This window comes from Pelomonas sp. Root1217, assembly GCF_001425705.1.
Taxonomy (GTDB): Bacteria; Pseudomonadota; Gammaproteobacteria; order Burkholderiales; family Burkholderiaceae_C; genus Pelomonas.
The window spans coordinates 1-57,671 of the sequence record NZ_LMDC01000003.1 but is presented as its reverse complement, the minus strand read 5'-3'; the positions used below and the strand labels follow the sequence as shown (position 1 = coordinate 57,671).

General features: G+C 67.5%; 44 protein-coding genes, 1 tRNA gene and 2 pseudogenes (1 of these 47 running past the window's edge). 18 read left to right on the top strand and 29 right to left on the bottom strand.

Annotated features, from left to right (window positions below; translation table 11 throughout):
- The 12 genes from tssH to tssA form a co-directional block, all read right to left on the bottom strand.
- Window positions 1-1,561, bottom strand: the 5' portion of a protein-coding gene (tssH, locus tag ASC95_RS07735; protein ID WP_057297198.1) for a type VI secretion system ATPase TssH. It extends 1,115 nt beyond the left edge of the window; the window shows 1,561 of its 2,676 coding nt (coding positions 1-1,561); its start codon is at window positions 1,559-1,561; its stop codon lies beyond the left edge, outside the window.
- Between the two features lie 58 nt (window positions 1,562-1,619).
- Window positions 1,620-2,678 carry a type VI secretion system baseplate subunit TssG gene (tssG, locus tag ASC95_RS07730; RefSeq protein WP_082567599.1) on the bottom strand — a complete coding sequence of 353 codons (1,059 nt, stop codon included), beginning with the start codon at window positions 2,676-2,678 and terminating at the stop codon, window positions 1,620-1,622.
- Window positions 2,675-4,546 carry a type VI secretion system baseplate subunit TssF gene (tssF, locus tag ASC95_RS07725; RefSeq protein ID WP_057297197.1) on the bottom strand — a complete coding sequence of 624 codons (1,872 nt, stop codon included), beginning with the start codon at window positions 4,544-4,546 and terminating at the stop codon, window positions 2,675-2,677. The genes tssG and tssF overlap by 4 nt, the downstream gene beginning before the upstream one ends.
- A gap of 13 nt (window positions 4,547-4,559) precedes the next feature.
- Window positions 4,560-5,096: a type VI secretion system baseplate subunit TssE gene (gene tssE / locus ASC95_RS07720; protein ID WP_057297196.1), complete on the bottom strand. Its 537-nt coding sequence runs from the start codon at window positions 5,094-5,096 to the stop codon at window positions 4,560-4,562.
- Entirely contained in the window at window positions 5,096-5,926 is an 831-nt protein-coding gene (locus tag ASC95_RS07715; RefSeq protein WP_057297195.1) for a type VI secretion system accessory protein TagJ, read from the bottom strand. Before ASC95_RS07715 ends, tssE begins: the two co-directional genes overlap by 1 nt.
- A gap of 191 nt (window positions 5,927-6,117) precedes the next feature.
- On the bottom strand, window positions 6,118-6,687 hold the full coding sequence (locus tag ASC95_RS07710) for a zinc ribbon domain-containing protein (RefSeq protein ID WP_057297194.1): 570 nt from the start codon (window positions 6,685-6,687) through the stop codon (window positions 6,118-6,120).
- Between the two features lie 6 nt (window positions 6,688-6,693).
- Window positions 6,694-7,563, bottom strand: coding sequence for a hypothetical protein (locus ASC95_RS07705; RefSeq protein ID WP_057297193.1), 870 nt, complete (start codon window positions 7,561-7,563; stop codon window positions 6,694-6,696).
- The gene (locus ASC95_RS07700; RefSeq protein WP_057297192.1) at window positions 7,563-8,090 is read right to left on the bottom strand and encodes a type VI secretion system tube protein Hcp; all 528 of its coding nucleotides are present in this window, start codon (window positions 8,088-8,090) and stop codon (window positions 7,563-7,565) included. The genes ASC95_RS07705 and ASC95_RS07700 overlap by 1 nt, the downstream gene beginning before the upstream one ends.
- 173 nt (window positions 8,091-8,263) lie before the next feature.
- Window positions 8,264-8,764, bottom strand: coding sequence for a type VI secretion system tube protein Hcp (locus ASC95_RS07695; protein ID WP_056194090.1), 501 nt, complete (start codon window positions 8,762-8,764; stop codon window positions 8,264-8,266).
- A 92-nt stretch (window positions 8,765-8,856) separates the two neighbouring features.
- Window positions 8,857-10,350, bottom strand: a complete 1,494-nt coding sequence (gene tssC / locus ASC95_RS07690) for a type VI secretion system contractile sheath large subunit (RefSeq protein WP_056194087.1) — start codon at window positions 10,348-10,350, stop codon at window positions 8,857-8,859.
- Between the two features lie 33 nt (window positions 10,351-10,383).
- On the bottom strand, window positions 10,384-10,878 hold the full coding sequence (gene tssB / locus ASC95_RS07685) for a type VI secretion system contractile sheath small subunit (protein ID WP_057297191.1): 495 nt from the start codon (window positions 10,876-10,878) through the stop codon (window positions 10,384-10,386).
- A gap of 104 nt (window positions 10,879-10,982) precedes the next feature.
- Window positions 10,983-12,086 (bottom strand): type VI secretion system protein TssA, encoded by a 1,104-nt coding sequence (tssA, locus tag ASC95_RS07680; protein WP_057297190.1) that lies wholly within the window; start codon window positions 12,084-12,086, stop codon window positions 10,983-10,985.
- A 156-nt stretch (window positions 12,087-12,242) separates the two neighbouring features.
- On the opposite strand from tssA, the gene ASC95_RS07675 reads away from it, so the two are divergent.
- The 5 genes and pseudogenes from ASC95_RS07675 to ASC95_RS07655 all read left to right on the top strand — a co-directional run bounded on the left by ASC95_RS07675 (window position 12,243) and on the right by ASC95_RS07655 (window position 16,643).
- Complete coding sequence (locus ASC95_RS07675; protein WP_057297189.1) at window positions 12,243-14,045, top strand: serine/threonine-protein kinase; 1,803 nt, start codon at window positions 12,243-12,245, stop codon at window positions 14,043-14,045.
- Window positions 14,046-14,208: 163 nt separating this feature from the next.
- Window positions 14,209-14,697 carry a hypothetical protein gene (locus tag ASC95_RS07670; RefSeq protein WP_157256010.1) on the top strand — a complete coding sequence of 163 codons (489 nt, stop codon included), beginning with the start codon at window positions 14,209-14,211 and terminating at the stop codon, window positions 14,695-14,697.
- Window positions 14,698-14,844: 147 nt separating this feature from the next.
- Window positions 14,845-15,408, top strand: a complete 564-nt coding sequence (locus ASC95_RS07665; protein ID WP_057297250.1) for an RNA polymerase sigma factor — start codon at window positions 14,845-14,847, stop codon at window positions 15,406-15,408.
- 108 nt (window positions 15,409-15,516) lie between these two features.
- A tRNA-Met gene (locus ASC95_RS07660) sits at window positions 15,517-15,593 on the top strand.
- A 241-nt stretch (window positions 15,594-15,834) separates the two neighbouring features.
- A pseudogene (locus tag ASC95_RS07655) lies at window positions 15,835-16,643 on the top strand (mechanosensitive ion channel family protein).
- A 13-nt stretch (window positions 16,644-16,656) separates the two neighbouring features.
- Here the strand turns inward: ASC95_RS07655 and ASC95_RS07650 are convergent.
- Window positions 16,657-18,156, bottom strand: a complete 1,500-nt coding sequence (locus ASC95_RS07650; RefSeq protein WP_057297187.1) for a YdiU family protein — start codon at window positions 18,154-18,156, stop codon at window positions 16,657-16,659.
- Window positions 18,157-18,401: 245 nt separating this feature from the next.
- Window positions 18,402-19,196 carry a PEP-CTERM sorting domain-containing protein gene (locus ASC95_RS07645; RefSeq protein ID WP_162250735.1) on the bottom strand — a complete coding sequence of 265 codons (795 nt, stop codon included), beginning with the start codon at window positions 19,194-19,196 and terminating at the stop codon, window positions 18,402-18,404.
- Window positions 19,197-19,457: 261 nt separating this feature from the next.
- Here ASC95_RS07645 and ASC95_RS07640 point away from each other — a divergent pair, with 261 nt between their 5' ends.
- The 10 genes from ASC95_RS07640 (at window position 19,458) to ASC95_RS07595 (ending at window position 33,732) form a co-directional block, all read left to right on the top strand.
- A complete protein-coding gene (locus ASC95_RS07640) occupies window positions 19,458-19,862 on the top strand; it encodes a LysR substrate-binding domain-containing protein (protein WP_162250734.1) in 405 nt (134 codons plus the stop codon).
- 52 nt (window positions 19,863-19,914) lie between these two features.
- Window positions 19,915-20,811 carry a CoA ester lyase gene (locus ASC95_RS07635; protein ID WP_057297184.1) on the top strand — a complete coding sequence of 299 codons (897 nt, stop codon included), beginning with the start codon at window positions 19,915-19,917 and terminating at the stop codon, window positions 20,809-20,811.
- Window positions 20,808-23,177: a sodium:solute symporter gene (locus ASC95_RS07630; RefSeq protein ID WP_057297183.1), complete on the top strand. Its 2,370-nt coding sequence runs from the start codon at window positions 20,808-20,810 to the stop codon at window positions 23,175-23,177. The genes ASC95_RS07635 and ASC95_RS07630 overlap by 4 nt, the downstream gene beginning before the upstream one ends.
- Window positions 23,178-23,224: 47 nt before the next feature.
- Window positions 23,225-24,100, top strand: coding sequence for a LysR family transcriptional regulator (locus ASC95_RS07625; protein WP_057297182.1), 876 nt, complete (start codon window positions 23,225-23,227; stop codon window positions 24,098-24,100).
- A 163-nt stretch (window positions 24,101-24,263) separates the two neighbouring features.
- Window positions 24,264-26,441, top strand: coding sequence for a TonB-dependent receptor (locus ASC95_RS07620; protein WP_082567597.1), 2,178 nt, complete (start codon window positions 24,264-24,266; stop codon window positions 26,439-26,441).
- Window positions 26,442-26,593: 152 nt separating this feature from the next.
- Entirely contained in the window at window positions 26,594-27,688 is a 1,095-nt protein-coding gene (locus ASC95_RS07615; protein WP_235537796.1) for a serine hydrolase, read from the top strand.
- The gene (locus tag ASC95_RS07610; RefSeq protein ID WP_057297179.1) at window positions 27,685-28,575 is read left to right on the top strand and encodes a ribokinase; all 891 of its coding nucleotides are present in this window, start codon (window positions 27,685-27,687) and stop codon (window positions 28,573-28,575) included. Before ASC95_RS07615 ends, ASC95_RS07610 begins: the two co-directional genes overlap by 4 nt.
- 4 nt (window positions 28,576-28,579) lie before the next feature.
- The gene (locus ASC95_RS07605; RefSeq protein ID WP_235537794.1) at window positions 28,580-30,697 is read left to right on the top strand and encodes an SUMF1/EgtB/PvdO family nonheme iron enzyme; all 2,118 of its coding nucleotides are present in this window, start codon (window positions 28,580-28,582) and stop codon (window positions 30,695-30,697) included.
- Window positions 30,687-32,498: a glycoside hydrolase family 127 protein gene (locus ASC95_RS07600; protein ID WP_057297177.1), complete on the top strand. Its 1,812-nt coding sequence runs from the start codon at window positions 30,687-30,689 to the stop codon at window positions 32,496-32,498. Before ASC95_RS07605 ends, ASC95_RS07600 begins: the two co-directional genes overlap by 11 nt.
- 79 nt (window positions 32,499-32,577) lie before the next feature.
- Entirely contained in the window at window positions 32,578-33,732 is a 1,155-nt protein-coding gene (locus ASC95_RS07595; protein WP_057297176.1) for a CaiB/BaiF CoA-transferase family protein, read from the top strand.
- Here ASC95_RS07595 and ASC95_RS07590 read toward each other — a convergent pair.
- Entirely contained in the window at window positions 33,729-34,103 is a 375-nt protein-coding gene (locus ASC95_RS07590) for a VOC family protein (protein WP_057297175.1), read from the bottom strand. The genes ASC95_RS07595 and ASC95_RS07590 overlap by 4 nt on opposite strands.
- A 103-nt stretch (window positions 34,104-34,206) precedes the next feature.
- On the opposite strand from ASC95_RS07590, the gene ASC95_RS07585 reads away from it, so the two are divergent.
- The 3 genes from ASC95_RS07585 to ASC95_RS07575 all read left to right on the top strand — a co-directional run bounded on the left by ASC95_RS07585 (window position 34,207) and on the right by ASC95_RS07575 (window position 35,990).
- Window positions 34,207-34,686: an Lrp/AsnC family transcriptional regulator gene (locus ASC95_RS07585; RefSeq protein ID WP_057297249.1), complete on the top strand. Its 480-nt coding sequence runs from the start codon at window positions 34,207-34,209 to the stop codon at window positions 34,684-34,686.
- 87 nt (window positions 34,687-34,773) lie between these two features.
- On the top strand, window positions 34,774-35,502 hold the full coding sequence (locus ASC95_RS07580; RefSeq protein WP_057297174.1) for an NIPSNAP family protein: 729 nt from the start codon (window positions 34,774-34,776) through the stop codon (window positions 35,500-35,502).
- 5 nt (window positions 35,503-35,507) lie between these two features.
- A complete protein-coding gene (locus ASC95_RS07575) occupies window positions 35,508-35,990 on the top strand; it encodes a hypothetical protein (RefSeq protein WP_057297173.1) in 483 nt (160 codons plus the stop codon).
- Here ASC95_RS07575 and ASC95_RS07570 read toward each other — a convergent pair.
- The 14 genes and pseudogenes from ASC95_RS07570 to ASC95_RS07515 form a co-directional block, all read right to left on the bottom strand.
- Window positions 35,979-38,498 carry a response regulator gene (locus tag ASC95_RS07570; protein WP_057297172.1) on the bottom strand — a complete coding sequence of 840 codons (2,520 nt, stop codon included), beginning with the start codon at window positions 38,496-38,498 and terminating at the stop codon, window positions 35,979-35,981. The genes ASC95_RS07575 and ASC95_RS07570 overlap by 12 nt on opposite strands.
- A gap of 164 nt (window positions 38,499-38,662) precedes the next feature.
- A complete protein-coding gene (locus tag ASC95_RS07565) occupies window positions 38,663-39,889 on the bottom strand; it encodes a glycoside hydrolase family 5 protein (RefSeq protein ID WP_200960098.1) in 1,227 nt (408 codons plus the stop codon).
- Window positions 39,886-41,469, bottom strand: coding sequence for a cellulase family glycosylhydrolase (locus tag ASC95_RS07560; protein ID WP_057297171.1), 1,584 nt, complete (start codon window positions 41,467-41,469; stop codon window positions 39,886-39,888). The genes ASC95_RS07565 and ASC95_RS07560 overlap by 4 nt, the downstream gene beginning before the upstream one ends.
- Complete coding sequence (locus ASC95_RS07555; RefSeq protein WP_082567595.1) at window positions 41,466-43,079, bottom strand: family 43 glycosylhydrolase; 1,614 nt, start codon at window positions 43,077-43,079, stop codon at window positions 41,466-41,468. The genes ASC95_RS07560 and ASC95_RS07555 overlap by 4 nt, the downstream gene beginning before the upstream one ends.
- 52 nt (window positions 43,080-43,131) lie before the next feature.
- A complete protein-coding gene (locus tag ASC95_RS07550) occupies window positions 43,132-44,217 on the bottom strand; it encodes a non-reducing end alpha-L-arabinofuranosidase family hydrolase (RefSeq protein ID WP_200960097.1) in 1,086 nt (361 codons plus the stop codon).
- A 48-nt stretch (window positions 44,218-44,265) separates the two neighbouring features.
- Window positions 44,266-44,535: pseudogene (locus tag ASC95_RS32460) on the bottom strand (MFS transporter); the annotation flags it as partial.
- A gap of 1 nt (window position 44,536) precedes the next feature.
- Window positions 44,537-45,771: MFS transporter (locus tag ASC95_RS32455; RefSeq protein ID WP_369820594.1), on the bottom strand; the 1,235-nt coding region annotated here is incomplete at its 3' end.
- A gap of 17 nt (window positions 45,772-45,788) precedes the next feature.
- On the bottom strand, window positions 45,789-45,989 hold a 201-nt coding region (locus ASC95_RS31745), incomplete at its 3' end, for a hypothetical protein (protein WP_235537791.1).
- On the bottom strand, window positions 45,986-47,449 hold the full coding sequence (locus ASC95_RS07540) for a GH1 family beta-glucosidase (protein ID WP_082567594.1): 1,464 nt from the start codon (window positions 47,447-47,449) through the stop codon (window positions 45,986-45,988). The genes ASC95_RS07540 and ASC95_RS31745, both read right to left, overlap by 4 nt.
- Window positions 47,450-47,524: 75 nt before the next feature.
- Window positions 47,525-48,892, bottom strand: coding sequence for a GH1 family beta-glucosidase (locus tag ASC95_RS07535; RefSeq protein ID WP_235537790.1), 1,368 nt, complete (start codon window positions 48,890-48,892; stop codon window positions 47,525-47,527).
- A 103-nt stretch (window positions 48,893-48,995) separates the two neighbouring features.
- Complete coding sequence (locus ASC95_RS07530; protein WP_057297168.1) at window positions 48,996-50,273, bottom strand: GDSL-type esterase/lipase family protein; 1,278 nt, start codon at window positions 50,271-50,273, stop codon at window positions 48,996-48,998.
- The gene (locus ASC95_RS07525) at window positions 50,273-52,591 is read right to left on the bottom strand and encodes a glycoside hydrolase N-terminal domain-containing protein (RefSeq protein ID WP_082567592.1); all 2,319 of its coding nucleotides are present in this window, start codon (window positions 52,589-52,591) and stop codon (window positions 50,273-50,275) included. The genes ASC95_RS07530 and ASC95_RS07525 overlap by 1 nt, the downstream gene beginning before the upstream one ends.
- A 4-nt stretch (window positions 52,592-52,595) precedes the next feature.
- Window positions 52,596-54,236, bottom strand: a complete 1,641-nt coding sequence (locus tag ASC95_RS07520; protein ID WP_057297167.1) for a DUF5597 domain-containing protein — start codon at window positions 54,234-54,236, stop codon at window positions 52,596-52,598.
- A gap of 51 nt (window positions 54,237-54,287) precedes the next feature.
- Window positions 54,288-57,254 carry a TonB-dependent receptor gene (locus ASC95_RS07515; protein WP_235537787.1) on the bottom strand — a complete coding sequence of 989 codons (2,967 nt, stop codon included), beginning with the start codon at window positions 57,252-57,254 and terminating at the stop codon, window positions 54,288-54,290.
- Window positions 57,255-57,671: the final 417 nt, after the last annotated feature.

Genomic DNA, 57,671 nt, shown 5'->3' with positions numbered 1-57,671 from the left:
CGACCGGCTGGCCGTCACCGCGCAACTTGGCGCGCAGCTCCAGGATCCTCGCGACGACGTCCTTCTCCTGCTGCCAGCGCACTTCCAGCGTCGCCAGCCGCGCGCGTTCGTTGGCCAGCTTCTCCTCAACGCCGACGCCGCGGTCGCCGATATGCACGCCCACCTGGGCCTCACGGCCGATGATGCCCTGCTCGATCTCCAGCGACTCGATGCGGCGCTTGCAGTCCTCCACCTCGGCCGGCATCGCGTGCTGGCTGACGGCGACGCGGGCGCAGGCGGTGTCGAGCAGGCTGACGGCCTTGTCGGGCAGTTGGCGGGCCGGGATGTAGCGGTGCGACAGCTTGACGGCGGCCTCGATGGCCTCGTCGAGCAGCTGGACCTTGTGGTGCTTCTCCAGCACCGTGGCGACGCCGCGCAGCATCAGGATGGCCTTCTTCTCGTCGGGCTCCTCGACCTGCACGGTCTGGAAGCGGCGGGTCAGGGCCGGGTCCTTCTCGATGTACTTCTTGTACTCGGCCCAGGTCGTCGCGCCCACGGTGCGCAGGTTGCCGCGCGCCAGGGCGGGCTTGAGCAGGTTGGCTGCGTCGCCCGTGCCGGCGGCGCCACCCGCGCCGACGAGGGTGTGGATCTCGTCGATGAACAGGATGATGGGCGTGGGGCTGCCCTGCACCTCGTCGATGACCTGGCGCAGGCGCTGCTCGAACTCTCCCTTCATGGACGCGCCGGCCTGCAGCAGGCCGATGTCCAGCGTCAGCAGCGTGACGCCCTGCATGGGCGGCGGCACGTCGCCGCGTGCCAGGCGCAGCGCAAAGCCTTCCACCACGGCCGTCTTGCCGACACCGGCCTCGCCGGTCAGCAGCGGGTTGTTCTGGCGGCGGCGCATCAGGATGTCGACGATCTGACGGATCTCGTCGTCGCGACCCGTCACCGGATCGATCTCGCCCTTGCGCGCCTTCTCGGTCAGGTCGACGGTGAACTTCTTCAGCGCCTCCTGGCGGCCCATGGCGGCGGGAGCCATCGCGCCCTCGGCTTGGCCGGGTTGCGCGCTGTTCAACGCGCTGCCGTCGGTGGCGCCCAGGCCGGCTTCGCCGGTCTTGCCGACCAGGCTTTGCAGCTTGTCGGCCAGGTCATCGGCCTTGATCTTCTCGAACTGGCGCGAGATGCCGAACAGCGCTTCACGCAGCGTGCGCGTGGACAGCAGTGCCAGCAGCAGGTGGCCCGAACGCACCTGAGCGTCGCCGTACATCAGCGTCGAATAGACCCAGCCCTGCTGGATGGCGTGGGTGATGTGCTCGGAGAAGTCGCTGATGGCCGTCGACCCGCGCGGCAGGCGGTCCAGCGCGGTCGTCACGTCACGCGCCAGCGCCGCCGCGTCCAGCCCGTAGTGGCGCACGATGGCGCTGACGTCGGACTCGTTGTTCTCCAGCAGCTGGGTGATCCAGTGCACCAGCTCGACATAAGGGTTGCCCCTGAGCTTGCAGAAGACGGTGGCGCCTTCGATGGATTTGTAGGCCAGCGGGTTGAGCTTGCCGAACAGGGCTTGGCGGCTGATGTCAGTCATTTCCAGTTCTCCTCGGTGCTGAGTGACCAAGGCCGCCGTTCGGTTCCGCTGCGCTGATCTACATCTGGTGCTTGGGTGCGAGCGAGGCTTTCAACGGCCCGCGGCAGATGCTTTCGACGTTCATCAGCAGCTGATCCGCGCGCTTGCGTGGCCGCTGGCTGTTGAGCCAGGCGCTGCGCCCCAGCATGCCCACGCCGCGTTGCTTGCCCAGCGGCCAGGCCGGCACCTCCGCCGGCTTGAGGCGCACGCGCACGTCCCAGGCAAACTCCTGGCCGACGTACTGCCTCACCATGGCCTGCAGGGCCGGCAGATGCGGGCCCGACGGCAAAAAGGCCTGGAATGCCTCCCAGCCCAGGGGGCCGATCTCGATGCGGAACTTGTGCTGCACATCCCAGACCTGGCGGCCCAGCACGGCGCCGCGACCCAGGGCCACGCCATCGTGCTTGACGAGTCGGGTGCGTTCTTCGGGTCCCAGCGGCATCCAGTGGCCGCTGAACTGCTGTACCAGGGCGGGCACACGAAAGCGCAGCGCGATCCAGCTCTGCAGACCATCGGCATCGCGCGCCGAGCGAGCCAGACGGCCGGCGAAATAGAGCTTGGGAAAATCCCCCAGGGCGTCGCGCTCGCGCAGTGACGGCTCGGCCAGGCCGATGAGAGCGCCCACATGACGCACGATGGGCGCGTCGCGGCTGCGATCCATGCCCACCACCGGATTGGCGCGCGCCCAGGCCCGGTAGAAGAGCAGGCCGAAGCGATGCAGCAGCATGTCGGCGAAAGCCGCGAAGGTGCGGTCGCCGTGGTGCATGGCCCGCTCACGGGCGTATTCGGTCAGGTGGGTGGGCAGGGCTCCGTTGGGACCGAACAGGCTAAGCACCCGCTGCACCAGGCGTGGCGGACCGTGATCGTTGAGGGCCAGTTTGGTGATGGCTGTTGGCGCGAAGTTCAGCGCCGGTTCGCTGGCGAAGCGCACCGGCTCGTCGCCCGGGCGCAGCGCGTCGCCCAGGCGCGGCTTGTCGGTGTGGGCGGCCTCGATGCGGCGCAGGGCCTGGAAAAGGTCGAAGCGGCCCGGGCGCGCGGCCAGCGCGTCGAAGATTGCTGGCTCAGGCTTTGCGCTCACAACACCGCCCTGGCGCCGGGCAACGGCTGCCAGCGCTTGAGTTCGCCGCGGGTGCGCGAGACCAGCAGCGTCTGGACAAAACTGTTCATCGACACATGGCGGCTGAAGTAGTGGTGCAGCACCGCGCCCAGCAGCGTTGCGCTGCCACCTTCGAAGGAGAGCTCGTCCACCGTCAGCTGCACCTCCAGCCCGCGGCCGAAGGCGATGGGGCCCGGGGCCGGATGGCGGCGCACGATCGGCAGCGTGGTGACGGAGCGCACGCCCTCGATCTGCCGCAACAGGCCGGCGCCTGAGCTTTGGCCGAACAGGCCGAGCAGTTCGCGCAGGGCCAGCGCGCCACGCTCGGGGTCCTCGTCGACAAGGGACAGGTAGTTCAGCGACAGCAGCGACAGCAGCCGCCAGGCCAGCGCGCCTTCGCGCGCCGCGCTGCCGGGCCGCGACGGGCCGGCCACAACGGCGACATGGTCGACGGGCGCACGGGTCTCCAGCGTCAGGCCACCATGATCGCGGCCGGCGGGCATGAAGAGCGGCAGGTCTCGGTTGGTGCAGCGGATCTTGGCGGCGAGCTGGCGCAGATCGGCCCGGTAGGGCGCACGCTGCAGGTCGACCAGGGACAAAAAGACCTCGCTGCCGACATAGGCCGAGCGCGGCCCCTCGCGCTTGGCGCGGTCGCTGGCCAGACGCGGCTCGCGCAGCAGGCTGAAATAGCCGGAGGCGCCGGCCGGGTCGGCGTGGGGCACGTCGAACAGCGGCAGGAACTGCAGCTCGTCGGTGTCGCTGGAGAAGCCGGTGACCGAGGCGACGTCGAACACCTCGAAGTCGGCGCCGGCCAGCCGGTCGGGGATGACCTGGAAGGCGGTGGCGCTGTCATCGACGGTGATGCGCTCGGCGCGGCGCTCGAAGAGGTTGATGGCCGGCGCGCAATTCAGGCTGAAGTTGGCCGGCTCGCCGCCGCCCTCCAGGCTGGCTTCATAGCGGTCGAACAGCAGCACCAGCTCGAAGCTGCTGCCCGTGCAGGCGGCGAAGCTGGGCTTGAGGCCGGCCACGTCGATGAACAGGAAACGCTGCGGGAAGGCGAAGTACTCCTGCATCAGCCGCGTGCCGGACAGGCCGCGCAGTGTCACCGGCAACATGGCCTCGTCATCGGCCAGGCCGACGTGGCGCACGCGGTTGGCCGGGATGAACTGGCGCTTGGCCGCAGCCTCCTTGCCACCAGACCCGGCCAGCACGCCCACGCAGCGGCAGGTGGCGAGCTCGTGCAGCTTCAGCGCCACGTCCTGCAGCCCGCCCATGAAGAAGCGCAGGCTGTCCAGCGGCAGCCGCGAGAAGCTCATGCCGCTGGGCAGCTCCAGACGCACACGCACGCCGCTCTTGGGTCGCTCGCGCAGTGGCAGGCCGCTGAAATTGATGTCGGTAGCGCTGAGGAAGTATTCGACCTGGCTGACCTGGATGGGCGTCAGCGTGACCGGCTGGGCGGTGCGGAACTCGCAGCGCGTTGGGCCCAGCGGCGTCTTTGCGCCCATCAGTGCGCTGCCGCGCGGCAATGTGAAGCCGGCGATCAGGTTGGGGTCCTGGGCCGGCTCGAGCTGGGCCACTAGCATGGACGGGACGGGCGCGCCGAGGTTGGGGCAGACCATGTCCAGCAGCGCCTGCGCGAGCTGGGGGAACTCGGCGTCCTGCTTGAGCTGCACGCGGGCGGCGAGGAAAGCCGTGCCTTCGAGCAGGCGCTCCACGTAGGGGTCGGCAACCTCCAGACCTTCCATGCCCAGGCGGCCAGCGATCTTGGGGAACTCGCGCGCGAACTCGCCCCCCATCTCGCGGAGATAGCGCAGTTCCTGGTTGTAGTAGCGCAGTAGCCGGGGGTCCATGGCGCGAAGTGTCTCAGCCTCTCAGGTCACGGACCGCGGCTTGTCCCGTGTCCACATCCACGTCCGCGCTCAGCAGCAACTCCAGCGGCACTGGCTGGTTCCACATCTGGCCCTTGATGGTCAGGCGCAGGCTGGTGGGGCGCAGGCCGGTGCTCATGTCGTTGGCGATGCGCACCTCCACCGTGTCCGGGTCCAGTCGCGGCTCGAAGCGGATGATGGCCTGGCGCACCTGGGCCTCGATGAGGGGGAACTGGTGGATGGTCATGGTCTGCCCGGTCAGGGGCAGGATGCCGAAATTCAGCACCGAGTCGCGGGCATGCGGCAAGCTCTTCCATAGCGCCGTGCGTTCGGGGTCGTTGCGGTTGCCGATGTCCGGCTCTTCACACACCGCGTTGAACAGCCAGGACAGGTCGCGCAGCACGGCCTCACGCAGCTGCTTGCGGCTCAGTACGCGGGCCTCGAGGGCCTCGACCTTGGAGCTGGCATCGTTGTCGGTGAGCCGGTCCAGCAGCGAGGGTTGGAGGCGGTCCTGGGCACCGAAGCTGGCCATCAGTTGCCTTCGGTCTGCGTGGCCTCGCTGGCGTCGAAGAGAATTTCTCTGACGGCCATCAGGTCGTGGTCACCGATGTCGCTGGTCAGCACGCGCTGGCCCAGGCCGGCATAGCGGTCCTCGCCTGGCAGGGCTTGCCATTCGGTCTTGCGCGCCAGGTTGATGAGGCCATCCTCGCTCTTCTCGGAACCGGGATAGCGCGTGGGCACCAGGGCGACGCTGTTGCCGCCGTTGGTGAAGCTCAGCTGCGCCGGCATCCAGACGCAGTCGCGCAGGTCCTCGGGCGCGTCGAAATGAATCTTGGCCAGGTGCTGGAAGGGCACCCAGGTGTAGTGGCCGTTGAGGCAGACCTCGAGCACCGGGCCCAGGCGCGAATCGGCGTCGGCCAGCCACTCGAAGCGCTGGCCGTCGATGCTGCCCGCACTCGTTGGCGCGGCCTCGAAGGCCTTGGTGGCGAGGTCGGCCGCAAGCTGGTGGTTGCCCTCGGCCTGCTGCTTGAGAGATTCGATCAACTGGGCCACCCAGGCCTCGGGCTGGCCGAAGACAACCGGCGTGCGCTTGCCGGAAAACACCTGGGCGCGCAGCAGCTCGCAGCGGATGGCGTGGCCGACGGTCTCGCGCATCGGGATGGCCAGCTTGTCCATGTCGGCGACGACATTGAGCTGGGTGTGGGCGCGTTCCCACTGGCCGAGCACGCTGAGCAGCTGGGACATGAAGGTGCGCAGCTTGGGGTCGGCCGGCTTGGCGCGCACGGCCTCGGTCAGCTTGGCGAGTGCGGTGCGCGGGTCGCCGGCGCGAACGGCTTCTTCGGCAGCTTGTTGGGGGGTCATGTCATCTCCACAGCGCTGCGCCACCCGCTGCGCATGAAAGCGTGTTCGGGCCGAGCGCTGGGCCGCTCCCGAGCCGGCCCGCCTGACGACGCTTGCGGTTCGATGCCGCAAGCGCCGGCGTCCCCACGGGGGACCGGCTGGGCACGTCCGCGTTCAGCGGGGCGAGACCGGACGAGGGGCGCCAGTTCATTTCAGAAGCCATGGCCGCAGTCCGTGCAGAAGCGGGCTTGCCGCGAGAGGGTGATGCCGCAGGCCGGGCAGCTCTTGTGCGTGCTGGCCATGTCGAAGCCGCATTCGTGGCAGAAGCGCCCGCCCTGGCTGGGCGTCTGGCAGTTGGGGCAGGCCGAGCCACCCCCGCTGGCGGCGCCCTGGCTGGCCGAACCCGCATCCAGCGCGGAACGGGCGGCGCAATCGCGGCAGCTGTTGCTGCTGCTGTTCCAACATTCGCGGCCGACCCATTTGCGGCAACCGCTGCACTTCTCGTACAGCGGCGCTGCGGCCGCCATCGCCTCGGCCAGGGCCTCGCCCTTGGCGCCGCTGGCACCAGCTTCGGCAAACGCACCGGTGGCGCGGCTGGCCTTGTTCAGGTCGTAGAACATGAAGGCGAAACGGCTCAGCCATCCAGTGATCTGGCCCTTGCGATAGGGCCTGAAGGCCGAACGCGAGCTCTCACCGCATTTCTCGCAGAAGAACTCGAATTGAAAGCCCGCCGACACGTCGCTCATCGACGTGCTGACGTCTCGGTAATTGGTCAGGGCCATGGGGGCTTAGATTGGAGAACCGATGTTCTTCATCGTGAAGGCGCGCGTCGTGTTCTGCGACGCGGTCTTGGCGACGGCCTGGCCGGTGTTGCTGTGCGAGTAGTGCGACGGCGGGTTCTTGTAGATGTAGGCGAGCGAGCCGAACTCGCAGGTCCACTTCTCCATCATCTCCGTCATGGTCTCGTTCACGACCACATCCAGCTCGTATTCCAGCAGGCGGATCTTCTGGATGGTGAAGATCAGCGAAGTACCGTCCAAAAACGTCGCCGAGCGCCTGTGGATGGTGAGCGTGCCCGAGGGGAAGATGTTGCCCGCCTTCATCGAGTTCAGCATCTGCGTGCTGGCGATGTCGACCCGCTTGGTGAACGTGAACTCGAAATTGCGGTTGCGTTCGAGGTCCGCGTACTGCTTCTCCCGTTCGCCTTGCAGCGTGGCCGCCTTTTCGGCCTTTTGCGGGTCGGGAGGCGCGAAGGCGTTCGGATCCCTGGCGATGCTTTCGAGCTTCTTGTTGAAAGCCGCGCCGAGGGCATCACGCTGGTCCTGGTGGGCTTTCCAGTCCACCTCGGAAAAATTGCCGCCACGCTGGGCTTTCGCGAAGGACTCCTGCAGCCGCTTGTCCCGCTTCTGGTAATCGTCGCTGGCCGCATGCATGGCGCGCAGCTCGTTGCTGCCTTGCTTGTCTGCTCTGCCGCTGGCCAGGGTGAAGGCCGCTGCCGCCTTGCTGGCGCTCTTGCGCTCGTCCTCGTTGTGCAGCTTCCAGTTGAGCGTTTCCACCAGGATCTGCCCCTGGAAGCCTTCGGACGCTGCCTCGCCCACGACCGGTACGCGGGTGGGGCGCAGCAGAACCAGGAAGATGTCGGCGCCGTTGTTGGACATCAGAGGGCCAATGGGTGGAAGAAGGGGGCCGTGGGCAGGTTGTCCTTGCCGAGGGTCTTCAGATACATCATCTTGATGTTCTTGAAGTTGAGGGTCCAGCTTTCCCTCACCTCCTTGGACAGGCCATCGTCTGACACCTCCAGGGCACAGTCGGCAAAGTAGCCTTGCGTGCAGACGACGGTGAAGCCAGGTTGATGGATGGCGCGGCCCTGCTGCTTGATGTGCAGCACGGTGATGGACGCACTGAGCACGGGCAGGTGGTTGTCCAGGCAGAAATGCATCTGCGAGGAGCCAACGTCAAACCGCTTCTTGAAGGTCAGCGGTTGCATCTTGATGGTGACGGGCGTACCCAGCCCCGCCATCGAGGCTGCAGCGGCGGCTGCCGCTGCGGCCAGGCCGCTGGCTTTGCTCTTGGGGTCCTTGAGGGCCTGCATGCCCCAGCCGAACTCCAGCAGCTCGATCGAGCCTTCCCAGCCTTCGAGCAGGCCCTCGCCCACCACCGGCCCGGCGCCGGTGATGAGTTGCATGAAGATGTTCGAACGACTCATGAACGGTCAGAGGAATAAGACTGCGGCGACGAGAGCGAATGAGCTTCAGGCAAGTAGTGCCCGACCCAGCGGCCGCCGCGGAACCGGCTTTGCCGGGCCGCCAGCGGCGCCCCCGGATGGGGGCCGGCGCAGCCGGTAGGGGGCGAACCTGTTTATGCCGACGGCGAAGCCGTACCAGCCGGAATGTCCCAGTTGTACGTCTTGGGCGCGCCGAGCTTGCCGGTCTTGTTGTCCTGCGGCTTGTATTCGATCTTGACGGTCTTGAAGACCATTTCGACCTTCTGCGTGACGTTGCCTTCCTCGGTGCCGCTCTGGTTGACCTTGGTGATGAAGCAACCTTCCATCGTCATCGTGAAGTAGGTCTCGGGCGTGGCGCTGCCCGTGGTCTTCATCATCTGCAGCTCGACCTTGGGGAAGGCCTTGCCGGTGCAGATATAGCCCAGGATCACGGTCGACGAGGTGTCGAAGTAGTGTTCCCAGTTCATCTTGCCGGGGTTGGGCTTGCCGACGGATGCGCCGCCGCCCTTGGTCCAGCTGGTCTCAGCCTCGACTTCCCAGTCCCAGCCCTGGATCTCGATCCACTTCTCCTTGCCCTTCTGGATGGACTCGCCATCGGCCTTGTCGAAGAAGGTGAGGAATGCATTGACTGCCATGTTGATATCTCCTTTAGAGGTTCAAAGCGCGGGTGTGGTGGTGATGTGAGATGACCCGTCCTGCTCCCGCGCCGGGCGAGTTCACCGAATGTTCAGGCCGACTTTTCGGACGGCAGCTTCGAGACCAGGCGCAGGGACACGGTCAGGCCTTCGAGCTGGTAATGCGGCTTCAGGTAGAACTTGGACTGGTAGTAGCCCGGTGCGCCTTCCACTTCCGAAACCTCGACCTGGGCGGCCGCGAGCGGGCGGCTGGCCTTGGTCTCTTCCGACGAGTTCATCGGGTCACCGTCGACGTAGTTCAGGATCCAGCTGTTCAGCCAGTCTTCCATCGCGTCGCGCGACTTGAAGGAGCCGACCTTGTCGCGCACGATGCACTTCAGGTAGTGGGCGAAGCGGTTGCAGGCGAACAGATAGGGCAGGCGGGCCGCGAGTGCCGCATTAGCGGTCGCGTCGGCATCGTCGTACTCGGCGGGCTTTTGCAGCGACTGGCCGCTGATGAAGGCCGCGAAGTCGCTGTTCTTGCGGTGCACCATCGACAGGAAGCCGTTCTTGCTCAGCTCGGCCTCGCGACGGTCCGAGATGGCGATCTCGGTCGGGCACTTCATGTCCACGCCGCCGTCGTCGGTCGGGAAGGTGTGGGTGGGCAGGCCGGTCACCGCGCCGCCGGATTCGATGCCGCGGATGCGCGAGCACCAGCCGTACTGCTTGAACGAGCTGTTGATGTTCACGGCCATCGCGTAGGCGGCGTTGGACCAGGTGTACTTGCTGTGGTCAGCGCCCTCGGTGTCTTCCTCGAAGGCGAACTCGTCGACCGGGCTGGTCTTGGCGCCATAAGGCACGCGCGACAGGAAGCGCGGCATGCACAAGGCCAGGTAGCGGGCGTCGTCGGACTCGCGCAGGGACCGCCAGGCGGCGTACTCGGGCGTCGTGAAGATCTTGGTCAGGTCCCGCGGGTTGGCGAGTTCCTGCCAGCTTTCCATTTGCATGACGCTGGGCGCGGCGCCGGTCACCAGCGGCGCGTGGGCGGCGGCAGCGATCTTGGACAGTTCCCCGAGCAGCTCGACGTCGGGCGGTGTGTGGTCGAAATGGTAGTCGCCCACCAGGCAGCCATAGGGCTCGCCGCCGAATTGGCCGTATTCCTCTTCATACAGGCGCTTGAACAGCGGCGACTGGTCCCAGGCGGTGCCCTTGAAGCGCTTGAGCGTCTTGCCAAGATCGGTCTTGGAGACATTCATGACGCGGATCTTGAGCTGCTCGTCGGTCTCGGTGTTGTTGACGAGGTAGTGCAGGCCGCGCCAGGCGGATTCCAGCTTCTGGAAGTCCTCGTGGTGCATGATCTTGTTGATCTGCTCGGTGAGCTTGCTGTCGATGGCCGCGATCATGGCCTCGATGGTCTTGACGGCGTCGTCGCTGAGCAGCGTGGTGTTGCTCAGCGCCTGCTGGGCCAGCGTCTGCACGGCCTGCGCCACGGCGCCGCGCGCCTCCTCGGTCTTGGGCTTGAATTCCTTGTTCAGCAGTGCCGCGAAGTCATTGCCTTCGAAGGTCACGCCCGCCAGGGCCGATGCTGACTGTTCCGCTTGGGTCATGTTGGAAACTCCGGTCGGTTCTATGAGCTGGGCTTACTCGGACTTGGGTGCGTCGGTCAGCGTCTTCAGCAGCGTCGGGTCGGCCAGCACCTTGGCGATCAGGTCGCCGGCGCCACTCTTGCCGTCCATGTAGGTGATCAGGTTGGACAGTTGCTGGCGGGCCTCGAGCAGCTTGTTCAGGCCGTCGACCTTGCGCGCCACGGCGGCGGGCGAGAAGTCGTCCATGCTCTCGAAGGTGATGTCCACCGGCAGGTTGCCCTCGCCGGTCAGCGTGTTCTCGACCTGGAAGGCGACGCGCGGCTTCATGGACTTCATGCGCGAGTCGAAGTTGTCGACATCGATCTCGAGGAACTTGCGGTCGGCCACCGGCGGCAGCGGGTCCTCGGGCTTGCCGGACAGGTCGGCCATCACACCCATCACGAAGGGCAGCTGCACCTTCTTCTCGGCGCCGTAGAGCTCGACGTCATACTCGATCTGCACCCGCGGGGCCCGGTTGCGGGCGATGAATTTCTGGCTGCTCTTGCTCATGTCATTGCTCCTTGCGGATGGGATTCAGGGATTCAAAAGGCGGTGCGCCACGACGGACTGCAGGAGGGGCTTTGATGAAGACGACATCGCGGCGTTCCTTGCGACTACTGCAGGCTTTCAGGGTCCACACCCAGCATACGAGCCACCTCGCTCACTGCCTCGGGGGCAAACTCTCGTACCAGCTGCAGGAAGTTGCGGTCGATGAGACGTTGCGCACGGCGCAGCAGGTCGGCCGCAGGGTTGGTGGGTTCGTTCTTCTCAAGGTAGGCGCAGACCAGGTCGATGGCGCGCACGGCGTCGGCGCGGCTCTCGATCGCCCCCAGACCGCCACCGCCGCCGCTGCGGCCGCGGCGGGCAGGCGCGGGCGAGTCGCCACCGCCGTCCTGGCCCTGGGCGATGCCCAGGTCGTTGAGCATGCCGGCGAGGTCGTCCGCCGAAGCGTCGATGCTGACCGGGCGCGGCGAGACGGCGATGACGGCGTCCAGCATCGCGCGCAGCGCCGAGAAGTCGGGCACGTCGCCATAGTTGAGGCGCACGGACAGGCAGGCCACCAGCGAATCCAGCGCCGCGACGGCGGCGGGCGCCTGGGTGGCGAGCACCGGGTAGCCGGCCACGGCGTCGGCCAGCATGTTCTCGATCTGACCACGCGAGGGGGTCGATTCGTCGTCGCGCGCCGCCAGGTCGCCCATGGCGATCTCGATGTCACGCACGCTGATCTGGCCGATGCCGCGGTCGTTCAGCACCAGGCTGGCACGGACGTCGCCCAGTGTGGTGTCCAGGCTGGCCAGCTCATTGAGGACATTGACCCGCGCAAACGCGTCGCCATCCTCGGGGCGAGGGTGGAGTTCGTCCCACCAGCGCGTCAGCAACTCCTCGAACAGGCGCAGGCCCGGGGCCAGCGTCGCGAAGCCTTCCAGGCGCAGCCGGGCGCGCAGCAGCAGGTTGGCCACGCGCAGGTCGCGGGTGCGGGCGTTGATGTCCTCGGCCAGGCTGCGCACGGTGCGCCAGTCGGGCGGCTCGGCGGACGCGAACTGGGTTTCGGGTTTGCCCGCAGCCGCCTGGGTCAAGGCCAGGAAGTCGTTGTCGTATTCCAGGTCGGGGCCGCAGACCTCATCCTCGGACACGGGCTGCAGCCACGGCGCCAGCGCGGGGTCGCTGCTGAGCGACGGTGCGGTGTCGGGCGACGGGTCGAAGGGATTGCTGTCCATGGTGGTCCGAGTGAGCTTGCCGAACAGGGCAGGCAGGAGTTCGGGCGGTAAGTAACTGGCGCCGCCGCTTAGTTCCCTGCGGCAGATCTGTCTGTCGACATGGGGAACGGAATGGCGCGTGCCGTCACTCAGCAGGTTGGACGTCCCGCCTGCACGATGAACTCCTCCAGCGACCCGGAAGACAACGACGCGACCATCATCCGGCCCAGCGCCGCCACCGCGCCTGTTCCTGACGAAGCCGTGCCCGCCGTGAAGGCAGGCGGCCCGGCTGCGCCCGGGGCACCACCTGCGAGCCTCGACCGGCTGGACGGCGGCAACGCCTTGCCCGTCGGCAGCCGCCAGGGCGAGTTCGAGGTCATCCGCGTGCTCGGCGAGGGCGGCTTCGGCATCGTCTACCTGGCCCGCGACCACGCGCTGGAGCGCACGGTGGCGCTCAAGGAATACATGCCCGCCGCCCTGGCCTTGCGCGGCGACAGCTCCCAGGTGCGGGTGCGCTCGGAACGCCACCGCGATACCTTCGAGGCCGGCCTGAAGAGCTTCATCAACGAGGCGAAGCTGCTGGCGCAGTTCGACCACCCGTCCCTCGTCAAGGTCTACCGGTTCTGGGAGGCCAACGGCACCGCCTTCATGGTCATGCCCTTCGTCGAAGGCAAGACGCTGAAGGAGACGCTCAAGGAAATGCCCGAGCCGCCCCGTGAAGCCTGGCTGATGGACATGCTGGCCTCGCTGACCGAGGCCCTGCTGGTGCTGCACGGCGAGCATTGCTATCACCGTGACATCGCGCCCGACAACATCATCCTGGTGGCCGGCAGCGGCCGCCCGCTGCTGCTGGACTTCGGTGCCGCGCGCCGCGTCATCGGCGACATGACGCAGGCGCTGACCGTCATCCTCAAGCCCGGCTATGCGCCCATCGAGCAGTACGCCGAGGTGCCCAGCATGAAGCAGGGGCCCTGGACCGACGTCTACGCGCTGGCCGCCGTCGTCTACTGCGCCATCACCGGCCGCACGCCACCACCCAGCGTCGGCCGCATCGTCAAGGACGACTACGTGCCGCTGGCCCAGCAGGGTGAAGTCACAAAGGGCCGCTACAGCGAGCGGCTCGTCAAGGCCGTGGACCGCGCCTTGCAGGTGTTGCCCGACCAGCGCACCCAGTCCATGGCCGAGTTCCGCGAGGATCTGGGCCTGGTCGGTCACTACGCGCCCAAGCCGGGCCAGATGGCCACGCTGATCCAGGCGCCTGCTGCCGCGGCGCCGACTCCCGCCGCCGTCAAGCCCGTCAGCCGCGGGCCGCTGTGGCTTGGCCTGGGCTTGGCCGGCCTGGTGGCTGCCAGCGCGGCGGCCTGGTTCGCGACGCGGCCTGCAGCGCCGGCCGAGCCGGCTGCCGCGGCGCCGGCGGCGGTCCCCGCAGTCGCACCGGCTCCTGCGACTGCGCAGGCCGAACCCGTCGCGCGCGACCTGCCCAGCCAGTTCCGGTCCCTCGTGGCGCGGCACAGCGACGGCTTCGACGTGCTAGCGCAGGCGGAGCGCACCAGCCTGCGCATCGACCACGACGAGCTGCGCTTCAGCGTCAGCGCTTCTCGCGAGGGCTATGTCTATGTGCTGCTGGCCGGCCCTGACGGCAGCCTCGTCCAGCTCTACCCCAACGACAAGGCCAAGAACAACCACATCGGTGCTGGCGAGACGTTGCGCCTGCCCGGCGCGAGCTGGCCGCTCAAGGCCAGCGACCCACCGGGCCCGGAGCACTTCTTCGTCCTCGTCGCTGCCGAGCCGCGCAGCTTCGCGCCCTGGTCCACCGAAAAGGAGCCGAGCTACGGCTTCCTGACATTGCCGGCCCAGGGGCCGGTCGGCGGCACGGCGCCGGGCGCATCGAGCTGGCTGCTGGGCCAGCCGGATTGCGGCCACCCCAATTGCGCGGCTGACTATGGCGCCGCGGTGTTCAGCGTGGAAGCCGTCAGGTAGCCGATGTTGTGGAACCCGGCCGCAGTCGCGGTTACCTATGGCGTGCCGGCAGCTTCTGCTGCCGGCGCCCCTTCGCCGACCTCCGGACCCTGTTCTGAAACCCACCCAAGCCCCGGTCGCCCAGTTGCTGGCGACGCCTGACGCCCCCCAGCTGGGCGCCTTCGTGAGCGCTGCGGCCGCCGGGCAACTGCTTTGGGCCAGCCCGGTGGAAGGGCGGCTCGAAGTCCGCAGCGGCGCCACGCCGACGGGCGCCGTTTCGGCTGACATCGGCCGCCTCTTCGTCGTGGCGCTGCGCGAGCATTTCGGTGCCGCGGCCAGCGCCATCGCTGAGCGCGAATGGCGCCTCGGCCAACGATCACGCCGCCTGCTGCCCGCGCGCACCGTCAAACGGGCCGTAGCTTGCGCGGAGTCAGCCCTGGACCTGCTGATGGCCCAGTCCTATCTCTTGCAAATCGAGTTCTCGGCCGTCATGCTGGGCTGGCGCTTTCGTCGCGTCGCCGACGGCCTGGGCCTGGATCCAGCCAGTCTCGCCATTGAGCGCCGCCAAGCTTTGGACCAAGCCTTGGCCCCGGACTTCACCCTGCCGCCACCCGCCGACGCCGAGGCGCTCGCCGCGCGGCTGCGAACCCTGCTCAACCAGCTTTCGCATTGACTTCGTGATGTAGTTCACGGCCTCAGGGGTTAACCCATGCCCGTAAATGTGGGGTAGGGCGGGTCTGCCTTGTCGCAAGCTTTGCTGCGACGGCGTCTGATCAGACAGGGCGGCCACTCCGGCCGCTTCATCCGCTCGGAGCCCGTCATGCAGCCCCAGTGTCAACAGATTCGCCAGCCCGCAGCAGCCGACCCCAACGTCATCTTCTCGGAGCTGTTCGGCGAACACCGTGACCGCCTCTACCGCTTCGTGTTGCGCCATATCGGTGACAGCACCGAAGCCGAGGAACTGGCCCAGCAGGCTTTTGTCGAGGCGGCGCGCACCTACGAGCACTTCCGCGGCGAGTCTCAGTTGTCGACCTGGCTCTACGGTATCGCGATGAACCTGGTGCGCAACCACCTGTCTCGTGCGCCGTCGCGGCTCTACCGCTTTGAGGACGAGTCTGCGTTGGAGGCCACGGCCTGCCTGCACGCCAACCCGGAGCAGCAATGCCATCTGAACCAGTTGATGGCCTTGCTGCAGATCGAACTGGACGGCCTCATGCCCGAGATGCGCGAGGTATTGCTGCTCGTCGCCATGGACGACATGAGCTACGAAGACGCCGCCGCCCTGCTGTCCGTGCCCATCGGCACCGTGCGCAGCCGCGTGTCGCGCGCCCGCTCGCACCTGCGCACCCGGCTGCAAGCCCGCGGCGCGCAGCTGCCGTTCTGACGCGGGTCATTTCATCGGCCGGGGGCTACTTGCCGCCGCGGTTCGCGTCGGGCACCGCCACGAGATTTGCGTCAACGGCCGAATCTCGTATATACTGCTAGCTTCAGTCGCGGGGTGGAGCAGTCTGGTAGCTCGTTGGGCTCATAACCCAAAGGTCGTAGGTTCAAATCCTGCCCCCGCAACCAAGAAATAATGAGTCCTGTGAAGGACTTAGCAAAGCCCGCCAAGTGCGGGCTTTGTCGTTTCTAGGTGCCTTTTGACGGGTCTTGTGGCGTCACATGGTGCGATTCGATCGAACTGGCCGTTGATCAATGTGACTTGACAGTCCCTGGCTCCGACTGTGGCTTTGAGCTCGGAAACCGGGCGGGCTGGGCACGCGAAATGCCGCTGAGCCACCCATGGGCATGAGCAGAGTCGGAATTGGCCATGAATGCTGAAGCCGTCTGGCAGTACGTCAGCGCGCAGGGCGTGGAGCTGGGCCTCAAGGCGCTGGCCGCAGTGGCCGCATGGTCATTGGGCGCCGCCTGATCGCTCTCGCACAACGCATGTCGACCCGCGCGCTGGAGCGTGGAAGGAAGGTCGACCCGACACTTGCGACCTATCTCCGATCCATCCTCGGTGGGGTCTTGAACATCGGGCTGATCCTGGCCGTCCTGGACATCTTTGGCGTCAAGGCGACGTCCTTTGCCGCGCTGCTCGCGGGAGCGGGGCTCGCCATCGGGACAGCATGGGGCGGCCTGCTGACGCACTTCGCTGCGGGCGTCTTCATGCAGGTGCTGCGGCCCTTCAAGGTCGGGGACTTCATCCAGGCCGGTGGCGCCACCGGCACGGTGAAGGAGATCGGCCTGTTCGGAACGACGGTTGTTTCGCCGGATTCCGTCTACACCATCATCGGCAACAACGCGATATTCAGCGGCGCGATCCAGAACTATTCGGTGCTGCCGCATCGCCGTGTGGACTGCAAGGCCAAGCTGGCTCCCGGTGCCGACCCTGGCGAAGCCATCGACAAGCTGCAACCCGCCGTGGCTGCGATCCGCAATGTGTTGGACAAGCCGCCGCCGGAAATAGCGATCCTCGAACTGGCAATCGACGGCGCACTGCTTTGCGTCCGGCCGTACTGCCACAACGACCACTACTCGCAAGTCTTCTTCGACACGCAGACAGCCATCCACAAGGCGTTGGGCCCACAGGGGCATCCGGTGCCGGAAGGAACTGCAGCTCGCGCTGATTCTTAGCTGGCCGGTTGGTTCAGGTGCCGCAAAAGGTGCGAAAACGCGCGGTCACCTCGGTGGGCGCCGGCACCGCATAACGCGTCAGCAGCGCCGCCTCATCCCAGGGGTTGAGCAGCGCGCCCAGCAGCGCGTTGAAGGGTTGCAGATCGCCCTCGGTCGCGGCAGCCAGGGCTTCCTCGACGAGGTGGTTGCGCGGGATAACCGCCGGGCTGGCGCGGCGCATCTGCGCAACGCGCTCCGCATCGTCCACGCCACCATCGCGGGCGCAACGCTCGCGCCAGCGTGACAGCCAGGTGTCCAGCGCCGCGCGGTCGGCGAAGAGGTCGCGCAGCGGCTCGGGTCGGCCTTCCGCCGCGGCGGCCAGATGGCGCCAGGCCAGGGTGAAGTCGACTGCTTGCATGTGCAGCAACGTCAGCCAGTCGTCCACCAGCGCGGCATCGGTGGGGTCGTCGGCTGGCGTGGCGGCGAGCAACCCCAGTTTCTGCCGCTGGCCGCCGAGCAGTTCGCCGGCCAGCATCGCGGGGAAGTCGTCGATGACGGCAGTCGCTTCGGCCACGGCGGCCTCGATGGCCGGCTCGTCGTCGCCGCCCGCCATCAGCGGCAGCAGGGTTTCGGCAAAGCGCGCCAGGTTCCAGCGGGCGATGCCGGGCTGGTTGCCATAGGCGTAGCGGCCGGCGTGGTCGATGCTGCTGAAGACCGCTTGCGGGTCGTAGGCCTCCATGAAGGCACAGGGGCCGTAGTCGATGGTCTCGCCGGACAGCGCCATGTTGTCGGTGTTCATCACGCCGTGGATGAAGCCCACGTTCAGCCACTGCGCCACCAGCAGGGCCTGGCGCGCGGCGACGGCGCGCAGCAAGCCGAGGTAGCGGTGGGGCGCATCGATGAGGGCGGGATCGTGGCGGGCGATGGTGTAGTCGGCCAGACGGCGCAGACTATCCAGGTCACCGCGGGACGAGAAGAACTGGAAGGTGCCCACGCGCAGGTGGCTAGCGGCCACGCGGGTCAGCACCGCGCCGGGCAAGGCCGTCTCGCGGTAGACCGGCTCGCCGGTCGCCACCACGGCAAGCGCGCGTGTGGTGGGGATGCCCAAGGCATGCATGGCCTCGCCGATCAACACCTCGCGCAGCATCGGGCCGACGGCGGCCTTGCCGTCGCCGCCGCGCGAGAAGGGCGTGCGGCCCGAACCCTTCAAGGCGATGTCGCGGCGCCGGCCCGCCGTGTCGATCACCTCGCCGAGCAGCAGCGCGCGGCCGTCGCCCAGCTGAGGTGAGAACCCGCCGAACTGATGCCCCGCATAGACCTGGGCGATGGGCTCGGCATCGTCCGGCAGCAGATTGCCGGAAAACAGGGCCGAAGCGTCGGGGCCGCTCAACACGCCCGCCGGCAGGCCCAGCTCTTCGGCCAACTCAGCGTTGGCGAACAGCAGGCGCGGCTCTGGCACCACGGCAGGCTTCCAGGCCACGGCGGCGCCGGGCAGTTCGCGGGCGTAGGTGTTGGTGAAACCGAAGCGATGCATCTGGATCCTGATATGTCGGACGCCAGTGTGCCGGCAAACGGTGGGCCTTGCGGCGGAGGTCTGAGCAGGGTCGTGCCACAAAGGGCAGGTCACGTGCCGCCCGCCCACGGCGGCGCGATCTCGCTCAAGTGGCAAGCACGCGCCGGTCGCGCCGTTGCACCGGGCCCAGCCTGGTGCAGTGCTGGCTGCCAGGCCGACTCCTGCCGGCACGGCTTCGCCGCCGGCCTGCCGTGGCCTTTTGTGCGCTATCTGCTCTGAGCACGAGTTGCACGGCGGCGCAGAAGTGCGAGCGACGTCAGCCCAGCCAGAAGAAGGGCTCCGTCGGTGGGTTCAGGCACGCTTGCGGCCAAGGCATAGGTAAAACCGGAGCTGCCGGTGACCGAGACGTTGCCCGCCGCCGTCGCGCCGAAATGGGCCGAGTGGTAGAAGTCTGCGACACCGTTGCCGAGCACCTCGGCACCCAGATAGCTCGCGACATAGAACGTCGTGCCGTAGGTGAACGGCAGTTCCGCGTCAAACTGATGCGAGCCAGAAATACCGTCGGCGACGATCAATCGCGTGCCGGTGCACAACGCTAGATCGAAATCGCACGAGATGGGCGAGTCACTCACGAACAGCTGGTAGAAAGCGTTTGAGCCCGGCCCGCCGGGTTGACCGTTGCCGTCCACCGTGCCGTTGACGGCGACGCTGATGGCAAGACTTCCCGCCCCAACGGCTCCCGTGATGTTGAAGCTGTCCGACCAGATCGATTCGGCGTACGCACCGAGGTTGACAGGCTGGTGGTCAGCCGCGGCAAACGCGCCGTTATTGCCGTAGCTGGCGCGGGCCTTGGCGTAGATGCCTGGCAATCCGCCTACCTCCGCAAAGAAGGGGTCCTTCCAGGTCTCGATGACCTTGACGACAGGAACCTCATCCAGGTCAATCTGTGCCCTCACTGCGGTGAAATGCGACTGCGCAACGGTCGGTGACGACATTGCTGCCAGCACCAGGGCCAGTGCGAGAAACGGAGGGCGCAGGGCGATTGCCGACGTTGCTTTCAAGATGGATCCTCGTCTGAGAGAGAAGTGCGGTTCGATCCAACAGGCGATGCGTTGCGCGTGGCTAGCCGCTCGCCGAAAGGTTGCCATTTGATCGCGCAGGCCGCTTTATGCCAGTCGTCCATTGACTTCGCATCCTCAAGACAGGGGTTCTCTCCGTCGGTGGAGATCTGCTTCTGAGTGGCCCAGATGGTGTCTACGAGCTGCACAGATGCGCCAACTCACGGTATCGGAGGACGCGCCGGTCGCGACGTCGATGACGCGGTGAAAGCAGTTGATGTGCGGGCGAGGGCGGCGAGCGGTTTAGGCCGGACCGTGGGCTCCTCCGGAAATTCAGGAACGTCGCGGCCGCGCTGGCCCGCCTGGTTCCAGGCGGCAGGCCGGCCTGGTGCGCGACCGAACTTCGTCGCGACGCGCTTTCCGAACTACGAGCTGGAGGCGCGGGCCGCCGTGCAGGGGCTGGGCGTGGCGCTGCTGTCGCCCGTGCTGTTCGGTGATCTGTGCGCGCGCGGCGAACTGCTTGCGCCCTTTGTCGCGGTGGTTCAGGGCCCCGAGAGCTACTGGCTGCTGGCGCCCGCCGAGGGGTCGCCGTCGCATTTCGAGCGGTGGCTGGCGACCCAGCTCGCCGCCGCCGCGCCGCCGCCGGGCGCAAGCAAAACTATCGTTTGAAGATGCCGGACAGCAGGTTTGGTTGGGGGTCTGTTAGCCCACACTGCCGGCCATGTTCAGCCCGCCTCCCGCCGCTACCCTGCGCGGCTTTCGCAGCAAGCTCTTCGTGCCCGGCGCGCGTCCGGAGCTGTTCGACAAGGCCTTGGGCGGCGCCGCCGATGCCCTCTCCTTCGACCTGGAAGATGCCGTGCTGCCCGAGGCCAAGCAGCGTGCGCGCGCCGACGTTGCCGCAGCCCTGGCGCGCGCCGCCGCCCTGCGGCAACGGCCCCTCGTCATCGTGCGCGTCAATGCGCCGGGCACGCCCTGGTTCGAGGACGACCTGCGTGCGTTGATGCAGCCGGGCCTGGACTGGATCAACCTGCCCAAGGCCGAGTCGGCCGCCGACGTGCTGCACGCCGCCAAGCTGCTCGGCGACCTGGAGGCTGCCGCGAACCGGGCGACGCCGGTCGGCCTGCTCGTCAACATCGAAAGCGCCACCGCTCTGGCGCGTGCCGCCGACATCGGCGCCGCCCATCCACGCGTCACCGGCCTGCAACTCGGCCTGGCCGATCTCTACGAGCCCCTGGGCATCGCCCGTCACGACGGCGCCAATGTGCATGCCACGCTGCACGCGCTGCGCATGGCGGCGGCCGCTGTCGGCGTGCCGGCCTATGACGGCGCCTACCCGGACATCGCCGACCTCGACGGCTTTCGCGCCGAGGCTCAGATGGCGCGGCGCCTGGGCTTTGCCGGCAAGAGCTGCGTCCATCCGCGCCAGGTCGCGCTGGCCAACGAGGTCTTCAGTGCCAGCGCCGATGAGCTGGCTTGGGCCGAACGCGTCGTCGCCGCGGCCGGCCAGGCCGCGGCCGAGGGTCGTGGCGTCGTCGTGCTGGATGGCCGCATGATCGATGCTCCTTTTGTCCAGCGTGCGCGTCATCTGCTGCAAGCTTCCCGCGGGGTGACCCCTTGACCGAGCGCATCCTGGCTTGGGGCCGGCCGTTCTTCGTGCTGCTGCTGTTCGCCCTGCTGGCTTGCGGAGCGCGTGCTGACAGCCTCGTCAACCTGCGCCGTGCGGCGCTGCCGGCCCTGCCTGCGCCCGCCCAGGCGCTGGCAGCCGTCGATGGCCGTGCCGTGGCCTTTAGCGGTGATGCCGCCTGGCTGCTCGATGTGGATGCCACGGCTTGGCAGCGGCAGGTCTGGTCGCAGCCGGTGCTGGGCGCGGCGACGGCGGCCGGTCAGTCCGTGCTGCTGCTGGGGGCCGAAGGCGTGACAAGGGCCGTCGCCCGACTGACCCTGCAGCAAGGCCGCCTTGCCCTGCAAACGCTGCCAGCACTGCCTGCACCTTTGCGAGAGGCTCGCGCGGCGCTGTCAGGCGAGCAACTCTGGCTCGCCGGCCTGGACGACAAAGGCCGTGCCGTGCTGCTGGAGCTGCCGCTGCAGACTGCAGATGCGAGCTGGCTCGTTCACGCTGGCCGGCCCGGCGCCGCCAAGCCGCGCGCGGTGCTCGCGCAGACGCGTGCCGTCTTTGTCGTGGAGGAAGGCGCGCCTGATCAGCTGTGGCGCTGGACGGCCGAGGCCGGCTGGGAAGCGCGGGGCACGTTGCCGGGTCGCCTGGTCGGGCCCTGGGCACGCGCCAGCGGCCAGGCCCATGGCCTCTTCATCGTCGAGCCCACAGCCGGCGGCGCACCGCGGCTGATGAGCTGGCAGACCATCACCCAGTCCTGGGCCGAGCAGCCGGACAGCTCCTTGAGCGGCATCACCCAGGCCCTGCCCTGGCGGGACGGCTGGCTCTGGCTGGACGGCGCTGGCAAGGTGGCGACTTTGGAGGTCGAATCCGGCAAGCTGCTGCTCAAGCCGCTGGACTGGATCGTCATCGTCGTCTACCTCGCCGCCATGCTGGGCATGGGCCTGTACTTCTATCTGCGCGAGAAACGCCAGTCGACGACGGAGTTCTTCGTCGGTGGTCGCAAGATCCCGTTCTGGGCCGCGGGTGTCAGCCTCTACGCGGCGAACACCAGCTCCATCAGCTACATCGCCATCCCCGCCAAGGCCTTCGAGACCAACTGGCAGTACATGACGAACAACCTCATCGCCGTGCTCGGCCTGATGTTCGTCGCCGTGTGGATCGTGCCGCTGCTGCGCCGGCTCGACCTGATGAGCGTGTTCTCCTACCTGGAGACGCGCTTCCACCCCGCCATCCGCATGCTGGCCAGCGGCCTGTTCATGCTGACCCAGCTCGGCAGCCGCATGAGCGTCATCCTCTATCTGCCTTCGCTGGCCATCGCCACCATCACCGGCGTGCCGGTGACGTGGAGCATCCTGATGATGGGGCTGTTCACCATCTGCTACACGGCGCTCGGCGGCATGAAGGCGGTGGTCTGGACCGACGTGGTGCAGCTCGTCGTCAAGATGGGCGGCGCGCTGTTCGCCATCGGCTTCATCGTCTGGTCGCTGGACGGCGGCATGGCCGAGTTCATGCGCACTGCCGCGGCCGAAAACAAGACCCGTGTGTTCGACTTCAGCTTCGACCTCAGCAAGGCCACGGTCTGGGGCTTCCTCTTCCTCGTCCTCTTCGACGTCGTGCTGACCTTCCCCAAGGACCAGGTGCTGATGCAGCGCACGCTGTCTACCGCCAATGCCAAGGAGGCCGGCCGCTCGATCTGGGCCTTCGCGGCCATCATGATCCCCGGCGGCATCGTCTTCTACACCATCGGCACGGCGCTGTTCGTTTTCTACAAGGCGCACCCCGAGCGCATGAACCCCTTGCTCAGCATCGACGCGACCTTCCCGCTCTTCATCGCCGCCGAACTCCCCACGGGCCTGACCGGGCTGATCATTGCCGGCATCTTTGCCGCGGCGATGGCGACGCTGTCCAGCATCATCAACAGCGTGTCGACGCTGGCCTCGGTGGACTTCTACGAGAAGCTCGTCAAGGCGCCTGATCCAGCGCGCAGCGTGCGCTTCGCGGAATGGATGACGGTGGCCGCCGGCCTGCTGGGCATCGCCTTCGCGCTGCTGCTGTCGCGCTACGACATCCACTCGCTGTTCGACGTCTCCATCGAGCTGGCCGGCCTGCTCGGCGGCGGCTTCGCGGGGGCCTACACGCTGGGCATGTTCACGCGCCGTGCCAACTCGCCGGGCGTGGCCATCGGTGTTGCGGCGGCCATCGTGCTGACGACGGTGGCCTGGTATTTCAAGCTGCTGCATCCCTACCTGTATCTCGGCATGTCCATCATGCTTTGCATCGTCGTGGGCTATCTGGCCAGCCTGTTCTTCCCGGTGCCGACGCGCTCGCTGCGTGGCCTGACGATCTACCGCCAGGACGCCGTGGAGTAACCTCCCAGCCACAGGCAGCCGCCCAGAGCTGCGTCAGGACAAGCACGTTGGAGACCCAGTTCCTGCACACCTTCGTGGCCGTCGTCGACCACGGCTCGATGGCTGCCGCCGCGCGTGTGCTCAACATCACGCCGGCGGCGGTGGCTCAGCAGATCCGCACGCTGGAGCGCGAAATCGGCGCGCCGCTGATCGCCCGCGCCGGCCGCTCGGTGCACGTCACCGAGCCGGGCTCGCGCATCCTCGAGCGCACCCGCGAGCTGCTGCGCGGCGTGGCCGACCTGAGCACCATCGCCACCGATGAAACGCCGGCCGGCGAGCTGCGCCTGGGCGCCGGCACCAATGCGCTGACCGGCCTGGTGCCCGACATCCTGGCCCGTCTCGTCGAGTTGCATCCCAGGCTCAAGGTCTTCATCCGGCCCGGCTATTCACCCGAGCTCTACCGCGCCGTCGAGGCCGGCGACCTGGACGCGGCCGTCGTGCTGGAGGCGCCTTTTCCGCTGCCCAAGACCTGCGGCTGGGAGCTGCTGCGCGAGGAGCAGCTCGTCGTGCTGGCGCCCCGCAAATGGGCCGGCCGCGACCCGCACGAGCTGCTGGCGAGCGAGCCCTTGGTGCGCTACGACCGCACGCAGTGGGGCGGCCGCGTCGCCGACCAATACCTGCAGCGCGCCGGCATCGTGCCGCAGGAGCGTTTCGAGCTGAATGCGCTCAACGCCATCGCCGTCATGGTGGACCGGGGCCTGGGTGTGTCGCTGGTGCCGGACTGGCTGCGGCCCTGGCCGGAGGGGCTGGACGTCGTCTGCCTGCCGCTGCCCCTGCCCAGCGAGCCGCGCCGCATCGGCGTCGTGTGGTCACGCGCGACGGTGCGGCACCGCCTCGTCACGGCCTTTCTGCGCGAAGCGCGTGCGGTGTCCGGCCTGGCCTGAGCCGGCGGCATCGGCACACAACAAATTCTTGGGCTTGAACATAGGCGGCGAGGGTGTGAGCTTGTCACGCACTGGCTGAGACTGCGGCCACAGCGCCCGCCACGCCACGCCCACCGGCGTCAGTGCTTCAAGGCGCGCCCACAGATCGATGGAAAGCACAAAGATGACGAGACAAGCACCGGCCGGCCAGGGCCACACCCCGACTTCTCCCCACCACGCCATTGCGTTGGCCGTTGTGGCTACGCTGGCCGCGGCGGGCGCCCAGGCCCAGCAGGCCGCTGCCGATGCCGACACCAACGCGGACGGCAGCGAGCTCCAGCGCGTCATCGTCACCGGCACGCGCGTGCCCAAGGCCGTCGACAAGATCCCGGGTGCCGTCACGCTGATCACCAAGGAAGAGATCGCCCACACGCTGAACATGACCGACGACATGACGGCCGTGCTGTCGCGCACGGTGCCGGGCTATGCGGAGTCATCTCAGGCCATGAGCAACACCGGCGAGAACCTGCGCGGCCGCATCGCGCTGCGCCTGTTCGACGGCGTGCCCCAGGGCTCGCCGCTGCGCGAAGGCACGCGCAATGCCAGCTTCACCGACATGGGCTTGGTCGGCCGCATCGAGGTCATCAACGGCCCGTCGGCGTCCGAAGGCATCGGCGCGGCGGGCGGCATCATCAACTACCTGTCCAAGTCGCCCACCAAGATGGGCAGCGAGGTCACGCTGACGGCGCGCTACACGACGGCCTTCGAGGACGACAGCGCCGGCTGGAAGCTTGGCGCCAACTACGCCTTCAAGGCTGAGGACTGGGACCTCATCGGCGCCGTCTCGCGCATCGACCGCGGCATGACCTACGACGGCCACGGCCGGCGCATCGGCCTGAACACCAGCGGTTCGGTCGCCGACTCGACGGCCAACAACGTTTACGCCAAGGCCGGCTTCAACTTCGGCGCCAACCGCGAGCAGCGCATCCAGGCCTCGCTGTCCAAGTTCAAGATCGAGGGCAAGGGCAACTACCACCTCGTCGACGGCGACCGCACAGCAGGCTCCACCAACACCTCCGAGCGGCCCGGCCTGTTCGGCACCCTCAGCGAGATCAACGACTTTGCGCAGAGCACGCTTTCCTACAAGCACAACGACCTGTGGGGCGGCTCACTGTCGCTGGACGCCTACTACGCCGACCAGAAGATGCGCTACCCGGCCGAGAACGGCGCTGACCGCCAGGACCCGCTGATCGCGCCGCTGGGCACGCTGGTGGACCAGTCCGAGGTGCGCACACGCAAATACGGCCTGCGCAATGCCTACAGCCATGGCGATGTCTTCGGCGTCGAAGGGCTGGAGGTGCGCGGGGGCGTCGACCTGACGCACGATACCGCCAGGCAGTGGCTGGCGCTGACCGATCGCCTGTGGGTGCCGCCGATGAACTACAGCAGCGTCGCGCCATGGTTCCAGGCCTCCTACGACATCGGCCCCGTCACGCTCTCCGGCGGTTTCCGCCGCGAGGACGGCGAGCTGGAGGTGGCCGATTACAAGACGACCTATTTCCGCAACCGCGTGGACGTCAAGGGTGGCAAGCTGAACTACAAGGCCAACCTGCCCAATCTTGGCGCGGTCTGGAAGATCGGCGGCGGCTGGTCGGCCTTCGTCTCCAGCGGCAAGGGCTTCACGCTGCCCAATGTCGGCATCCCGCTGCGCAATATCAGCTACCCCGGCCAGTCCGTCGCGGGCATCCTCGATCTGCAGGCCGTCATCGTGAAGAACAACGAGGTCGGCTTCAACTGGCGCGGCGCCATGGGCTCCTTCGGCGGCTCCTACTACAAGAGCAAGTCCGACTTCGGCCAGTCGCTGTCCATCGACCCCGTCACCAACGACTTCCTGCTCGCCCGCCAGCCCGTCAACATCAGCGGCTACGAGCTGACCGGCGAGTTGCGCGCCACGCGCGACCTCAAGTTCACGGCCCTTTACTCGCACACGTCCGGCAAGACCTGGTTCACGGCCGGCGGCCCGCTGACCAAGCAGATGGGCGTGCTTGACATCAACCCCGACAAGCTCGGCGCCTCGGCCAGCTGGCACTTCCTGCCCCAGGCCGATGTGACGCTGGGCGCCACCAAGCTGAGCTCGCGCGACCTCAACGTCGGCACCAGCGCCGAGGAACACACCAAGGGCTACACGCTGTTCGACTTCAGCGCCAACTGGGACTGGGGCCATGGCGGCAAAAGCTCGCTGGGCATCGAGAACCTGACCAACAAGTTCTATGTGCTGAGCTGGTCGCAGGTAGTGGGCTTCCGCAATTTCACGTCCGGCCGCGGCCGCGTCGTGTCCGTGACGCACACGGTGACCTTCTGACCCTGCACGTCAGACCCGGCCCCACCCGCCGCCTGGTGCTGGCCGGCGCCGCCGCTGCTGCATGTCCGGTACGGGCCGACCCGGGGCTGCCAAACTGCACCCCGGCCTCGGCCGGCTTCTCGGTCGAGCGCCTGCGGCGGCTGGATGCCTTTTTGGACGCCGACACGCGGCCCGGCCCGCACGGCCCCGGCCACCTCGGCGCCGTCGTGCTGCTGGCGCGCGATGGCTGCGCGTTGCATCACCGTGCCCACGGCCACCGGGACCTCCCGCGCCGCGAGCCCATGCCGCTGGACGCGATCTTCCGCATCTACTCCATGACAAAGCCGATCGCGTCGGTGGCCGTGCTGATGTTGATGGAAGAGGGCGCGCTGGCGCTGGACGACCCCGTCGAGCGCCATTTGCCCGAGTTCGCCGGCCAGCGCCTGCGCGACGGCGCCAAGCCACGCCGGCCGGTCACGCTGCGCCAACTGCTGACGCACACGTCGGGCTTTGACACGGCGGGCGCGGAGGTTGACCCACAAGCTGCGGCCGACCTGGCGACGTTTGCGCGCCGCGTGGCCGCCGTGCCGCTCGCGGTTGAACCCGGCAGCCGCTTTCGCTACGACGGCATCAACACCGATGTGCTGTGCCGTGTCGTCGAAGTCCTCTCCGGCCGGTCGTTTGCGCGGTTCCTTCGTGAACGCATCTTCGAGCCCCTGGGCATGGGTGATACCGGCTTCACGGTGCCCGCCGCGCAGCGCCACCGTATTGCCGACATCACCAGCGTCGCCGACGACGGCCGCCGCTTGCTCGCCAACGCGCGCTCGGCCGAGGCGCCGGGCATCGCGCTGCGCGGCTACGACAGTGGTGCTGGCGGCCTCTATTCAACGGCGGCCGACTACCTGCGCTTCGCGCAGATGCTGCTCGACGAGGGTTGGTGGCGTGGCCAACAGCTGCTGTCGCCCAGAACCGTGGCACTGCTGCGCATGAACCAGGTCGGTCACCTGGACGTTGGCAACGACCTCGGCCCCGGCGAGGGCTTCGGCCTGGGCGTATCCACGGTGGTGGACGTCGCCCGCCGCGGCCGGCTCGGCTCCGAAGGCGCCTTTGGCTGGCCCGGTGCCGCGACGACCTATTTCACCGTCGACCCGCGCGAGCGCCTGGTCGCCCTGCTGCTGATGCAGCATCTGCCGCGCGGCCTGCCGGCCGATCCACCGCGGCCGACCGCCGCCTTCCACAACCTCGTCTACCAGGCCCTCGAGCGATGACCCCTCCCGCCATCCTGGTCGCCGGCTCGGCCAATCTCGACTTCGTCGTGCGCGCGCCGCGCATTCCCGTGCCCGGCGAGACCGTGCTGGGCCGCGGCTTTCAGACCTTCCCCGGCGGCAAGGGCGCCAACCAGGCTGTGGCCTGTGCACGCGCCGGTGGCGTGGCGACGGACATGCTTGTCGCCCTCGGCCAGGACGCCTACGCCGCCGAACTCGAAGCCTCGCTGCGCGCGGCCGGCGTGACACCCCACATCGTCCGCCTTGACGGCCTGGCCACGGGCACGGCCTTCATCTGCGTGTCCGACGACGCCGAGAACGCCATCACCGTCGCTCCCGGCGCCAATGCCGGCCTGCGCGCGGATCATCTGCCGCCGCTGAGCCGCTACAGCCATCTGCTGCTGCAGCTGGAAACGCCACTCGCCACTGTCGCCGCCTGTGCGAGAGCGGCGCATGCGGCCGGGCTGAACGTGACGCTGAACGGCGCGCCGGCCCAACCCCTGCCGCGCGCGCTGCTGGGTGCGCTGGACCTCCTCGTCGTCAACGAGGGCGAGCTGGCGGCCATCAGTGGCATCCAGCATGACATCGATGCGGCCATCGCCTCGCTGGACGTGCCCTGCGTCGTCGTCACGCTGGGCGCGCGCGGCGTGCGGGCACGCTGCGGCGCGGCCTGGTTCGAGCAGGCCGGCTTTGCCGTCGAGGTTGTCGACACGACCGCGGCCGGTGACACTTTCTGTGGTGCGCTGGTGGCCGAGCTCGGCCGCGGCGCCCGATGGCCCGAAGCCCTGCGCTTCGCCTGTGCCGCTGCCGCCTTGGCCTGCACGCGACCGGGCGCGCAGAGCAGCATCCCCGCGCGTGCCGATGTCGAGTCCTTTCTGCAGTCCCGATAGATCCATGGCCGAGTACAAGTTTTCCCACGTCACGACGCAGCGCTACCTGCCCACGCCGGGCAAGGCGCCGGGCTGGCCGTTTGCCGAGATCGGCCACTGGAAGATGAACGTCAACGGCACGGCCGACGACTGGCTGCGCGACCTGCGCGACTGGAAGCGCGAACACCTCGTGCGCATCGGCTACGACGATGCCAACTACCGCCGCCCCGAGCTGCAGTGGGCGCAGCGCAACTTCGTGCATGCGCAGATGATGGTCGAGGACCGCTTCTTCTTCGATGCGGCCACGGGCGAGTACACGGTGGACCGCTACCTTGATGACCTCGAGGAGCGCTTTGGCGGCCTGGACAGCGTGCTGATCTGGTACGTCTATCCCAATATCGGCATCGACGACCGCAACCAGACCGACCTCGCCCACGACCTGCCCGGCGGCCTGGCAGGCCTGAAGCGCGCGGTGGACGCCTTCCGCCGCCGCGGCGTGCGCGTCTTCCTGCCGACCAAACCCTGGGACCACGGCACCCGCGAGCACGGCGAGAGCGACTGGGAGGCCATCGCCGGCATCCTCGAGGCCGTCGGTGCCGACGGCATCAACGGCGACACCTACAACGGCGTGCCGCGTGCCTTCTTCGATGCCTGCGAGCGGCGTGGCCGCTACGTCGTGCTGCAGCCGGAGTCGACGATTTCTTGCGAAGAGCAGCTGATCTGGAATGTGCAGAGCTGGGGCAAGAAGGTGCCGCAGGACGTCGTGCCTGTCGTGGCCAAGTTCAAGTGGCTGGAGCCCCGCCACATGATCAACCTGGAGAACCGCTGGAGCCGCGACCGCAACAACGACTTCCAGTACTGCTTCTTCAACGGCGTGGGCTACAACGCCTGGGAGAACGTCTGGGGCATCTGGAACGGCTTCACCGACCGCGATGCGGCGACGCTCAAGCGCATCGCGACGCTGTTTCGCGGCCTGGCGCCGCTGCTGGTCAGTCTCGACTGGCGGCCCTATGCGCCGACGTTGCAGGCCGGCGTGTTCGCCAGCAGCTTCCCGCTCGGCGCGCGGCGGCTGTGGACGATCGTGAACCGCAACGAGTACGCGGTCGATGGCGAGCAGCTCGCCGTTGAGCATGCCGAGGGCACGCGTTACTTCGATGCCTGGAATGGCGTGGAGGTGCAGCCGCGCGTGGACGGCGCTCAGGCAGTCTTCTCGGTGACGTTGGAGGCGCGCGGCTTTGGCGCGCTGCTGGCCATCGCGGCCGGGGAGTCTGTGGACGAGCGCTTGCTGGCCCGCATGGCTGAGCTGGCGCGCACGCCGCTGCATTCGCTGGACAAGACCTGGCGGCCGCTGACGCAGCAACTCATCGTCATTGCCCCCACACCGCGCGCTGACACGCTGCCCGAGGGCATGGTCGAGATCCACGCTGGCGAGTTCGACTTCGCGGTCGGTGGCGTCGAAGTGGAGGGTCAGACCTGGGCCGGCCTGGACGTGCAATACCCCTGGGAGGACGTGCCGCGCCGCCAGCACCGTCGCCGCATGACGATGCCGCGCTTCTTCATGGACCGCACGCCCGTCACGAACGCACAGTTCCAGGCCTTCATGCAAGCCACGGGCTATCAACCCGCGGACGCGCACAACTTCCTGCGCCATTGGGAGAACGGAGCCCCGCCCGCGGGCTGGGCCGACAAGCCCGTCACCTGGGTCGGCATCGAGGACGCACGGGCCTATGCCGCCTGGGCCGGCAAGCGCCTGCCGCACGAATGGGAATGGCAATACGCCGCCCAGGGCAGCGATGGCCGCGCCTACCCGTGGGGCGAGGCCTGGGATGCGAGCGCCGTGCCGCCCGTCAACACCGGCCGCACGCTGACTCCTCCGGCCGACGTCGACGCCCATCCGCGCGGCGCCAGTCCCTTCGGCGTGCTGGACCTGGTCGGCAATGTCTGGCAATGGACCGATGAATATGCCGACAACCATACCCGCGCCGCCGTGCTGCGAGGTGGCAGCGCCTACCAGCCGCAGACCTCGCACTGGTACTTCCCGCAGGCCTACCGGCTCGACCAGCATGGCAAATATCTGCTGATGGCGCCGTGCAAGGACCGCTCCGGCATGTTGGGTTTCCGCTGTGTCGTCGATGCGCGCTGAAGTCCAGCTTGGTGGCCTGCTCGGCGAGGCCATCGAGGCCAGCCGCCGCGGCCGGCTGCACCGCTTCATCACCGGGCCCGAGAGCCCGGCCATTGCGCTGTTCCTGCGCGCCGTGGCGGACAAGAACCTGGAGGGGGATTGGTACGGCGAGCATGCCGGCAAATGGCTGGTGGCAGCTTCCCGCGCCGCGGCCCGCAGCGGCGACGCCGAGCTCGCTGCGAGCGTGCGCGCCGTTGCCGACTTCCTCTGCGCCCAGCAGGAAGCCGACGGCTATCTCGGCACCTACGCCGCGCCGCGCCGTTTCATGGTCAAGCAGCCGCCCAAGCCGCTGACCTGGGACGGCGCACCGAGCCTGCGCACCTGGGACATCTGGACGCACAGTTACCTCATCCTTGGGCTGCTAGAGGCGCATCGTCATTTCGGCGAGCCAACCTGGCTGGCCGCCGCCTGCCGCATCGGCGACCTGTGTGCCCGCACGCTCGACGGCATCGACATCACGACGCTGGGCAACCACCACGGCATGTCGGCCACGGTGCTGATGGACCCGGCTTGCGAGCTCTATTTCGCGACCGGCGAGCCGCGCTACCTCGCGCTGGCCGAGCGCATCCTCGAACAGGCCGACCGCCATGCACCGCTGGCCCTGCTGAGCCGCACGCTGGCCGGTGCTGATGCGGCCGACATCGCGACGGGCAAGGCCTACCAGCTGCTGTGGAACCTCGTCGGTCTGGCCAAGCTGCACCGCGCCACCGGCCGGCCCGAACTGCTCGATGCCGTGGATGCGCTGTGGACCAGCATTCGAGAAAAGCACCTGAGCCTGGGTGGTGGCCCCTGGGGCGGCGTGGCGCACCGCTCGCGCGAGGTCTTCAATGCGCCAGGAAGCTTTGTGCCCGAGGCCTATGTGGAGACCTGCTCGACGCTGGCCTGGCTGCAGCTCAACCGCGAGCTGCTGCGGCTCAGCGGCGATGCACGCTACGCGGAGGAGATCGAGCGCACGGCCTACAACGACCTGCTCGGCGCAGTTGCGCCCAATGGCGAGGACTGGTGCTACTACAGTTTCCCGAACGGCCGGCGTGTGCACACGACCTATTGGCGTTGCTGCAAGAGCAGCGGCGCGATGGCGCTGGAGGAACTGCCGGCGCTGGCCGTTGGCGGCGATGACAGCGAGCTGACGGTGCATCTGCTTGGGCCGTTGACGGCGCGTGTCGGCGATGTGGGCTTGCACATCGAAACGCACTACCCCTACGACGGCGATGTGGCGCTGACCCTCGACCTTGACGCGCCGCGCCGCTTCACGCTGAAGCTGCGTTGTCCCTCCTGGGCCGAGGGCGCCCATGCCGAGGTCGGCGGCGAGCGGTTTACCGGCGCGCCAGGGAGCTATCTCGCCATCGATCGCGTCTGGCAGCCCGGTGATGTCGCCAGACTGCGCCTGCCGATGAAGGCCAAGCTTCACGAACGCCGCAACCGCAACGTGCAGGAGTCGCGCGCGCCCGACGGCAGCGCTGTTCACCAGACGGTGCTCGATCTGGGCTATGTGGCGTTGACGCGAGGCCCCCTCGTCTTCTCGACCCCACTGATCGACGGCTTCAAGACCGCCGAGACAGTGAGGCTGCCCGAGGCGCCGCTCGAACAATGGGTCAGCGAGGTGACCGGTGCTCAGGTGCCGACGCTGCGCATGAATCTGGGCTACCGCCCGCCGCTGGATTTCCAGCCCTATTTCCTGGCCGGCGGCCGCGAGGACGGCGCATGGCGCCTGACCTGGCTGTCGACCGCGCCGGCGACCACGACAACCAAGATTCCGTGATGCCTGAGCGAACGCCAGCGACCTTGGTTGCGCCGGGCTTCTGGCCCAGACTGGCCGCCATCCTGACGAGCCCCCCGCCGTGAACGCCGCTGCCTTTCCACCTTCCACCCGCGCAGGTCCGCCGGGGCCGCTGAGCGGCGTTCGCGTGCTCGACCTGAGCGCCTATATCGCCGGGCCCTATGGCTGCACGCTGCTGGCCGACCAGGGCGCCGACGTGCTCAAGGTCGAGCCGCCCGCCGGCGACAACCTGCGCAACTACCCGTCCACCTTGGCTGCCGAGAGCCGCGCCTTCATTGGCGTGAACCGCAGCAAGCGCGGTGTCGTGCTGGACCTGAAGCAGCCGCAAGACCTGGCTGCGCTGCTTCGCCTGGTGCGCGAGGCCGACGTGCTGGTGCACAACTTCCGGCCCGGCGTGCCCCGGCGCCTGGGCATTGCGCACGAGCAGCTGGAGTTGCTGAACCCGCGCCTCGTCTACTGCGCCGTGACCGGCTATGGCGAGACCGGCCCGCTGAAGGACAAGGCTGGCTACGACCAGGTGCTGCAGACGCTGACCGGCATGTGCGCGCTGCAGGGAAAGCGCGGCGGGCCGCCGGAGATCCTCTATGGCTCGGTGGTCGACTATTACGCGGCAGCGCTTGTCGCATCGGGCGTCGCCTCGGCGTTGTTCGAGCGCGAGCGCAGCGGGCGCGGCCAGTACATCGGCGTGTCGCTGCTGCGCAGTGCACTGACCATGCAGTCGGCCCGGCTGGTGTGGGCCGGCGACGAGCCGCTGGACATCGGCCGCGACATGCGCTCCGGCGGCGTCACCGGCATCCACCCGGCGCGCGAGGGCCACATCTACATCTCGGCCAACACAGCGCATTTCTGGGCCGCGCTGTGCCGCATCACCGGCCTTGACGATCTCGCGGCCGACGAGCGCTTCGACACCGTGAAGAAGCGCGCCGCCAACGCCGCCGGGCTGCTGACGCGGCTGCACGCGGCCCTGGCCACGCGCACGGCACTGGAGTGGGAGGCCTTGTTCGGCGACGAGGTGCCCTGTGCCGCGGCCCGCCAGGTCGAGGACATGTTCCAGCATCCGCAGGTGCTGGCCGAGGGCATCGTTGGTGACCTTGAGCACGCGACTGTCGGCCGTTACCGTGGCGTCACAAGGCCGATCGTTTTCGGCAGGACACCCGGCCCGGAACCGTTCGCCGCGCCGACCCTCGGCCAGCACGACGACGAGCTCAAGCCTTAGGTCGCGTTCGTCAGCACCTCGATGCGATGGCCGTCGAGGTCATGGAACATCGCGCCGAAGTAGGTCTCGCTGATGTCGGGCCGGGGGCGTGGCGTGAAGATGTCGCGAGCCGCCGAGGCCAGCGCCACCTCATGTATGGCTGCAACGACGATGCGGTCCGGAGCGCCGAGAGCGATGTGGGCACCGCGCGCCGTTACCGGCTCGTCTTCGGGCACCGGGTAGAGGAAGAAGCACCAGCGCTCGGGCGTGCCGAAGGCGGCTTCGCTGCCGGTATCGCGCAGCAGCGCCAGGCCCAGCGGCGCCAGCACGCGGCTGTAGAAGGCCACCGAGTCGGCGTAGCGGCGGGTGCCCAGGGACACGTGATCGATCATCGAGAAGAACTCCTGTGGGGACGCCTGTCATCCTAGAAAGGGCGCCGCGGCGAAATCCGGCAAGATGCGCGGCTCCCTTGCCGTTTGGCCGCAATTTCAGAACATGCCCGAGCTGGACCTGGACCGCTTTGACCGCCAGTTGCTGACCTTGGTACAGCAAGACGCCGCGCTGACGGCCGAGCAACTGGCCGAGCATGTCAGCCTGTCGGCCTCGGCCATCCAGCGGCGCCTGAAGCGGTTGCGCGAGCAGGGCGTCATCCAGCGCCAGGTCGCCGTGCTGGATGCCGCGCAGATCGGCCGGCCGACCACCTTCATCGCCGCCCTGCAGGTCGACAGCGAGCGCCCCGAGCCGATGGCGCGGCTGCGTGCCTGGCTGGACGCGGAAGCCGCCGTGCAGCAGGCCTTCTACGTGACCGGCGAGGCCGACTTCGTGTTGGTGGTGACGGCCCCCGACGCCGCCGCCTACGAAGCGCTGATGACGCGGCTGCTGGCCGACAACCCGCCCGTGCGTCGCTACACGACCCAGGTCGCCATGGGCGTGCTCAAGCGCGGGCTGGCGCTGCCGGTGCCCGGCGGCGACTGAATTTCGGTGACGCTGGAATACATGCCATGAGTTGACAGGTATGGCGGAGCAGACTGCACGGACCTTGAACTCCGTGGACTCTGAGCCATGCCTCTACCTCCGCAAACCACACCGCCCGTCGCGCCGGACTGCCAAGTCGTCGAACTGCGCCAGTACACCCTGCACCCCGGCAAGCGGGACACGCTGATCGGGCTCTTCGACCGCGAGTTCGTCGATACGCAGGAAGCCGTCGGCATCCGCGTGCTGGGCCAGTTCCGTGACCTGGACGGGCCTGACCGTTTTGTCTGGCTGCGTGGCTTTGCCGACATGGCCGCGCGCGGCGACAGCCTGCCCGCCTTCTACGGCGGGCTCGTCTGGACACAGCACCGCAACACGGCCAACGCGACGATGATCGATTCCGACAACGTGTTGCTGCTGCGCCCCGCCTGGCGTGGCGCCGCGCTGCCCGAGCCGGCACGGCCCCGCGCCGAACGCGGCGCGACGGCGCTGCCCCCGGGGTTGCTGCTGGCGACGGTCTTCCACCTGAAAGCGCCGGCCGGCCTCGAACTGCTGGACCTTGCCCGCGGCCCGCTCAGCGATGCGCTGCGCGCGTCGGGAGCCCGACAGCTGGCCTGGTATGTCACCGAAGCCACGCCCAACAACTTCCCGCGCCTTCCGGTGCGCGAAGGCGAACACGTGCTGGTCTCGCTGGCCCTGTTCGCGGACGCCAGCGCGATCCTGCCGCGGGACTTCGCCGCATCGCTTCAGCCCTGGCTGGCCAAGCCCACCCAGACCTTGCGCCTCGCGCCCACGGCCCGTTCTTCCCTTCACGCCTGAACATCATGAACACAACTTCGACACCGCAAGACTTCGACTTCTTCATCGGCCACTGGAAGGTCAGCCATCGCCGCCTCAAGGAACGCCTGCTTGGCTGCGAGGACTGGGAAGACTTCGAGGGCCGCTGCCGCATGTGGCCTCTGCTCGACGGCCTTGGCAACATCGACGACAACGTGTTGGAACTGCCCAGTGGAACCTATCGCGCCCTGTCCATGCGGACCTTCGACCCGTCGACGAAGCAATGGGCCATCTGGTGGGTGGACGGCCGCAACCCGCATCGCCTGGACCCGCCGGTGGTGGGCGGCTTTGCCGACGGTGTCGGCGAGTTCCAGTGTGACGATGAATTGCGCGGCCAGCCCATCCGCGTGCGCTACCGCTGGACGGACACGGCCACCCCCACCCCGCGCTGGCAGCAGGCCTTCTCGGCCGACGGCGGCCAGACCTGGGAGACCAACTGGGTGATGGACTTCGAGCGGCTATCCGCCTGACCCTGTCGCACGGGCCGGCGGCTCGACCCAGGCCAGCAGCGTGCGCACCAGTTGCCGCGGGTCGATGGGTTTGCTGACATGGGCATTCATGCCGGCGGCCAGGCAGTCCTGCACGTCGGCTTCCATGGCGCCGGCCGTCATGGCGATGATGGGCAGACGTGCATGCTCCGGCATCGCGCGGATCAGCCGGGTGGCGGTCACGCCGTCCATCTCGGGCATCTGCATGTCCATCAGCACCGCATCGAAGGCCTCCTTCCTGATGCGCTCGAGGGCCTCCACGCCGTTCTCCGCTACCTCGACCTGCAGCTTGACCATCTCCAGGAAGGCGCAGGCGACCTGCTGGTTGACGGGGTTGTCCTCGACGAGCAGCACGCGCGCGCCGTGGATGGGCCGCAGCGTCTCGGCCAGGTCGGCCATGCTGGGCGGTTGGGGAACGACCTCGGCCGGCTCGCGGCGCTGCAACTGCATGAGGGCGTCGAACAGGCGCGACGGCGTGACGGGCTTCGCGAGCACTTCGACGAAGAGGTGCGCCTTCAGTTCCTCGGCGATGTCCAGGCTCGCGTGCAGGCTGCCCAGCGCGATGATCGCGGGCACCGGCGCCCCGCGCTCGGCCGCGATACGCCGTGCCGTGTCGATGAAATCGGCGCCGGTGGTCTTCCAGTCCAGCAGCAGCAGCTCGTAGGGGTGCAGCGTGTCGGCCTGGCGCAGCCGGTACAGGGCTTCGTCGCCGAACGAGGCCACGCCGACCTGGAAGCGCCAGCTCTGCAGCATCTGCTGGAGGATCAGCCGCTCGGTCGGTTGCGCATCGATGACCAGGGTGCGCATGCCGCGGATGCGGTGCAGATCGATGCGCTCCGCGCCCGGCTTGGCCTTGCCGAAGCTGCAGGTGAAACTGAAATTGCTGCCCTGGCCCGGCACGCTGCTGACCTGGAAGCTGCCGTCCATCAGTTCCACCAGGCGCTTGCAAATGGCCAGGCCCAGGCCGGTTCCGCCATAGCGCCGCGCGATGGAGGCGTCGGTCTGGCCAAACACCTGGAAGAGCTGGCCCAGCTGCTCGGGCGTCATGCCGATGCCGGTGTCGCGAACGCTGATGCACAACCTCACGCGGCCGTCCTGTTCGTCGCGCAGTTCGGCGCGCAGGACGATCTCACCCTTGGGCGTGAACTTGATAGCGTTGCCGACGAGGTTGTTCAGCACCTGGGTGAGGCGCAGGCTGTCGCCCACCAGGCGGTCGGGCAGCTTGTCGTCGAACTCGAACAGCAGGTCCAAACCGGCCTCTTCGAGCCGGGCCGAGAACAGATGGCCGACGTTCTCGATCAGCTCCTCGGGATTGAACTCCTCGGCCTCCAGCGTGATCTTGCCGGCCTCGATCTTGGAGTAGTCCAGGATGTCGTTGAGCAGCATCAGCAGCGCCCTCGATGAGGTCTGCACCTTGCCGAGGTAGTCGCGCTGGCGCCCGTCCAGCCTTGTCTCCAGCACGAGGTTGGTCAGGCCGATGATGGCGTTCATCGGCGTGCGGATCTCGTGGCTCATGCTGGCCAGGAAAAGGCTCTTGGCTGCATTCGCCGCCTCGGCCTCGTCGCGTGCGGCGGCCAGCGCCTTGCCTTGGGCGTGGTCGGCCTCGTAGGCCCTGAACAGACGGGCATACAGCGCGCTGTTTTCCAGCAGCAGCTCCATCAGCACGACCGAGCTGGCCAGCAGGCCGTAGATGCGGCCGGCATAGAAGCCGAGGTCGAAGCGGGCCGCGTTGAGCATGGCCGACAGCGCAATGTCGAACAGCCAGGCCAGGCTGACCACCATCAGCCACAGGTCCAGCACGGTGCGCGGCTTCTGGCGCCACAGCGCGGCCAGCGCCACAAGGCTGAAGGCCCAGACGCAGCCGATGGTGATCTGGAAGGCCAGCGAGTAGCGGCCACCGACGAGCAGATCGGGCAGCCAGGCATGGCCCACGGTCGTCAGCGCAACGCTGCCGGCGCCGGCCAGCAAGGTAAGGCCTGGCCACGCCCATGCGGGCAAGCCAACTTGAGGCCTGCCTTTCAATGCGACGTAGCCGAGCACGAAGAGCGGGAAGCCGCCGTGCCACAGCATGTAGAGCCAGACGGTGGTCTGCGTCGTTGCGCCCAACAGGCCGCTGGCGCTGAACAGGCCGGGGAAGCTCAGCGCATGGGCCGTCGCCATCGCGGCGGTGAACAGATAACCGCAGCCCAGCACCAGCAGGGCTTGGGAGCGCAGGATGCGGTACTGGCCGAACAGCAGCACCGCCGTGATGAGGTCGGTCAGCACCAGGGCCGACTCGTAGATGGGGATGAAGGCCGGCACCGCCGCCAGCTTGTGCTTGGCGAAGGGCAGCAGGGCGGCGAACACGGCCACTGACAGCAGCGCGACGATCAGCGCATGACGGCGCTCGCGCGGGCCGGCTGGCTGGTCCAGCAAAAAGGCCGGCCGGGTTTGCGCCGGCGTGGCATCGGTGGGAGCACCGCCCTCCCGGGGCAAGCGGCTTGCGTCCAAGTCGGCTTCCTGAGGCGCCCGAGGCTGCCGGGCTTGCTAACAGGATAGTCGAACTGCGTGGCGGCTCGCGCGATGGGTGACGCCCGTTACACCTCGAGCCGAAGCGCCGCATTCACGGGATGGCGGCGCCGGTGTCCCTTGACGGGCAGGGCAGGGTCATGGGGTCACGCCGTCAAGGCGTCCAGCACCTTGGCGTCCAGCACGACGTTGCGGCTGCGATCCAGCAGCGAGCCGGTGTCCCAGTAGAACGGCACCAGGCCGAAGGCGCGAGACCTCTGCGCCACGGTCTTGCAGTAGTAGACGCGGCTGGCCTCGTGCAGCCGCAGCGCCTCGCCGGTCAACGAGGTGCGGTGCTGGGCGCCGAACTCGCCGACGATGACGGGAATGCCCTTGTCGACGAAGCGCGTCTTCATCGACCCGAGCAGGCTGTCCACCGCGTCCTCCTCGCCCCAGGTGGGGTTGTGGGCGGTGTCGGTGGTGGAGTGGTTGCCCTGGCCCCAGTAGAAGAACTGGTTGCCCCAGGTCTCGTCCTTGGTCATGCCGGTGAAGTTCCACGGTGTGTAGTAGTGGATCTCTGCCATCAGCCGGCCGCTGGTCGTGTCCACCGGCCAGCCCGTCATCAGCTGTTTGGTGAGCTCCACATCGGTCGACGGGCCTTGCACGACCAGGTTGCGCCAGGCATTGCGGCCGCCGGTGGCGCGAACGGCGTCGATGAAGGTCTGGTGGTAGCTCATCAGCACGGCCATCTGCTCGGCCGTCTTGACGTTGGGCTCGTTGGCGCTGGCAAACAGCAGCCGCCCGTCGAAGTCGCGCAGCTGGGTCGCGATCTGCTGCCAGAAGGCCCGCTGCTTGTGGTTGTTGGCGACCTGCCTGTCGGGCGTGCAGTGTTCCTCCAGCCAGCCGCCGTCCCAGTGGATGTTGACGATGACGTGGAGGTCGGCGTCGATGCAGTACTGGACGACCTCCTTGACGCGGGTCAGCCAGGCCGGGTCGATCCTGGCGGTCGTCGCATCGGCGTACTGGTCCCAGGACGTCGGCAGGCGCACGGCATTGAAGCCGCTGGCCTTGATGAACTGCACGAAATCGCGCGTGATCTTCGGGTTGCCCCAGGAGGTCTCGCTCTTGCCGCCCACCGCTTCCAGCGTGTTGCCGATGTTCAGGCCGGTGCGCATCTTCTGCGCGGCCTGCACGGCCGAGTCGGCCATGCCGGAGGTGTTGGCCGGCGTGGGCGAGATGTTGTAGTCGGGATAGGGCGAGCCGCCCGCGGCCGGCGTGGGAGCAGAAGCCGGTGCGGGTGCTGGCGTGGGTGACGCACTCACCGCTGCGCCGCCACCTCCGCCGCAGCCCGCCAGACCGGCCGCGAGGCCCAGGACGGCTTCGCGTCGCTTCATGGTGCCATCTTGCTCAGGCTCAGCAGCACGACGTCGTGGCTGCGGAGTTTCAGCGTCACCGTGGCTGAGCCACTCGCGCCGACCTGGAGTTCGCGCTGCACTTCCGGCTTGTCGGTCGTCAGCCCCTGCAGCGTGGCGAGCTGCTTCGCGTCGAGGTTCCTCGGTGAACCCATCTTCAGGTAAGCGGTGTGGGCGTCATTGACCTCGTAGCCGGTGCGGCGCTGTGTGAGCTGGTAGCGGCCGGGCGGCAGGTGGCGCAGTTCGACGGTCGCGCTGCCCGCATCCCGGGCCGGTTGCGGCTTGCCGAAGAAGCTGCGGTTGCTGGCCGTCTGGTCGGGCTGGCGCCAGTCCCAGACGATGGCCTGCACCTGGTCGCCGTCAATGCTTGCCCACGTGGAGGCATCGCTCGTCGGCACCTCCTTGCCCTTCAGCGCCGCCAGGTACTTGTACGAAAACCAAACCGGCTTGCGGATGCCCTCGCGCGTCATCAAGCCGAAGCCGCCGTGGAAGGGCGCGTCCGGCGGGCCGGGTTCCTCGAACAGGTCGCTGTAGACCCAGTAGCTCATGTGCTGGGCGAGTCCTTGCGAAGCTTTCAGCTTGCTCAGCACATAGGGCGCGCTCATGTACGAGTCGTGCACCAGGTCGCGCGGGTTGTAGCTGGTGCTCCACTCGGTGAAGAACAGCGGCAGGCCTGGCAGGTGCGAGGCTTCGATCTCCTTGCGCACGCGCCGCACGTCACCCACGATGGCGTCCGGCGACTTGGACAGTTTGCGGTCTTCCTTGCCGAACTCGTCGAGGAAGCCTTCATCGACGCCATAGGTGTGCGTCGTGATGAAGTCCACCGGCGTGTTGGTGGCCTTGGCGTGGGCCAGGAACTCGGGCACCCAGGCCGCGCCGGCCGTGGAAGGGCCGCCCACGCGCAGCAGCGGGCTGACAGCCTTGATCGCCTTGGCGGTGCGGGTGTAGAGGTCGAAGTAGGCCTTTTGATCGGCATTTTCCCAGAAGCCGTCGAGGTTGGGTTCGTTCCAGACCTCGAAGTACCAGTCGTGCACTTCAGCCGCGCCGTAGCGCTCCAGCAGGTGGCGGATGAAGGCGTCGATGAGCGCCACCCAACCGGCGGGCTCGGGATGGGAGGTGTTGCCCTCCCAGTAGAAGATCTTGTTGTCCGAGGTCTTCAGCGCCTGCGGCGTGAAGCCCAGCTCGACGAAAGGCTTGATGCGCCGGGCCAGCATCGCGTCGTAGAGCTTGTCAATGCCGGTGAAATCGAACACCAGCTTGCCCGCGGCGTCGCGCGTCACCGTCTTGAACACGTCGTGGAAGATGGCGTGGAAGCGCAGGTAGCGGAACCCCAGCTCATCGACCGCGGTCTTCAGCTGCGCGAGCGCATCGGGGCGATAGGTCGTGCCGGGGTAGTCGGCGCCGACGCAATGATCGAAGAAGCGGTCCAGCGGCTCCTTGGCCTGGGCCACGTCGAGCACGATGCGGCGTTGTTGCGGGGCGGCAAGTGTCATGGGGGCGACCAGGGGCAAGGCGGTGGCGGCCAGCAACTGGCGGCGGCGCAGGGAGCGGAGTGAAGTCATGTCGGGAGTCCTCTGTAGACGAAGTTGCGGGCGCGCACTTCGCCGGCGCCGGCGCTGAACAGCGCAGGCCGCAAGCTGACGAAGCCGCCGAATACGTTGTGATGCAGGCCGGAGACCTCCATTTGCCAGGAATGCTGTTTCCAGCTCTTGCCAGCATCGTGCGAGGTGTGCCAGGTGATGACGTTCTCGCGGTTGACGAGGCGGATGTGCACACGGCGGGTGGCCATGTTCTCTCGCATCCACGAGTGCTCCTGGCCATAGCCATAGGTCAGCATCTGCGTGGTGCTGAAGCCGAGGCCGACGTGGCCGCGCTCCTCGTAGAACAGCGCCAGGCCACCATGGCCGTCGCCGATGATCTCCAGCTCAACACTGACCTCGTAGCTGCGGTCGCCGCAGGCACAGGTCAATGGCGAGGAGTCGGGCAGGGCCTTGCCTTTGCCGCGGATGACCAGGGCCTTATCCGCACCGCTCTCGAAGCGCAGGCGCTTGGCTTCATCGGGACCTGGCGCATGGAAGGCCCATTGCAAGCCGAGCTTGCCGCTGGAGAAATCGTCGGACAGCGCAAAGCCCGCGGGGCTGCGTTTGCCACCGCGCGGCTTGGGCAGGGGCTTGTCCAGCGTGCCGCCCTTGGCGTGCGGCCAGCCGTCCTGGGTCCACTCGACGGGCTCCAGCAGCGCCTGGCGGCCCAGCGTGCGCATGCCGTTCTCATAGCCGTGATAGACCATCCACCAGTCCCCCGCCGGCCCTTCGACGAGGCTGGCGTGGCCGCGCGACCACCAGGGCTCGCTGGCGCTCTTCGTGCGCACGATGGGGTTGTGTGGGCAGTCCTCCCAGGGCCCGTGGACCGAGCGCGAGCGTGCCACGGTGACCATATGGCTGGTGGGCGGCCCCGCCGTGCCGCCGACGGCGGAGATCAGGTAGAACCACTCGCCACGCCTGAGCAGCTTGGGCCCCTCGGGCGCGAACATCTCGACGACCCAGTCCTTGGGGTATTGCCAAGGTGTCCAGGCGTTGTTCTCCAACGCGCCGTCGGTGGCGAGGCCATCGTCCTTGAGCCGCACGCGGCGGCCGCCGTTGACGAAGAGGTAGCGCCGTCCGTCCTCGCCGACGACATGGCCGGGGTCGATGCAGCCGGGGATCTTCAGATCGATGGGCGCGCTCCACGGCCCGCGGATGTCGTCGGCGTGGATGACGTAGATGCCCATGCCGGCGTCCTGCAGCACCGGGATGTAGATGAAATAGCGGCCCGCGTGTTTGATCAGGTCCATCGCCCAGACGGTGCCGATGGGCTGGCGCAGCGCCGCGGTGACGGGCGCCCAGTTCACCAGGTCCTGCGAATGCCAGATGACGGCGCCCGGATAGGACTGGAAGGACGAGAAAGTCATCCAGTAGTCGGCACCGTCCTTCAAGATCGTCGGGTCGGCGTGGTCGCCTGGCACGATGGGATTCAGATAGGTCCCATTGCCCAGGTCGGCCTTGCGCTGGCCCTCGATGCCAAAGGCGAAATTGCGCGATCCGGGCGTGGCATCCGTCGTCGACGCGCTAGCAAGTGCGCTTGAACCGGCCGCGGTGCCGGCAAGGATGGCGGGAAACGCACGGCGAGTCCACATCGATGTCTCCAGGGTCATGTTCCGGGGGTAGGCGCGCGCCGCGCCGCGTCGTTCATTTCTTGCACATCGCGCTGATGGCGTCGGGGGCCGTGGCGGTGATCAGCCCCAGCCGATAGGGCAGTTCGATGTAGTCGTACTTCTTGCCCTTTTCCATGTCCAGGCCCTGGAAGAGGAATCTCATCGGCTTGCAGGGGTCGATGGTCAGCGTCTGGTCGGCGCCGTCGCGGATCATTTCGCCATGGGAGACGCCTTCGGACCAGATCCGGCCGTTGAACTTGACGTTGTCTGCGCCGGCGAACCGGTTCATCTCGGCGCCAGCAATGGGCTGCCACTTGCCGTCGAGGCGATCAGCGGTCCAGGCCCGGAAATATCGCCCGCCTGGCCGCATGGCCTCGATCAGCGTCAGGTACTGGTGGGTGCCGGCGATCTTGTAGGTGTTGCTCGCCTCGAACATGTCGTCGCGCTGTTCCTTCATGGCGACGACAGGCTCGGAGAAGCCCTGAGGGAAGCGCTCGATCGTCGTTTCGCCGCGGTAGAAGCTGCCGTTGTCGCCGGTGAAGAAGAGGTGGCACTTCTTGTCGTCGCAGATGTTCCAGAAGTCCAGCCAGGTCGCCTGGCCCTTGTCGTCCTTCACGCTCTCCGGGATGGTCTTGTAGAAAGGCTGCGGTGCCGTCCATGAGTGGGGATCGTTGATGTCCTTGGTCGTGGAATACAGCGGGTCGCCGCCCTGGTAGATCAGATACCAGAGCTTTTGCGGCGCGAAGTAGAAGACCTGGGGTGCGGCGCGGTAGCCGGGCCCGATGGGGGACTTGTCGAGCATGAAGAGCGGGGCCTTGGGCGCCTCCTCCCAGGTGGCAAAGCTCGTATAGGCCATGCCCCAGCCGTTCGTGCCCGCCGTGGTCATGAAGACGTGGTAGCGGCCGTCGTGATAGACGATGGTGGGGTCCTTGACGCCAAAGATGTGCTTCGCGTCGGCTGGCGGCCTGACCAGCGGCTCGCTGGATTTCCATTCGAAATCCTGGGTCCGATTCGCCGGCTCCGCCGCGTGGGCGAAGGTGCTCAATGCCAGGCAGGACGCAAACCAGAGTGCGTTGAAACCGTTCAAGGGAGATTTGTAGTTGCGCATGACTTCAGCCATGGATGTTTTTCGGGCTTGATGTTTTCAGGGAATCGGTGCGCGCCGACGTCATACGCGGCCCCGCGTGGCTTCAAGCTGCACCCGGATCTCGGCCATGCGCTTCTCGGTCAGCTCAAAACGCAGCAGCGACACCAGCGCCAGCACCARGCCGATGACSGGGATGGTGGACAGCAGGATGCGCATCATGAAGATGGCRTGCGGCGTCTGCAGGGCCTCCAGCTTGGCGTCAAAGCCGGTGAACTGCAGGATCCAGCCCGACGCGCCCGTGCCCAGCGCGATGCCGACCTTGGAGATCCACGACCCTGCGAGTAGTACAGGNTGCGGCGTCTGCAGGGCCTCCAGCTTGGCGTCAAAGCCGGTGAACTGCAGGATCCAGCCCGACGCGCCCGTGCCCAGCGCGATGCCGACCTTGGAGATCCACGACTGGCAGGCCGAGAACGAGCCCTCGCGGCGCTGGCCGGTCTGCATCTCGTCGTAGTCCACCACGTCACCCAGCGTGGCGTTGTACAGCGTCCAGAACCCCGCGCCGGTGAAGGCCACAAAGCCGCAAGCGAACAGCTGCAGATAAGGCCGCGCCGGGTCGTACAGCCACCAGTCGCCGATGAAGGCGCAGATGGCCAGGAACAGCACCGCCGCCAGGCCGACGCGCTTGCCGTGGCGACGCGCGATCCACGCGAAGAAGGGGATGCCCGCGAAGCCGAAGGCCATGCCCGACAGACCCATGGCCGTGTTCCACTTCGCGCCCTCCACGACGTTGCCGCCGCAGACGTAGTAGACCGTSGCGTAGTAGCCGAGCGTGCCCACCATGGCCGTGCCGGTGCCGTAGGCCAGCATCATGCCCAGCACATGGCGGAAGGGCCTGCAGCGCAGCGTGCGCCACAGCGTGTCGGCGAACGGGATGTGGGTCTGCGTGCGCGACACCAGCTTCTCGTAGTAGCGCTCGCGCACCAGCAGGAAGATGGCAATCGAAGCAGCCACCATGATGGCGCCGAGGATGGCGCAATAGGTCTGCGCGCCGCGCAGGATGTCGGGCTTGCCGTTGGCCTGGTTGAAGAGGGCCAGCGTCGTGAACTGGGCGGCGAAGAACATCGCCAGCTCCGGCCCCTTCTGGATGGCGTTGCGGATGGCCATCACGGTGGTGCGCTCGTGATAGTCCGGCGTCATCTCCGCGCCCAGGCTGCTCCAGGGCATGTTGAAGCAGCTCATGATGGGCACGTAGATCACCGTGCTGACCAGCATGAAGAYGAAGTACTCGGATTGGGTCCASCCCTTGCCGACRGCGAACATCAGYGGCAGGCCGATGCCGGCCAGCACGCCGCCCACGAGGATGAAGGGACGGCGGCGCCCGTAGCGCGTGCGCGTGTTGTCCGACAGCCAGCCGAAGACGGCGTCCGAGCCGGCGTCGACGAAGATCTTGATCATCTGCACCGTCGAGATCAGGCCGGGGGCCACGCCGAGGAAGATGTTGAAGACCTGGTAGGCCAGCGACGGGTAGAGCCAGTGGCCCCACATGTCCAGGATGGAGCCCAGGCCGAAGCCGATCTTCTGCCGCATGGGCAGGCGGTCGGCGNAGCTCCGGCTTGGACACGCTGGCCTTGGGGATGTCCAGGTCGGAGGAAGATGTTGAAGACCTGGTAGGCCAGCGACGGGTAGAGCCAGTGGCCCCACATGTCCAGGATGGAGCCCAGGCCGAAGCCGATCTTCTGCCGCATGGGCAGGCGGTCGGCGGCGGGCGGCACGGCTTGCGCCAGGTGGAGGGTGCTGGCGTTCACAGGATTTTTCTCATCTTGATGACGTCGGCGTAATAGCGCGCCGACAGCTTGGGCGTGCGGACCTGCGTCTTGAAGTCGCAATGCACGATGCCGAAACGGCGCTGGTAGCCGTCTTCCCACTCGTAGTTGTCGATGAAGGACCACAGGAAGTAGCCCTTCAGCGGCACGCCGGCGGCGATGACGCGGTGAGCCTCGCGCAAGTGGCTGCGCAGGTAGTCGCGGCGGTGCAGGTCCAGCACCTCGCCGTTGACCACCGGCTCCTCGTCGTAGCCGCAGCCGTTCTCGGTGATGTACAGCGCCTGGTGGCCATACACCTCATGGCTGAAGCGCGTGCCCCAGTAGATGGACTGCGGCACGAGGCGCAGCCAGGGGCTGTCGGCGCGCGGGTAGTTGACGGGGTGGGGCAGGGCCTCGTAGGCGGCGCCGTTCTTGCCAGCGCGCACATAGGTGCCGCTGTAGATGTTCAGGCCCAGGAAGTCGGTCGGCAGGCTGATGAGGTCGAAGTCGCCGGGCCGCACGTCGGGCGCATCCGCACCGACGTGCGCCAGAAAGTTCGCGGTGTACTTGCCGGCATGGATGGCGCCCAGGACCTGTGCGTTCCGATCGACGAACCAGGCCTTGGCGGCGGCGATGTCGGCCGGTGTTTCCGTCACTGGCACGGACACCCCGCAGTTGTCGGTCAGGCCGACGACGGCGCCCGCGCCGCCGAACTTGCGCACCGCACGCACGCCATGGCCGTGGCACAGCAGCGCGTGGTGATAAGTCTGGTTGACGATCTTGGCGCTTTCCTTGCGGCCCGGCGCCTTGCCACCCGTGCCATAGCCCAGCAGCGTGAAGCAGACGATCTCGTTCAACGTGATCCAGTGCTTCACCTCACCGGCGAAGGCCTTGACGACGGTGTCTGCATATTTCGCAAAGGCGTCGACGGTCACGCGCGACGTCCAGCCGCCGCGGTCTTCCAATGCCTGCGGCAGGTCCCAGTGGAAGAGTGTCACCCACGGCTCGATGCCGTGCTTCTTCATGCTGGCGAAGAGGCGGTGATAGAAGTCCAACCCCTTCTGGTTGAGTGCCCCGTCGCCGTTCGGGTAGATGCGCGGCCAGGCGATCGACAGGCGGTAGGTCTTGAACCCCAGCGAGGCCATCAGCGCGAAGTCCTCGTCGAAGCGGTGGTAGTGGTCGCAGGCCACGTCGGGCGTGTCGCCGTTGTGGACCTTGCCGGGGATGCGGCTGAAGCGGTCCCAGACGGATTCGCCCTTGCCGTCTTCGAAAGCCGCGCCCTCGAGCTGGGCGGAGGCCGCGGCGACGCCGAAGACGAAGTCGGCGGGGAAGGGGCTTTCGTAAGTCAGCCCGCACTGTGCGCCGCCGCGCTGCGGCGTGGCGGCCAGCGAAGCTGTGGCCAGCGCGGGCAACGCGGCGGCGGCGAAGAGTTGGCGGCGGCGCAGGGGGCGAAAGGAAGTCATCTGGATGGTCCTCGGTAGGCCGCACGTGGGGCGAAGGCCCGCCGCGGTGCGAGGGAATATAGGACCCGCTTCATTTCAGAGGATGCGACGTTCGCGGATCACATCGGCGTAATAGAGCGCCGACAGCTTCGGGGTGCGCACCTGCGTGGCGTAATCGCAATGCACGATGCCAAAGCGCCGCTGGTAGCCGTCCTCCCACTCGTAGTTGTCGATGAAGCTCCACAGGAAGTAGCCCTTCAGCGGCACGCCGTCGGCAATCGCGCGGTGGGCTTCGCGCAGGTGGCTGCGCAGGAAGTCGCGGCGGTGCAGGTCCAGCACCTCGCCGTTGACCACCGGCTCGTCGTTGTAGCCGCAGCCGTTCTCGGTGATGTAGAGGGCCTGGTGGCCGTAGCACTCGGCGGCGAAGCGCGTGGCCCAGTAGATGGACTGGGGCACGAGGCGCAGCCAGGGGCTGTCGGCGCGCGGATAGTTGACAGGGTTGGGCAGGGCCTCGAAAGCGGCGCCGTCCTTGCCGGCGCGCACATAGGTGCCGGTGTAGATGTTCAGGCCCAGGTGGTCGGTCGGCAGGCTGATGAGGTCGAAGTCGCCGGGCTGGACCTGGGGGGCGTCGGCGCCGACGCGGCTCAGATAGCTCTCGGGATAACGGCCGGCATGTATCGCGCCCAGCACATGGGCGTTCTTCTCCAGGAACCAGGCCTTGGCCGCGGCGATGTCGGCCGGCGTCTCGGTGACGGGTATGCAGACGTCCAGGTTGTCCGTCAGGCCAACGACCGCACCCGCGCCCCCGAACTCGCGCACTGCGCGCACGCCGTGGCCGTGACAGAGCAGCGCGTGGTGGAAGGTCTGGTTGACGACAGCGGCACTCTCGGTGCGGCCCGGCGCCTTGGTGCCCCAGTGATAGGCCAGTTCGGTGAAGCAGCGGATCTCGTTCATCGTGATCCAGTGCTTGACGACGCCGCCGAAGGCCTTGACGACCGTGTCGGCATAGCGGCCGAAGGCGTCCACCGTCACGCGCGACGTCCAGCCGCCGCGGTCTTCCAGCGCTTGCGGCAGGTCCCAGTGGAAGAGGGTCACCCACGGCTCGATGCCGTGCTTCTTCATGCTGGCGAACAGGCGGTGATAGAAGTCCAGGCCCGCCTGGTTCAGCTCGCCGTCGCCGTTCGGATAGATGCGCGGCCAGGCCAGCGACAGCCGGTAGTTCTTGACGCCCAGCGACGCCATCAGCGCGAAGTCCGCGTCGAAGCGGTGGTAGTGGTCGCAGGCAATGTCCAGCGTGTCGCCGTCATGCACCTTGCCGGGCTGGCGGCAGAAGCGGTCCCAGATGGATTCGCCCTTGCCGTCCTCAAAGGCCGCGCCCTCGATCTGCGGGGCAGCGGCGGCAACGCCGAAGACGAAGTCGGCGGGGAAGGGGCTGGAGTAGGTCAAGGTGAGCTTGTCTGTCAAGGAGCCATCCTGCGGCAACGGGGCGGTGGCGACGATGCCGCGGATGAAATCGGAGGAGCTAGAGGCAGTCATAGCGATCCAGGAGAAAGAGAGGGCTTGGCCGTCAGGGCGTCAGCCACGAGGTCAGGGTCGCTTTCAGGCTGCGAGCCCAGATTTCATAGCCTTGCGGGCTGAGATGCAGCCAGTCGGGCAGGATGTCCTTGGACAGTGTGCCGTCCGGATTCGCGAGTGCGCGACCGATGTCCAGGAAGACCACCTGTCGGCCATCGGCCAACGCGGGCAGCAACGCATTGATCCTGTCGTTGTGCCTGCGAGTCACGTCGTCGGGCTTCTCGCCGCGTGGGAACAGGGCCAGCAGCAGCACCTTGGCCTGGGGCTGGCGGCGGCGGATCTCATCAAGGTTGCGCTTGATGCCGGCCACCGTGAAGGCCGGGTCCTCCAGCCGCTCACCGGTGTTGTTGGTGCCGATCATCATGACGACGGCCTTCGGCGTCATGCCGTCCAGTTCGCCATGCTGCAGTCGCCAAAGCAGGTTCTCGGTGCGGTCGCCGCCAAAGCCAAGGGCGACGGCGTTGTGCTTCGCAAAATGCGTTGCCCACGCGGTCTTGCCTTCGTTCTCCCAACCTTGCGTGATGGAGTCGCCGAGGAAGACGAGGTCGATGCGCCGGCCGGCCTCACGGTGGGCGCGGATCTCTGCCAGCTTGGCTTCGTGGCGCGGCAGCCACCAGTCCACCGCCCAGGACTCCTGCAGCCGTTCGGGCGTGATGGACTGGGTGCGGTAGTCGGGGCAGGCGGTGGTCGCCTTGCCTTTTTTGTTGATGCGCAGGTGGGCAATCTGCAGCTCGCCGCTGCCCGTGCCTTCCAGTGCGAAAGGCACGTTGACGGCGCTGAAATCGTCGCCCTCGCGCCAGAAGCACTTCAACGCGAAGGACAGGTGCTGACGGCCTTTGCCGACCAGCTCGCGGCCGGCGAACAGGAAGGGAACCTTGCGTTCGCAGCCCTCACCGCAACCCAGTTTGAACTTCATGCCACCGTGGGCAAGGTCGACGACGTTCAAGTCGAACTCGACGATGCCTTCGGCCAGGTAGGGCCGCAGGTCCAGCGGTGGGCCGTCCTGCCAGCGGGCTTGGGCGATCCATGAGTTGCTGAACTGCAGCGTCAGCGCACCGTCATCGCCACGACGGGCTGCCACATGGCTGTCGGGCACGCGCGCGTTGGCGGGCTTGGGCACGGTGACACGGTCGCCGACGAGCTTGGCCTCGCCTTCGAAATCGGTGACGACGATCTGCCAGCCTTTGGCGGGGCGGCCGACGTCCAGATCCAATGACTGCGCTGTCATCGGGAGCAGGGCAGCGCAAGCGAGCAGGAAGCGATTCATCATCAGAGCAAGTCTTGAGACGACAGCGTGCGCGACTGGCCGGGCTTGAGCTTCAGCTCGACAACGCGCTGGCCGATGCGAACGCGGCCGCCGCCCTCGCCGACCACCGAGCGCACGGTGGCGCTCGTGACGCGGCCGCTTGCCCAGGCGATGTCGACCTCGAAACCGCCGCGGGCGCGCAGGCCCTTGACCGAGCCCTCGGGCCAGGCCGCGGGCAGGGCGGGCAGCAGGTCGATGATGCCGTCCTGTGATTGCACCAGCATCTCGGCTATTGCCGCGGTCGCACCGAAATTGCCGTCGATCTGGAAGGGCGGGTGGGTATCGAAGAGGTTGGGATAGGTGCCGCCCTGGTTCACTTCGCCACCGGTGCGGGCGGCTCGGGCACCCGGCGTGGCCAGCAGGCCGCGCAGCAGCGTGTGCGCATGGTCGCCGTCGCGCAGCCGCGCCCAATAGGCCATCTTCCACGCCATGGACCAGCCGGTGCTGACGTCACCGCGCGCCTCCAGCGTCTTGCGCGCCGCGGCGGCCAGCTCGGGCGTGCGCGCCGGAGAAATCTGCCGGCCGGGGAAGAGCGCGAACAGATGCGAGAGGTGGCGGTGGGTGTCCTTGGGCGTGTCCAGTACGGCGTCCTCGAGTTCGGCCTGCCATTCCAGCAACTGGCCCCAGCTGCCCATACGCGGGCCGGCGAGGCGGTCGCGCAGCGAGGCGGCATGGTCACGCGCGGCGCGGTCGTCGAGCACGTCGGCGGCTCGGACCATGTTGTCGAAGTGGTCCCACAGGATCTGCTGGTCGTAGGCCACGCCGTCCTGGATGGGGCCGTGTTCGGGCGACCAGCCGTTGGGTGCCACGAGTTTGCCGTCAGCCGTCGCCTTCAGCCGGTCTTCCCAGAACTCGCCGACTTCCTTCAGCACCGGCCAGGCCACGTTGCGCAGGAAGGCCTTGTCCTGCGTGAAGGCGTAGTGCTCCCAGAAGTGGCGGGCATACCAGGCATTGCCCGTCATGTTCCAGAGGTAGGTCTGGGCGCCGAAGGGGTTGGTCGCAGTGCGCAGCGCCCAGCCGCGCATGGGCTTGCCCGCGGCCGTCAGGAAGGTCTCGATGGGTGGCTGCACCGAGTTGTCCCACGGGGGTGTCTCGGGCGGCAGGGCCTTCGGGTCTTTCAGTGCCAGCGCGGCGCGTTCGGCGACGGGCTGGCGCCAGGCGGGAATCAGGTTCTGCACGAAACGGTGCAAGGGCCGCGCCGTCTCCGCCAGATTGGTCGGCTCGGCCGGCCAGTAGTTCATCTGCAGGTTGATGTTGCTGTGATAGTCCGCATTCCATGGCGGCGTGAGGCTGTCGTTCCACAGGCCCTGCAGGTTGGCCGGCAGGGAATCCCGCGAGCTGGAGACCAGCAGGTAGCGGCCGTATTGGAAGTACAGCGCCTCCAGCTCGGGGTCGCCGCCGTCGCGGGTGTAGGCGGCCAGGCGAGCGTCGGTCGTCAGCGCGCGACGCTCGGGCGCGCTGGTGCCAAGGTCCAGCTGCACGCGGCCGAGCAGGCCTTTGACGTCGGCCTCGTGCTCCGCCTGCAGCGCCGGCCAGGACCTGGCAGCTGCGGCGGCGACCTGGGCCTGCACACGCGGCAGCGGCGCGGGGCCGTCGACCCGGCCGTGGGCATAGCTGGTGCCGGCGCCGAGGATGAAGGTCAGCGCATCGCAACCGCGGAACACCAAGGTATTGCCGTCCACTGTCACCGAGCCGCCTTCCGGCACGACGCGCAGCTGGCTCGCGTAGGCCAGGCCGTTGGGCAGGCGGCCGGTGGCGGTGAGGGCGGCGCCCGCCGCGGAGAGCGCCGCACCGTGCCGGTCGGCCAGCGTGACGCGGCCGTTGTAGCGGCCCGGCTGGTCGGCGCTGAGGCGCCAGGCGATGACCTGGGCCGGTTGGCTGGCCAGGGTTTCGCGCGTGAAGCCTGCGCCGGCCTGGCGGTAGCTCAGGCGGTGCCGGGCATGCTGCAGGTCGAGCTGGCGGTGGTAGTCGGCTACGGGCGCGTCGGCACCGTCGAGTTCGAGCACCACGTCGCCGAAGGCCTGATAGGCGCCCAGCGCCTGGGCATCGCCCGTCCACAGCGTGATGTCGTTGAACTGCAGCCGGTCGCGGGCGACCTGGCCGAACAGCATGGCGCCGATGCGGCCGTTGCCGATCGGCAGGGCCTGCTGCTCCCAGCCCTGGGCTGTGTCGGCTGCGGGGCGGTCATAGCGCAGCACCAGCTCGGCCGCCTGCAGCGGCAGGCCGAGGCAGCAGACGAGCAGCGTTGCTGCGGCCTGCAGTGATCGGAGTCTGTGCTTCATGAACTCAGCGCGGGCGGCCCATCTTGATCTTGAGCATGACGGGCTCGGCGGGCAGGTTCAGGCCGTAGTCCACCTGGTCGCCGTTCCACACACGCTCCATCACCCAGCGCCCCTGGTCGTCAAAGCGGCCCTGCTCGGTGCGCAACATGAAGCCATTCTGGCCCGGCGCCGCCTCCATCCGCACGCGGGTGCGTTGGCCAATGACGAGGAATTCGTCGTCGCCGATCTGCGCGATGGCGACGCCGCCGCCGGGTTGTTCGGTGCCGGCGGGGAACTTGTCGGTCATCTTCCAGCTGGTCTCGCCGAACTGCCATTCGCGGTAGCTCAGCTTGGCGACCCAGCCTGGGAACTCCAGCAGCTGCGGCTTGCGGTCATCACCCTCGGCGGCACCACGCGTGCGGCCATCGAAGGCCCACTGCGCCCATTGCCGCTGGATCGGGGCGAACATCTTGAAGACGCGAGCGAAGGGCTCGACCATCTCGCGGTCGGTCGACGTCGAGCCGAGCGGGAAGTTGCTGTAGTTGAAGTAGTCGATGCCGAACGGCGCCACGCCGATGGCGCCGTGCCCGAGGATGGGGTAGAGGTAGCGCCCGTAAGCGGCCGCGTTGCCGATCTCGGGCACCCACAGCGCGTTGTCGGCGCGCTGGAACAGGCGCAGGTTGGCGTTCACCTGCTCGGACTCGGGCCGATAGATGTCGGGTGCGACGATGTCCAGCGCGGGCGCTGCGGCCTTGTAGATGTCGATGACGTCCCAGGTCGGGCCACCGCTGGCGAAGTCCTTGTTCCAGGGCTTGGGCGGCTGGTCCAGCGGGTTGCGCAGCGCGTTGTTGACGTACATCGGCAGCTCGTAGACGGCTTTGCCGGCCGCGGCGATGTCGCCGATGTAGCGGGCGATGGCCCAGGCGTGGAAATACTCGTCGGCGTAATCACCGTAGACCGCGCGCCAGTTGCCGCTAGCGGCACCTGGCACGACGGCCTTCTTGCGTGCCAGCACGGCAGCGGGCACAGGCTGCGTGAAGGCCGCCTCGGCCGCCTTGCCGAAGTCGCGCACCAGGCCATAGGTGCCGACTTCATTCTCGACCTGCACCATCAGCACGGTGCGCTCGGCCGAATCGATCTTCTTGAGATGCGCCATCAGCGCGACGAAGGCGCGCTTGTCGGCCTTGAGCGTCTCGGTGCCGAAGGGGCTGAGGCTGTAGTTGGGCTTGCCTTCGCGGTCCAGGTTGGCCGGGAAGCGCTTCGGGTCGAGCTTGACCCAGGCGGGGGTGTATTGGGCGCTGGTGTTCTTCCAGGTGGCGAACCACAGGATCACCAGGCGCTGCTTCTGTTGACGCGCTTCTTTGACGAGGGTGTCGACGAAGCTGAAATCGAACTTCCCTTCTTCGGGCTCGACCTGCTCCCAGGCCACGGGCATCAGCACGGTGTTGGCCTTGGCGTCCTTGGCTGCCTCCCAGACGGGCTTGAGCGCCTCGGGGTAGTTGCTGGAGTTGTGCGCCTGCGCGCCCAGCATCAGGAAGGGCTTGCCGTCCACCAACAGCGCGTGGCGGCCGTCGCGGCTGACGAGGCGGGGCGCCTCGGCGGCACCGGCGGCTTGCAGGGAGAGCAAGCCGGCCAGCACCATCGAGAGAAGGGTGTTTTTCTTCATCGGAGTTCCAGGCGCCCGGCGATCGAAGGGACCGCCGGGCGAAAAGCAAGGTCAGAACGTGTAGCGCGCCGTGACCACGTAGCGAGGACCGGTGTAGAACAGGCCACGCGTCATGTAGCCGACGTGCTGCTGCATCAGCTGACGCTGGCGGGCCGAGTTGAGGTTCTGCGCCTCCAGCCCGAGAGACAGCTGGTCGTTGAGCAGCTTGTACGACACGCCGGCGTCCAGCTGGCCGTAGCTCTCAGCCCACACCGGCAGACCCCAGGCCACGTTGGTCTGGCCCTTGTTCGGGCTGTTCGGGTCGGTCACCAGGCCGTCCGTGCCCTGCGTGCCGTTCACGTTGATGGCCTGCAGGTAGCGCGAGCGCCAGCTGTAGGCCAGGCGTGCGGACAGCGGGCCTTGGTCGTACATCAGCGTCAGGTTGAACGCCTTGCGTGACAGGCCCTGCAACGGCAGGCTGCCGAACTGGCGACCATCGGTGTCGCAGCCATTCAGGTTCAGGCCGAAGTTGTCCGCCGTGTTGCCGCCACTGCAATAGGGCGAGTCGACCGGGTTGTACAGATTGCTCTTGCTGTCGACATAGGTGTAGTTACCCTGCACGCCAAAGCCGGAGAGCCAACCTGGCAGCTTGTCGAAGTAGGTCTGGAAGGCGAGTTCCACACCCGTGAGTTTGCCGGAGGCGCCGTTGATGGGGCTTGTCACCGAGAAGGGCTGCAGATTGCCGCTGACATCAGGCAACCGGAAGGTCGACGTCTGGTTGATGACGATGTCCTTCAGGTCCTTGTGGAAGGCTGCAACCGTCAACGAGCCCGCGCGGCTGAAGTACCACTCGGCCGTCACGTCCTCTTGTGTCGAACGGGTGGGCAGCAACAACGGGTTGCCCTTGGCCGAGCCACTCTGCGAGACGCTGGTCACCGTGGTGGCGGTGCTGCTGATGTTCTGGCTCAGCGTGGTGCTCGCCTGCAATCTGTCGAAGTCAGGCCGGGCGATGGCCTTGGCGGCGGCAAAGCGGAACTGCAGGTCATGCGCAGCCTGCAGCTTCAGGTTCAGGCTGGGCAGCACGTCCGTGTAGCTGTTCTTGAAGGTCTCCAGCTTCTGGTACTTCGGGATGTTGGGCACCGGCACGCCGCCGAGTTGCAGCTTGGCCGGATCGGTACCGGCGAAGGAGGTGTAGCCGAGGGCGTCGTTCTGGGTGCGCACGACCCGGACACCCACGTTGCCGTCGACCGGCAATTTCCATTCGTCGAAACCGAAGCGCAGTTGGGCGAAGGCCGCCTGGGTCTTCTCAGACTGCTTGTTGCCGCTGCCGCTCTGGATGTCCTGGGCGATGTCGCTGCCCAGGCCTTCGGGGGTGAAGGCGAACGGCCACTGGCTGCAGGTGTCGGTGTTTTGACCGGCGGCGGTCAGCTTGGCCACGCAGTTGTCGGCGCCGTATTTATGCAGCACGGAGTAGGAAGCCGGGAAGCCGGCGGCTTGGGCGACCGACGGGAACACCACCGACGGCGGCGTCGGGACGCTGCCGCCGAAGAAGTTGTTGAAGGTGTTGGTGACAGTGCCGCCAGGATAGTCGCTCAGATAGGCCGGGCCGCCTGCCGTCCAAGGCTGGGAAATGGCCTGCCAGTGGTAGCCAGACGGATTGGTCGAGCTGACCGCTTGGCGGTCGGTAAAGCGGACACCGAAGCGCAGGTCCTGCAGAACGGGGTGCTCGAAGCGGTAGCGGGCGTCGCCCTTCCAGCTCTTCTGGGTTCCCTCACTGCGGTCCAGATGCTCCATCGTGAAGCCCCAGTAGTAATTCTTGGCGTCGGCGAGGTAAGCACGGTCGGCCGCGTCGAAAGTCAGGCTGGGCGTGCTGCCGCTCAAGTCGAGCACTTCCTTTTGCATGCCGACACCGGTCGCCACGGTGGAGTCGAGGCCCCGCGTGGATGCCTTCACGTACTGCAGATCCGACGAGAAGCTCCAGCGGTCGTTGGCCTTCCAATTCAGGCGCCAGGCGAAGTCTTCCGTCTTGGAGTTGCGAGTGGCCGTGCGGGTGTCGTCGTTGAAATTCAGCAGCGAGCCGTCGTTGTTGGTCAGCGTGCCGGAGATCAGGGCGCCCTGGTCGTCGAACTTGCCGTTGGTGACGCGGATCTTGTAGGGCTCGGTCTGCGCGAAGATCGCCTGCTCGTCCCACTGCATGCGGTACTTGGAGCGGAAGTAGGTGAACGAGCTGTCGACATCGTCCTTCTTCCACTGCAGGGCGCCGTACAGGCCGTCGCGCTTGCGTTCGAACTCCAGCGTGCGCCACTGCGCACCCTTGGGCACCCACAGGTAGCTGCCCGGGGTCTGGCCGACCACCGCGTCGGTCCGGGGGTAGTAGGGCTCGATCTGAAAGAAATCGGAACGCGTCGCGCTCTTGGAGGTCGCGGCGTTCAGCAGCACGCCGATGCGGCCCAGGTCGGTGTTCCAGCTGTTGACCAGCAGGCCGCTGGCAGACGGCTTCTTCTTGCCGTTGAGCTTGGTATAGCCTTCCTGCACCGTGACCGAGCCCTTGAAGCCCTGGTAGTCGAACGGCAGCGCCGTGCGCAGGTTGACGAGGCCGCCGACAGCGCCCTCGATCTGTTCGGCCGACGGGTTCTTGTACACGTCGATGCCGGCCATCAGCTCGGGCGGCACATCTTCGAAGTTCAGTGCGCGGCCACCGTTGGCAGAGAAAGTGTCACGGCCGTTCATTTCGGAACGCACGTAGGACAGGCCACGGATGTTGACGCCGGAGCCTTCCACCGAGTAGTGCTCGGGGTCGTTGCGAGCCATGGTGCGCTCGATCGTCACGCCGACGATGCGTTGCAGCACCTCGGTGACGGAGCGATCAGGCAGCTTGCCGATGTCGTCGGCCACGATCGAATCGACGATCTCGTCGGAATTCTGTTTGATCTTCTGTGCCGATTCGAGCGCCGCTCGGCGGCCGCTGACAACGACGGTTTCCAGGTTGGTGGTGGGTGCGGATGCGGCGGCGGCGGGGGCCGGTGCAGTCTGTGCCATCGCCATGCTGCTGCAGAGCAGGGCGGCTTGGGCGGCGGCAAGGGATACAGCGGTTCGGCGGGGATGGTGATGTGTCACTTTGTCTCCTCTCGTTGTGATTGGGCTCTGAGCCCGTGTCGTGCTGCTGGTTCGGGAAAGGGGCGGGGGTCAACATCGCCCGGGCCGACGAGCGCATGGCGTATGAGCGAGGGTGTTCGTCATGGCAGCGTTGTCGGTCAGGGTTTGCTGGGCGGGGGTAAATGGGGCGTCTGCGTTCAGCCACAGAAGCGATTGACCAGGTTCTCGAAGACCTCCTGGCGGCCGGACACGGGGGCCACATCGGTGTTGGCAATGAGCACCTGCTCAGCCAGGTCGTTGAGCGAGCGTCGGCCGTTGAGGATGTCCTGGCCGGCAGCCGCGTCCCAGCCGGCGTAGCGG

Coding starts and splice junctions, on each gene's coding strand:
- tssF (WP_057297197.1), bottom strand. CDS start 4,546: ATGGACCCCCGGCTACTGCGCTACTACAACCAGGAACTGCGCTATCTC.
- tssE (WP_057297196.1), bottom strand. CDS start 5,096: ATGGCCAGCTTCGGTGCCCAGGACCGCCTCCAACCCTCGCTGCTGGAC.
- ASC95_RS07715 (WP_057297195.1), bottom strand. CDS start 5,926: ATGACCCCCCAACAAGCTGCCGAAGAAGCCGTTCGCGCCGGCGACCCG.
- ASC95_RS07710 (WP_057297194.1), bottom strand. CDS start 6,687: ATGGCCCTGACCAATTACCGAGACGTCAGCACGTCGATGAGCGACGTG.
- ASC95_RS07705 (WP_057297193.1), bottom strand. CDS start 7,563: ATGTCCAACAACGGCGCCGACATCTTCCTGGTTCTGCTGCGCCCCACC.
- ASC95_RS07700 (WP_057297192.1), bottom strand. CDS start 8,090: ATGCAACTCATCACCGGCGCCGGGCCGGTGGTGGGCGAGGGCCTGCTC.
- ASC95_RS07695 (WP_056194090.1), bottom strand. CDS start 8,764: ATGGCAGTCAATGCATTCCTCACCTTCTTCGACAAGGCCGATGGCGAG.
- tssC (WP_056194087.1), bottom strand. CDS start 10,350: ATGACCCAAGCGGAACAGTCAGCATCGGCCCTGGCGGGCGTGACCTTC.
- tssB (WP_057297191.1), bottom strand. CDS start 10,878: ATGAGCAAGAGCAGCCAGAAATTCATCGCCCGCAACCGGGCCCCGCGG.
- tssA (WP_057297190.1), bottom strand. CDS start 12,086: ATGGACAGCAATCCCTTCGACCCGTCGCCCGACACCGCACCGTCGCTC.
- ASC95_RS07675 (WP_057297189.1), top strand. CDS start 12,243: ATGAACTCCTCCAGCGACCCGGAAGACAACGACGCGACCATCATCCGG.
- ASC95_RS07665 (WP_057297250.1), top strand. CDS start 14,845: ATGCAGCCCCAGTGTCAACAGATTCGCCAGCCCGCAGCAGCCGACCCC.
- ASC95_RS07650 (WP_057297187.1), bottom strand. CDS start 18,156: ATGCATCGCTTCGGTTTCACCAACACCTACGCCCGCGAACTGCCCGGC.
- ASC95_RS07635 (WP_057297184.1), top strand. CDS start 19,915: ATGTTCAGCCCGCCTCCCGCCGCTACCCTGCGCGGCTTTCGCAGCAAG.
- ASC95_RS07620 (WP_082567597.1), top strand. CDS start 24,264: ATGACGAGACAAGCACCGGCCGGCCAGGGCCACACCCCGACTTCTCCC.
- ASC95_RS07610 (WP_057297179.1), top strand. CDS start 27,685: ATGACCCCTCCCGCCATCCTGGTCGCCGGCTCGGCCAATCTCGACTTC.
- ASC95_RS07605 (WP_235537794.1), top strand. CDS start 28,580: ATGGCCGAGTACAAGTTTTCCCACGTCACGACGCAGCGCTACCTGCCC.
- ASC95_RS07600 (WP_057297177.1), top strand. CDS start 30,687: ATGCGCGCTGAAGTCCAGCTTGGTGGCCTGCTCGGCGAGGCCATCGAG.
- ASC95_RS07590 (WP_057297175.1), bottom strand. CDS start 34,103: ATGATCGATCACGTGTCCCTGGGCACCCGCCGCTACGCCGACTCGGTG.
- ASC95_RS07585 (WP_057297249.1), top strand. CDS start 34,207: ATGCCCGAGCTGGACCTGGACCGCTTTGACCGCCAGTTGCTGACCTTG.
- ASC95_RS07580 (WP_057297174.1), top strand. CDS start 34,774: ATGCCTCTACCTCCGCAAACCACACCGCCCGTCGCGCCGGACTGCCAA.
- ASC95_RS07575 (WP_057297173.1), top strand. CDS start 35,508: ATGAACACAACTTCGACACCGCAAGACTTCGACTTCTTCATCGGCCAC.
- ASC95_RS07565 (WP_200960098.1), bottom strand. CDS start 39,889: ATGAAGCGACGCGAAGCCGTCCTGGGCCTCGCGGCCGGTCTGGCGGGC.
- ASC95_RS07560 (WP_057297171.1), bottom strand. CDS start 41,469: ATGACTTCACTCCGCTCCCTGCGCCGCCGCCAGTTGCTGGCCGCCACC.
- ASC95_RS07555 (WP_082567595.1), bottom strand. CDS start 43,079: ATGTGGACTCGCCGTGCGTTTCCCGCCATCCTTGCCGGCACCGCGGCC.
- ASC95_RS07550 (WP_200960097.1), bottom strand. CDS start 44,217: ATGGCTGAAGTCATGCGCAACTACAAATCTCCCTTGAACGGTTTCAAC.
- ASC95_RS07540 (WP_082567594.1), bottom strand. CDS start 47,449: ATGACTTCCTTTCGCCCCCTGCGCCGCCGCCAACTCTTCGCCGCCGCC.
- ASC95_RS07530 (WP_057297168.1), bottom strand. CDS start 50,273: ATGATGAATCGCTTCCTGCTCGCTTGCGCTGCCCTGCTCCCGATGACA.
- ASC95_RS07525 (WP_082567592.1), bottom strand. CDS start 52,591: ATGAAGCACAGACTCCGATCACTGCAGGCCGCAGCAACGCTGCTCGTC.
- ASC95_RS07520 (WP_057297167.1), bottom strand. CDS start 54,236: ATGAAGAAAAACACCCTTCTCTCGATGGTGCTGGCCGGCTTGCTCTCC.
- ASC95_RS07515 (WP_235537787.1), bottom strand. CDS start 57,254: ATGGCACAGACTGCACCGGCCCCCGCCGCCGCCGCATCCGCACCCACC.